The sequence below is a fragment of the Streptomyces sp. NPDC029466 genome (assembly GCF_055574515.1).
In genome coordinates, this window is the sequence record NZ_JBVHZH010000017.1 from 1 (window position 1) to 57,671 (window position 57,671).

The window sequence follows — 57,671 nt, forward strand, 5'->3', positions numbered from 1 at the left end:
GTCCGGACTGCTTCGCTTTACGTCCGGACACCCCCACCCGCGCAGGCCCGTCCCCTCCCGTTGGAGGGTGGGAAAAACCTTGGTGGGGGACCCGTAGGCGGTCCGGTGCGGGTTGTCGATCACATGCCTGGCCATCGGCATGGCCATAGGCACAGGCACGGTCACGGGCATGGGCGGCCAGCCCCCACCCACCTGCACTCACTTCCCCAACGGGAGGGGACGGGCCGGAGGGGCCGGTGTGTGGGACGTAAAGCGAAGCAGTCCCACACACCAGCCCCGGAGGTCCGTCACCGCACCCACAAACCACCCGGCCCGCCGCGTGGGGGTACCTCCCACGCCCTTCAGGCAGTGGGGGAGCAACGGCGAGAAACCACCACGGTGGGAGAGCCAAAAACGCGGGCCGAAGGCAAAGCGCAGCGCACGGCGGGAAGCCCACCCAACCGCGGAAACCTTACGAAGAGCCGCGCCACTCGTCGCCGTTGACGATCAGGCCCGCGACGATCGCGCCGGACATGCCGGCGTGGGCCGGGCCGCCACCCGGGTGGGACCAGCCGCCGACCGCGTAGAGCCCGGGTATGCGGGTGCGGTTGGCGGGCCGCAGGAACCGGCCCTGCTGGCCGGCCAGTGCCGGTCCCGGCACCAGCGCGTCGTCCGTCGGGGGCAGCACCTCGCGCCACAGCACCCGGTCCCGCAGCCCGGGCACCGCGGCCTCGGCGATCTCGGTCATCCGCTCGGCGCAGGCCGCCACGGCTTCCCCGTCGGTCCAGTCGACCGGGCCGTGCGGAGCCACCGTCGCGGTCAGGGTCACGGCCTCATGGGCGTCGTCCGGCCGGGTGGCCGGGTCGTCCGGGCGCAGCACCGTCACCGTGGGCCGGTCGCAGGGGGTCCGCAGCCCGGACCCGTCGCCGAACACAGCCGTCAGCTCGGCCGCGCGGTCCGCGGCATGGACCACCGTCCGATGAGCGGCGTCCCCGGGGCGCGCCCCGCGCAGCGCGAGACAGACCGTGAGCCGTCCGGTGGCGCGGTCACCCGGCACCGGGTCGGGACGGACGTCGTCCGCGCCCCACGGCTGACGCCCCCGGCAGAGCTCCACGAGCCGCACCGGATCGACGCCCGCGATCACGAACTCCGCCTCGGACACCCGGCCGTCGGCCAGCTCCACGCCCGCCGCGCGGCCGTCCTTCTCCACGATTCCGGTCACCGCCGTGCCGAAGCTGAACTCCACCTTGCGCGCCACACAGCGCTCGTACAGCGCGTCGGCCAGTGCCCGCATCCCGCCGTGCGGATACCAACTCCCGAAGGTCTGCTCCATGTACGGCAGCACGACGGCGCCGGCCGGGGCGCTGCGCGGGTCGAAGCCGTACGCCAGCGCATGGCTCTCCAGCAGCGCGATCAGCCGGGGGTCGGCCAGCTCGCGGCGGGCCACTTCGGCGAGGGTGGCGGTCGTGGGGCCCTTGCCCCGGCCGAACAGACCGCGTTTGCGCACCGCCGGATACGGATCGCGACCCAGCACGTGCCAGTCCGGCCACAGCGGCTCCTCCAGGAGCGGCCGGCGGGTGGCGTCCCAGGCCTCGCGGGCGCGCCCCACCAGGTCGCTCCAGCGCTCTCCGGCGCCCGCGCCCAGTGCCTCGTCGAGGGCGGCCAGGACGCCGGCCCGCGAGGCGTTCGGCAGCGAGACGGCCGCGCCGTCGGCGAACACATGGCGGGCGGCGGGGTCGACCTGGGTCAGCTCGACGCAGCTCTCCAGCGGCTCCCGGCCGGTCTTGAGGAACAGATCGCGGTAGACGGCCGGCAGATGCAGCAGTCCGGGCCCCGTGTCGAAGGCGAAGCCGTCCCGTGTCAGCTGCCGCAGCGCGCCGCCGTGCGTCGCGCCGCGCTCGAACACCGCCACCCGGTGGCCCGCGACGGCCAGCCGGGCAGCGGCTGCCATCGCGCCCATCCCGGCGCCGATCACCGCAATCCGTGCCATGCCTGCGACTTTATCCGGCCCCGCTGACAACGCCCGCACGGCTGTGGAAAACCGTCCGGCAGCGGCCGTCCGCCACCGCCGGGAGCCGCCGTCAGGCCGCCGGAGGTGCCGCGCCGGCCGCCACGGCCGACCGCTTCTGCGCGCGCCGCTCCCGCCGCCGCTGGAGGAACCGGCGGATCCTCGACCACAGGAAGATCACCACCGCGATCCCCGCGGCCAGCAGCGTCCCCGCGATGACCGCCGCGGCCACCGGATGGAACAGGGCGAAGGCGATGAGCCCCGCGACCCCCAGATCCTCGGCCAGGCTCAGCACGATGTTGCTGGCCGGCTCCGGTGAGGTGCTGACCGCGATCCGGGTGCCCGCCTTGACCAGATGGCTCAGCAGCGCCGTGGAGCCGCCCACCGCGCCCGCCGCCAGCTCGGGCAGCGAACCGTTGTGGCCGGCCAGCAGCGCCGCCACCACCCCGCCGGCGACCGGACGGATCACCGTGTGCACGGCGTCCCAGACCGAGTCCACGTACGGGACCTTGTCGGCGACGGCCTCGACCACGAAGAGCAGCCCGGCCACGATCAGCACATCCGGGCGCTCCAGCGCCGCGGGCACCTCATCGGTGACGCCGGTCGCGCCGAGCAGACCGAGGAGCAGGACGACGGCGTAGGCGTTGATCCCGCTCGCCCAGCCACTGGTGAACACCAAGGGAAGTACGGACACGCCGCAGATCGTAGGCCCCGACTGGGGGCCGGTGCTCAGTTTTGAGTATCCGTACTCAGACGCCGAGATGAGTAGGTACGCGGATGGGCCGGAGCCCGCCCGGACGGAAGAGTAGGGATCACGGAAGGGAAGCGGCGCCGCACCGCCGACACGGGGCGGCGGAGCGGCGCGGCTCCCGGACGTGACGGGGGAACACGGGGGACGCACGGGGGAGTACGGGGGAGAACGGGGGAAGCGCTGTCCTGGTCGGATCGAAGGGGGAACGATCCGTGCCAGGGCAGCGCACCCTTTTGTGCGGGCCCCGGGGGAAGGAAAAGGGGTGCGTGCCGTACCTGACCACTACGGCGCGCACCCTCTTTTACTTCCGGGACGCCCTCACCTCACTGCGAGGGCCGGCCGCTGATCCGCCCCTGGAGCAGCCGCGACAGCGCCGCGTGCACGTCGTCGATCGATCGGTCCGGCTGGTACGACTGCCAGTCCAGGGCGGCCACCAGCACCATCCCGAACAGCGCCGAGGCGGTCAGCGGGATATCGATCTCCTCGCTCAGCTCCTCACGGGCGACCGCCTCCCGCAGCACGTCCTCCACCACCGTGATGGCCCGCTCCCGCACCACCATCAGCGTCGACTGCCAGGCCCGGTTGGTGCGCCACAGCTCGGCGACGTAGAGCTGGGTGAGCGCCGGGTAACGGGAGATGAAGTCCAGCCCGGCCCGGATCATCGCGTCCAGCGCGTCGATCCGGGTGCCGCCCCCGTCGGCCACCTCCTCGGCGGCCGCCTGGAGGGACGTCGCCAGCATCTCGATGCCGTGTCGCAGCAGCTCTTCGAAGAGCACGTTCTTGCTCGCGAAGTTGTAGTAGACGGTGCCCTTCGCGACACCCGCCCGCTCGGCGATCTCGTCCACCGTGGTGGAGGAGAAGCCCTGTTCGGCGATGAGGGTGACCGCGGCTTCGAAGAGCTTGAGCCGGGTGGCGTCGCGGCGTGTATTGGAGCTGTCCATGGGGGCGATTGTGCCGCCCCCGGCCGATTGATGCGCGGCGTGGTGGGGGTCCCCCCGGACGGAGTCCGGGGGAACCTCCGGCAGGGCGGTGGTGGGCGACGGGCGGGCGCTCACAGGCTCAGTTCCGGATGCAGGTCCTTCATCCGCACCACCTGGCGGCCGCGCGCCGTCAGGGACGTCAGCGCGAGGGCCCCCACGGTGAACGCCAGCAGCACCACACTGCCCTGCCACACGGGCGCGAGGTCACCGCCCGTGATGAGCCGGCGCAGCCCCTCCACGATGTAACTCATCGGCAAATACGGGTGGATGGCGGCGAAGAAGCCCGGACTGGTCTGCACCGGATAGGTGCCGCCCGCCGACGTCAGCTGGAGCATCAGCAGCGCCAGCACCAGGATCCGCCCGGCCGGTCCGAACTGCGCGTTCAGCCACTGCACCAGTGCCGAGAAACACCCCGTGACCAGGACGAGGAACCCGATCGTGCCGGCCGCCCGCACCATCTCCAGACCGATCGCGAAGTGCAGTACGGACATCAGCGCCGCGGTCTGGAGCACGCCCACGCCGAACACCGGCAGCCAGCCCGACAGCGCCACCCGCCAGGAGGCCGCGCCCATCGCCAGCGCCCGCCGGTTGAGCGGCTGGATCAGCATGTACGCCACCATCGCGCCCACCCACAGGGACAGCGGGATGAAGTACGGGGCGAACCCGGTGCCGTAGTTGGGCGCCTTGTGGGCCGCGTCCGAGGACAGCTGCACCGGGTCGGACATGACCAGGGTGTGCGCGTCGCGGTCCTTCTTGCCGTAGTCGGGGATCCGCTTCGCCCCGTCGTGCAGCCCGCCGGCCAGCTTCTGCGAACCGTCCGAGAGCTTGAACATGCCGCCGTTCAGTGTCTGCGCGCCGTCCTTGAGGCGGCCCACACCGGAGTCGAGGTCGCCGATCCCGGCCGCCGCGCGGCCCGTACCGTCGTGCAGCCGGTGCGCACCGTCGTTGAGCCGGTCCGCGCCGTCCGCCAGCCGGGCGTTGCCGGCGGCCAGTTTGCGCGCCCCCGCGGACACCTTGTGCGCACCGTCGTTCAGATCGTTGATCTTCTTGACCGCGGCGTCCATGTCGGCGCCCAGGGTGGGCCCGCGCTGCGCCAGCTCGTTCGCCAGGGAGTGCAGGGCGTCCAGGTCCCGGCCCAGTTGGTCGAGCTTCTTCTGGTCGTGCACATAGCCGCTGACCTCCTCGGCCTTGTCCGCCGCGGTGGCCGCCTCCTCCTTGAGCTGCTTCAGCTCCGCACAGGAGGTGTCGAGCCGCACCCCGCTCTCACAGCGCAGCCGGTAGTAGGAGGCCATGTGATCGGAGATCCCCCGGGACAGCTTCGCACCGGTGGAGGCCGCGGCGGGCAGCTTGTCCAAGTGGTCACGGATCGCCTGCGAGCCGTCGGCGACGAGCTGCGCCGCCTCGCCGATCTCCTTGCCGTGCGCCCGGATGAAGGGCCCCACCTTGCCGACGACTCCGTTGACCTTGTCGGCCAGCTGCTGGGTTCCCTGCGCCACCTGCCCCGAGCCGTCGGCCAGTTGGCGCGAGCCGTGGGCGGCGGTCCCGGCTCCCCGGGCGAGATCGGAGCTGCCCCGGGAGAGCCGGCCCGCCCCCGCGTCGAGGTCGCCCAGACCGGTGACGAGCTTGCCGCTGCCGTTCTTCGCGGTGCCCAGGCCGTCGGCCAGCTTGCCTGTGCCGTGCTTGGCCTGCCCGATGCCGTCCTGGAGCCGGTCGGCGCCGTTCGCGGCCTGTTCGGTCTTGCCGTGCAGCGTCGAGAACGAGACAAAGATCTTGTCGAGGAAGGTCCGCGACGACTTCGTGGAGGCCGCCGAGCGCACCTCGGAGAACACCGTCCGGGAGATCTGCCCGACGATGTAGTTGTTCGCGTCGTTCGTCCGCACCTTCAGTGCGCCGGTCTCCGGATGGTCCCCGGAGCTGGAGGCGATCCGTCGGCTGAAGTCCTTCGGGATGGTCAGCGAGAGGTAGTACGAGCCGTCCTCGACGCCCCTGGCGGCCTCCTTGGAGTCCACCGGCCGCCAGTCGAAGGTATGACTGTCCCGCAGCCCGGAGACGATGCTGTCGCCCGCCGAGATCCGCTTCCCGCCGACGGCCGCACCGGTGTCCTCATTGACCAGCGCGACCGGGACCTTGTCCAGCCGCCCGTACGGGTCCCAGAAGGACCACAGATAGAGCGCGCCGTACAGGAGCGGCAGCAGCAGGAGGGCGGCCAGCGCGGCCCGCGGCAGCTTGCCCCTCCCGAACCGCTTCAGCTCAAGCGCGGCCAGTTTCGGCGAGCGCATCGGCCGCCCCCTCCTCGTCGTCGTGGCCGTCGTCGGCGGGTGCCCCGGCCGGTGCGCTGTCCGCAGTCCCGGTGTCGGCCGGTCCGGAGGGCTTGCCCTGACTGCCCTTGCTCGTCTCTCCGGTCTCTCCGGCCTCTCCGGCCTCACTCGCCACCGGGGGTGCGCTCTCGTCGTGGTCCGTGGTGGTGCTGGCGGTGCCGGACGCGTCCTCGGGGGCGGTGGGCTCCGGGCGGCTGCCCGTACGGACCAGCACCACGTCCTCGTCGCCCTCCGGCGGTTCGCTGCACACCGCGAGCACCGTGGTGCCGCCCGCCGCGAGGCCGTGCAGCATCTTCCAGGCCGCACCGCGCTCGTCGTCGGACAGCTTCAGATCGGTGTCGTCGACGGCCAGCAGCCGGGGGCCGCCGATCAGCGCGAGCGCCACGGACAGCCGCAGTGCCTCCAGCCGTTCCAGGTCGCGCACGGACGTACGGATCCCCTTGGGCAGCGACTCGAGATCGAGGCCGGCCGCGGCCAGCGCGGTGTCCACCAGGGCGCGGGCCGCGGCCCTGCGCTCGCGCCGGGGCTTCAGCAGCGCCCGCAGCGAACCACCGAACCGGCCCTGCAACAGGGCGCGTTCCCGCAGATGCTCGCCCACGGTGAGCGCCGGATCGAGCTCGGCGACCCCCGGCACATGGGCGAGCGCGGTGACGGACCGGACCGCGGCCTTCTTCTTCGGCAGCGGCAGTCCGCCGACCTCGGCGGTGCCCGCTGCGGACTTCATCCGGCCGGTGAGCGCGAGCAGCAGACACGTACGGCCCGAGCCCGACGGGCCCTGCACGGCGATCAGTGATCCGGGCCCGGCCGTGAAGTCGATGTTCCGGAACGCCCATCCGCGGGGGCCCTTGACCCCGAATCCCGCGGCCGTGACCGCCGCCCCGTGCGGGGTGCTGTCCACGATCCCCTCCTTTGAACTGACTGGTCAGTTCAAAAAGTATGCCGCACCCCACCCCCCGTTCCGCAAGGGGACGTTGGGAATCCGTTCCCGCGGATTCGCGGATCAGGCGTCCCCTTTTCGACGTAAGTGCAGGTCAGTGCCGATTGTCAGTGGCGTACGTCACGATGGGCTCATCCGGTCCGAAATCGGCATTCGGTCCCGAACCGGCATGCGACGACAGGAGGTTCGTCATGGCAGCTCGTCCCGACAGGGGCAGCTCCGCTGCGTACGGTCCCCCGAGCGATGTCCACCCCGTCCTGCGGCGGGCGACCGCACCACCCGCCGCACTCGCCCTGCTCACCCAGGCCCAGCAGGGCCTCGACGAAGCACAGACCCTCGAAACCCCCAACGAGCAGTTCGCCACGGCCCATCTGGCCGCGCTGCGCACCGCCGCCGCCGTCCTCGCCGTCCGCGGCCGGCCGGAGACCACCGTGCGCCGCAGGCAGCGTATCCGCAGCGCCTGGGAAGTGCTGCCCGAGGTCGCGCCCGAACTGGCCGAGTGGAGCGCCCTGTTCGCCGCCGGAGCCGCCCGCCGCGCGAAGGCCGAGGCCGGCATAGCCGGCGCGGCCAGCCGCCGTGACGCCGACGACCTCCTGCGGGACGCCGCCATGTTCCTGCGCCTGGTGGAGCGGATGCTGCTCCTCCAGCCCTCCCTGCCACCTCAACGGGCGGGGTGAGGAACAGCTGAGCCTGGGGGAGGCGGAGGGGAGCGGGAGGAGGGGAGTGGGGGTGGGGTGGGGGCCCGGGGGGGAGGGGGAAGGAAAGCGGCGGTACTCGGCTCCCGCTGCCCCCACCTGCCCCGCCCCCGCCTCTCCACCGCTGCGTCTGCCTCTCCACCCGCCGCGCCCCGCCTCTCCGCCCCCCCCGGCCACCGCGTCCCTCCGCCCCATCGCCTACGCCAGCCCCTCGCCCGCCGTGCCTGTACCCCCCCCACGCCGCCGCGCCCGTAGCACCCCCTCACCCGCCGCGCCTGCTCCCCGCCACCCCAGGACCACCCCCTCCCACCACCTCTGCCACCCCTCCGCCCGCCGCGCCCGCCTCTTCGCGCCCCGGGCCGCCGTCCTCCTCCGCTCCACCACCTCCGCTCCACCACCTCCACCACCCGCTCCCCCTCCCGCCCCGCCGAGCGCCACGTCGGCTCCCGATGGCTCCGCAGGCGGCGGACGGCGCGGGACGGAATAGGGTGGTGGACGCCTAGACGTTCATGCCCCCGCCGAGGAGCCACCCGCCGTGTCTGACCCGCTGCGCCCGCGCGCATCCCTTCGTACCGCCGTGGTCTGGGAGGTCCTCAAGGACGCCCTGGAGCGCCGGGTCAAGGCCACCGGCCGCGACGTCCTGGACGTCCTCGACACCGGCGGCGGCACCGGCAACTTCGCCGTACCGGTCGCCCGCCTCGGCCACCGCGTCACGGTCGTCGACCCCAGCCCCAACGCCCTCTTCGCCCTGGAGCGCCGGGCCGCCGAGGCGGGCGTCGCCGACCGGGTACGCGCGGTCCAGGGCGACGCCCACGGCCTGTTCGACGTCGTCGAGCGCGGCGGCTACGACACCGTGCTCTGCCACGGCGTGCTGGAGTACGTCGACGACCCGGCCGAGGGCGTCCGCAACGCCGTCGACGCGCTGCGTCCGGCCGGCACCCTCAGCCTGCTCGCGGCCGGTCTGGGCGGTGCCGTCCTCGCACGCGCCCTCGCGGGCCACTTCACCGAGGCCCACCAGGCCCTGACCGACCCGGCCGGACGCTGGGGCGAGGGCGACCCGGTGCCGCGCCGGTTCACCGCCGACCAGCTCACCGAGCTGGTGTCCGCCACCGGTCTGGACGTCGGTGCGGTCCACGGCGTCCGGGTCTTCGCCGACCTGGTCCCCGGCGTGCTGGTGGACACCGAGCCGGGCGCCATGGAGGCCCTGCTGAAGCTCGAGGCGGCCGCCGCCGAACAGCCCGCCTTCCACGCCGTGGCCACCCAGCTGCACGTCCTCGCGGAACGCGACTGACCCACGCGGCTCACGCGACTACCGCGTGCAGTCGGCCACAGACCACCCGATCAGCCCCTTCGCCCCGTATGATCGGGGTACGACGTTCCGGCATGACGGACAGGCGGGTGGGGAATGCAGGCAGCATCACCACCGGTCGCCGTGGCGGCCCGGACAGTGAACTGGCGTCGAGGGGCGGGTTTCACGGGGGCGATTCCCTGCCTATCCTGAAAGGGTCGCACCCGGTCGCCCCCCGCGACCGACGAGTAGGAGGACTCCGTGCCGCTCTCGGAGCACGAGCAGCGCATGCTCGAGCAAATGGAGCGAGCGCTGTACGCCGAAGATCCCAAGTTCGCGACAGCGCTTGAGGGAAGCGGGCTGCGTACGTACACCCGGCGACGGGTCTACCAAGCGGTCGCGGGCTTCCTGGTGGGTATCGCCCTGCTCATGGCCGGCATGGTCGCGCAGCAGATCTGGATCAGTGTGGTGGGCTTCCTCGTCATGCTCGGCTGCGCCGTGCTGGCGGTCACCGGCTGGCGCAAAGCTCCCAAGCCGGGTGAGCGGCAGTCCGGTGCGGGTTCCGGAGGTGCCGCGGGTGCCCCGGCACGCCGTCAGGCCAGGCAGCGGCGCTCGATGATGAACCGTATCGAGGACCGCTGGCAGCGACGCAGGGACGAACAGCAGGGCCACTGAGCCACGACGGGAGCGGCGGATTCGTGGGATTTCCCCGAATCCGCCGAGCACGTTCTCTGAGCAATCCCGCGCGCCCCGGGAGTTGTTTCTTTCCGTCATTGTTCGTGTCGCGCCGCACGGCACTTTCGGTCACTCTTTCCCGCCGCGTTTTAGCCGTGGCAGTTCGCCGTTTCCGGCCCGCAGTTCGCCTTCCGCGCGCCCGATAGTGCACCGCTGATTTCCGCCCTTCGGTACGCAACACGTTCTCCGGTGGCGCCGGAAGAGAAAATGTGCTGGGGCCGTCCGATCCTGTCGGGCGGCCCCAGCACCTGTTTGTGCCGTGGTCATGCCCGCCACGGGCCCGGCCGGAGGGCAGCCAGCACGCGCCGTGCCGTGGCCACCGGGCGGCTGTTACGGCACCGGAGCAGCAGCGCCGACCAGCGGGCCGACCAGGCCCAGCGGAGCCGGACCGCGGAGCGCGGGGCGAGCAGGGCCCGCAGCCGCAGACCACGGCTCGCGCCCGCCCGCAGCCCGGACCGCACCTGCTGTACGTCCAGGGCGAGTCCGGACACCGGCTGCGGGTGCGGGGCGTACAGCACCTGCTCGACCGCGGCCGCGACTCTCCGGGCGGCCCCGGCGGGCTCCGGTTGCAGATCCCGGATGCGGATGATGCGCTCGGCGGCCTTGCGCGGGGTCAGTGACTCGTCCGGCAGGACGCCGAAGTCCCAGGCGGTGTCCAGCAGCTCCCGCCAGGCGGCGAGGGTGGCCGCCGTGGGGTCGTCGTGCGGGCCGGCCAGGCGTCCGGAACGTATCCGCAGGCGCCACAGCAGTGGGCCCGCGGGCAGCAGCAGGACCAGTAGCGCGGCCAGTGCCGTGACGACGACCGGCCAGGGGGACGAGCCGCCGTCCGGCGGGCGGGTGCCGGCCTCCGCGGGTAGCGGGACGCAGGCCGAGCCGGAGCCGGACCGGCGCTCACCGGGGCCACAGGACGGGTCCGCCGACGGGCCCTCCGAGGGGGCCGCGCTCCGGGAGGGCGCGGGGTCCGGGCTGCCGGGGGCGGGGGCGTCCGGGGTGTCGGGGTACGCGTAGTCCGGGACGCTGCCGCGGCTCGGGGTCGGTTCGAAGCGGGTCCAGCCGATGCCCTGGAAGTACAGCTCCGGCCAGGCGTGCGCGTCCTTGAGGCCGACCGAGGTCGTGCCGTCGGGCTGCTTGGTGCCGGGGGTGAAACCGACCGCTACCCGGGCCGGGATCCCCAGCGTCCGGGCCATCGCCGCCATCGAGAACGAGAAGTGGACGCAGAAGCCTTCCTTCTGCCGCAGGAAGCGCGCGATGGCCTCGGAACCGCTGCCGGCCCGGACCTGCGTGTTGTAGCTGAAGCCGCCGTTGAGCGCGAACCAGTCCTGGAGCTTGACGGCCCTGGCATAGGCGGTCGGGGCGCCGCGCGTGACCTGACGTGCGGTACTCCGGACGACCGGAGGCAGTGAGCGGGGGACCTTGGTGTACTCGCGCAGCAGGTCGGCGGGGGGCGCCGGGGCGGCGGCCAGCTGCCGGGACGTGGGCCGCACCTGGAGGCTCTCGACCTGATACTGGAGGCCGTGGGTGTTCTGTCCGCGGTCCCCGACGAGGGTGCGGCCCTGGGGTTCGAAGCGCCAGCGCCCGGAGATGTCCACCTTGGAGGCCGGGTAGGGGAGTGGCAGCCAGTTCTGGGCGTACCACTCGGCGGTCGAGATCGAGGTGTTGACCCGGTCGAGGTCCACCGAGGGGCTGAGGCCGGTCGGTTGCGGCAGCCGCTCGGGGACGTCCGTGACCGTGCGCTCGGACGGCTTCCAGGTCGTGCCGTCGAACTGGTCGAGGGCGACGATCCGCAGATACAGGCCGCGGGTGTCGGCGGCGGTCGTGTGGTAGTTGAGGACTTCCTTGTCCTCGGGCTGGTTGAGGCTGTCCTGAAGGGACACCAGGGGGTTCACCGCGGAGATCGTGCCGCCTCCGCCGCCGGGGCCCGCACCGCTGCCGCCGGTACCGAACAGCCCGCCGCCGAGCGAGGGCAGCAGGGCGGGCACCACCAGGGCGATCCCGAGGACCAGGGCGCCGATCCTGCGGCCCGTACGGACCGGGGCCAGGGCCGGACCGCCGAGGGCGGCGAACCCTTGGCCGCGGTCCGGCCGGCCGGCGTCGGCGCCTCCGCCGAAGACCCGGCCCCACTGGGAGAGCCGGTCCCGGCCCTCGGCCAGCAGGAGCAGCAGATAGCCGGCCGCCGCGATCAGGAACCGCAGCCAGCCCGCGCCGCCCTGGGAGAGCCCCGCCGCCACGGAGTAGAGCGCGAGCAGCGGCAGACCGGCGGGCGCGGCGCTGCGGTACGTGACCGCCAGCGCATCGACTATCAGGCCGATCATGAGCACTCCGGCGATCAGCAGCAGCCGGATGCCGGGGGTGACGGGGGCGGGGATGGCGTACCGGCCGACGTCCCGTACGCCGGCCTCCACCAGCCGGCCGAATTCCGTGAGGGCGTCCGGGCCCGGCAGCAGGCCGAGGATCGCCTCACCCGGCGTGAAGAGCAGGGTCATCAGCAGCACGCCGGCCAGCAGCTGTACGCCGATGACCAGCGGCCCGGCCAGGGGGACCCGGCGGGCGGCCGCACCCACTCCGGTCAGCAGCGCCAGCAGGATCGCCGCCTGGATCAGCCAGCTGATCGGTTCCACCAGCGGCAGCAGTGCACCGGCGGCACACAGCGTCGCCACCGTCGCACACAGCGCCAGCCGCGCCCGGCCGCTCATGCCTGTGCCTCGCTTCGTCCGGGGCCGCCGGGGCAAGGCCCGGGCCGGCCGCTGATCCGGCCACGGGGACACCGACACCGCGCCCCGGCCCGTCCGTCCGCGGGCAGCCCCTGGTCCCTCAGCGGCCGCCCGCCCGTCAGCCGTCCATGGCGCACGCTCCTGATCATGACCGGCCTCCCGTCACCGTCTCCGGGGTGCCCGTACGCTCCGCGGCCGCGCGCCACAGGGCGGGGAGGGTGTCACCGGGCGTCACCGGCAGCGCCGTCCAGCCGGCCTTCCGCAGCAGCTCAAGGCGTTCGGCCACCGGGACCTGGCCGTCGGAGAATCTGATGCCGCCGGGGCCCCGCGTCCAGGCGTCGCCGTCCAGGACGAAGGCGACGGCCGCGCCGCTGCGCTGCCGCATCCGCCCGGCGACCACCGCCTGCTCCTCGTCCAGATCGCCGAAGAAGCCGACCAGCAGCCCTTCGTTGCCGCCGCGCAGCACGTCGTACGCCGCCGACAGGCCGGGCTCCTCGGAGCGCTCCACGACGGCGAGGGTGTCCAGCAGCAGGCCCGCGGCGTCGGCGGAGCCGGTGCCTCCCGCGAAGCTGCCGGTGCCGTCGGGGCCCGGCACCGAGCTGCCGGTGTCGGTCAGCAGCCGCACCGAGAAGCCGCGCTCCAGCAGATGCACCGCGGTGGAGCCGGCGCCCGCCACCGCCCACTCGAAGGCCGAGTCGGGGCCCGAGCCCGGGTGGGCGTCCTCGCGGGTGTCGAGCAGGACCGTGCAGCGCGCCTTCTGCGGCTGCTCCTCCCTGCGGACCATCAGCTCCCCGTAGCGTGCGGTGGAGCGCCAGTGGACGCGGCGCAGATCGTCGCCGTGCCGGTAGCCGCGCGGAATGACGTCGTCCTCCCCGGCCAGCGCCGGTGAGTGCTGCCGCCCGTCGCCGTACCCGGCGGCCTCGCCCACCTGCCGCACGGCCGGCAGCGGTTCGACCCGCGGCACGACCGTCAGGGTGTCGGAGGCGCTGAACGAGCGGGTCAGCTCGCACATCCCGAACGGGTCCGAGAGCCGTAGCTGAAGCGGCCCCAGTGGATAGCGTCCGCGCAGGTCGGAGCGGACCCGGTAGGAGACCTCGCGGCGGCCGCCGGCCTCGACCCGGTCCAGGATGAAGCGCGGCCGGGGACCGAGGACATACGGCACCCGGTCCTGGAGCATCAGCACGCCGGTCGGCAGCCGGGACACGTTCTCCATCCGCAGCCGCACCCGGGCTTCGGTGGCGGCGGGCACCCGGGCGGGGGCGAGCGTCCGGCTGCCCGCGACGCGGTAGCGGGTGCGGTGCAGCACCAGGACGCACACCAGCGGGAGGGCGGCGAGCAGCAGCCCGACCCGCAGCAGGTCCGCCTGCCCGAGGAGGTAGGAGCACACCGCGGCGGCCACCCCGGCGGCCAGGAACGACCGGCCCCGGGTCGTCAGCCCCGCGAGGGCCGTCCGCAGCCCGTCCCGCTCCGGAGCGCCCTCGCTCCCCCCGTCGGACATCACAACCCCCGTACGCCGGGCGGCCGCTGGCCGGGTGTCCGCCACGGCTGGGCGGACGGCTCGGGGACCGGGACGCGCTGGAGGATCTCCAGCACGATCTGCTCGGCCGTACGGCGGTTCAACTGGGCCTGGGCGGTGGGCAGCAGCCGGTGCGCGAGCACCGGTACCGCCAGCGACTGGACATCGTCGGGGAGGGTGTACTCCCGCCCCTGGAGCGCGGCCGAGGCCTTGGCGGCGCGCAGCAGATGCAGGGTCGCCCGCGGGGAGGCACCGAGCCGCAGCTCGGGGTGGCTGCGGGTGGCCCCCACCAGATCGACGGTGTATCTGCGGACCGTGTCGGCGACATGGACCGTGCGCACCGCGTCGATCAGCTTCACGATCTCGTGGGCGTGCGCGACCGGCTGGAGGTCGTCGAGGGGTGAGGCGCCGCCGTGCACATCCAGCATCTGCAACTCGGCCGCCGGGCTGGGATAACCGATCGACACCCGTGCCATGAAGCGGTCCCGCTGGGCCTCGGGGAGGGGGTAGGTGCCCTCCATCTCCACCGGGTTCTGGGTGGCCACCACCATGAACGGGTCGGGCAGCTGGTAGGTCTGCCCGTCCATCGTGACCTGGCGCTCCTCCATGGACTCCAGGAGCGCCGACTGGGTCTTGGGCGAGGCGCGGTTGATCTCGTCGCCGATCACGATCTGGGAGAAGATCGCGCCGGGCTTGAACTCGAAGTCCCGCTGCTGCTGGTCGAAGATGCTGACGCCGGTGATGTCGGAGGGCAGCAGGTCGGGCGTGAACTGGATGCGCCGCACCGAGCAGTCGATGGAGCGGGCCAGTGCCTTGGCGAGCATGGTCTTGCCGACGCCGGGCACATCCTCGATGAGCAGATGCCCCTCGGCCAGCAGCACGGTCAGCGCGAGCCGTACGACCTCCGGCTTGCCCTCGATCACTTCCTCCACCGACCGGTGAATCCGCTCCGCGGTGGTGATCAGATCTGCCCCTGCGCTCGGCTTCGCTCGCGCGGGGGGACCCCCAAGGCTCGCTCGTTCGTCATACGTCGTCACTCGGCCCTCCTCGGCCCGTTCTACGGGCCGATGCCCCCTTTGCGGACCCGGCCCACCCCGACCGTGCGCATCGTGCCCGGCCGGGGCCAGGACGACGGCACCTACGCATTCTTGCTGCCCGCGCGGCTTCGCGTCATGACCTGTGGATAACTCACAAGGTTATCTCCCGGCCTTCCCGGCGAACCCGGCTTTCCGGGCAGGTTCGGTCGCCTGGAAGGCCGGGCCGGGGTCAGTTCTGGGGGGCGATCTCGCGCAGCAGGCCGGTCGTCACGTCGAAGACGAAGCCCCGGACGTCGTCCGTGTGCAGGAGGAAGGGGGAGGTGCGCACCCGCTGCATGGACTGCCGTACGTCCTCGTCGAGGTCCTTGAACGCCTCGACCGCCCAGGTGGGGCGCTGTCCGACCTCGGCGGCCAGGTCGTGGCGGAAGTCCTCGGTCAGGTTGAGCAGACCGCATCCGGTGTGGTGGATGAGGACGACGGAGCGGGTGCCCAGCGCGCGCTGGCTGATCGTCAGGGACCGGATGATGTCGTCGGTGACCACCCCGCCGGCGTTGCGGATGGTGTGGCAGTCGCCGAGTTCGAGACCGAGCGCGGCATGCAGATCCAGCCGGGCGTCCATACAGGCCACGACGGCGACCTTGCGGACGGGCCGGGCATCCATCCCGGGGTCGGTGAAGGCGGCAGCGTAGCGCTTGTTCGCCTCGACGAGACTGTCGGTGACCGTCTCGCCGGTACGAACGGCACCGTCGGCGGAGGGGGGCAGCGGCTGCGATGCAGGTATAGACATGGTTTCACGGTAATCGGCGCCGGTCCTTTCAGCCGCATGAGAGGTCGGGCATAGGGGTCATCATCACTCCTTGTGAGGTAACCCACAGGGCCGTCCGTCCCGCCGCCGTCCGGGTGAGAAGCCCGTGGCACGGGCGGCGGGAAAGCCGTCGCAGGACGCGCGGAACCGGTTGATTGACCGGGGCAGCCGGTGGACTAAAGTGGCGCGAAGTGGGAGGCGTGACGCTCTCCTTGGATACCGGATTCCTCGCGTGCGCGCACCGTACGTACGGCTCGGCCTCCTCCCGCTCCCATGGTCTTCCGACGTCACTTCCCCGTCGCCGGAGGGCCACTTCCCCTTCAGAGCGGGCGGGGACCAAGCGGTACGTGCGGCACCCCCAGCCAGCGGCCGGGGCCCCACCTGCCGCCCAGCCCATCGGAAGGCACATGAGCGAGCGTAGCGAGCGAGTCAGGAAGAGGTGCGCGCTCTGCCGAGGCAGGCGGGCCGAGCGCGGCGGGGCCGCCGTATGAACAGCAACACTCGCCACGTCCCCGTCATGCTCCAGAGGTGTCTGGACCTGCTCGCGCCCGCGCTCGCCGAGCCCGGTGCGGTCGTCGTCGACTGCACGCTCGGCCTCGGAGGGCACAGCGAGGCACTGCTGTCCACCTTCCCGGCGGCCCGGCTCATCGCCCTCGACCGTGACCCCTCCGCCCTGAAGCTGGCGGGCGAGCGGCTCGCCCCCTACGGAGACCGCGCCACCCTGGTACACGCCGTCTACGACGAGCTCCCCGAGGTCCTCGACCGGCTCGGGACGCCGCGGGTCCAGGGCGTGCTGTTCGACCTCGGCGTCTCCTCCATGCAGCTCGACGAGGCCGACCGCGGCTTCGCGTACGCGCAGGACGCCCCGCTGGACATGCGGATGGACCAGTCGACCGGCATCAGCGCCGCGGATGTCCTCAACACCTACGCGCCCGGTGAGCTGGTCCGGATCCTGCGCTCCTACGGGGAGGAGAAGCAGGCCAAGCGGATCGTCGAGGCCGTCGTCCGCGAGCGGGCCAAGGAACCGTTCACCACCAGCGCGCGGCTGGTGGAGCTGATCCGTGACGCGCTGCCGCAGGCCGCCAAGCGCACCGGCGGCAACCCCGCCAAGCGCACGTTCCAGGCGCTGCGCATCGAGGTCAACGGGGAGCTGACGAGCGTGGAGCGCGCCATCCCGGCGGCCGTGAAGGCGCTCGCGGTGGGCGGCCGGATCGCCGTGCTCGCCTACCACTCGCTGGAGGACCGGCTGGTCAAGCAGGTCTTCGCGGCCGGCGCGGCCAACACGGCCCCGCCCGGCCTGCCGGTGGTCCCCGAGCGCTATCAACCCCGGCTCAAGCTGCTGACCCGCGGCGCCGAACTCCCCACGGAGGAGGAGATCGCCGAGAACCGCCGGGCCGCCCCCGCCCGGCTGCGCGGCGCGGAGCGCATCCGCGAGAACGTCGAGGACACCGCATGAAAGGGCAGGGGCCGCGCGGCAGACAGAAACGCCTCGCCGCGCTGTTCCCCTCCGGCGCCGGTGCCCGCGGCACCGCGGCGCGCACGCCCTTCGTGCTGCTCATCGTCGTCCTCCTCGGCTCCGGCCTGATCACCCTGCTGCTGCTCAACTCCGCCCTCAACCAAGGGTCGTTCGAGCTCAGCAAGCTGGAGAAGCAGACCGAGGAGCTGACGGACGAGCAGCAGGCGCTCCAGCAGGACGTGGACGCCTACTCCGCCCCGGGCGCGCTGGAGCAGCGCGCCCGGAAGCTGGGGATGGTGCCCGGCGGCACCCCGGTGTTCCTGCTCCCGGACGGCACGGTCCGCGGCCGGCCGAGCGTCGCCGGACCGGAGGGGGCGCCGCTGAGCAGCTCCGCCGAGCCGTCGCCCCTCGGCCCGGCCGCCCGCACCGCCCTGCCCCGCCCGGCGGTGCCCCCGGTCCCGGCCCTGGCCGGTGTGCTGGGCCCGGACAGCGCCCCGGGCACGACGACGGCACCGGCCGATCCGGCACCCTCGGCCGCCCCGGCCTCCCTGACCTCGTTCACCTCACGCGCCTCGTCCGGCAGCGGCGCCCTCCTCGCACCCGCGCCCGCCGCCGCGGCCGCCCCCTCCCCGACGACCTCCGGCAGGTGAACGCGGCATGACCGAGCCCAGGGACCCCCGGCGGGTGCCGCGCCCCGCCCAGCGCGGCGGCCGGGCCGGCAGCGGGTCCGGCCGCCCGCCCGCCGGCAAGCGCCCCGCGCCCCGGCCCGGCTCCCGGCCCGGCCCGCCCCGGCAGGCCGGGCCGGGCCGCCCCCGCTCCGGGCCCCCGGCGCTGCGCCTCGGCAGCCCGCGTCCGCGGCTGCGGCTGGTCTCCCTCGGACTGACGCTGATCATGCTGGTCTTCGTCGTACGGCTCTTCCAGGTGCAGGCCGTCGACGCCGGGGCGTTCGCTGCCAAGGCCAACGAGAACCGCTATGTACCGGTCAAGCTGGCCGCCGAGCGCGGTGCGATCACCGACCGCAACGGCGTGGACCTGGCCACGACCGTGGACGCGTACGACATCACCGCCGACCCGAGCCTGCTGGCCCCCGGGAAGACCAAGATTGACGACGCTCCTCAGCGGGCCGCCGCGCTGCTCGCCCCGATCCTCGGCGAGGACAAGGCCGTCCTGGCCAAGAAGCTCGACCGGCCCGCGGCGCGCTACGCCCTGCTCGCCCGGCAGCAGACCCCGCAGGTCTGGAAGAAGATCAAGGACCTGCGCAACACCCTCGACGCCAAGGCGGCCGCCGCCCCCAAGAGCGCGCCCCGCCCCAATGTCCTGGTCGGGATCTTCGCCGACAAACACAGCAAGCGCCTCTACCCCAACAAGAACCTCGCCGCCGGTGTGCTCGGCTTCGTCAACGGCGCCGGCAAGGGCGGCGGCGGCCTGGAGGCGCGCCTGGACAAGCAGCTGGCGGGCAAGGACGGCAAGCTCGTCTACGCCCAGTCCGGCGGCCGCCGGGTGCCCACCGCCGACACCCAGGAGCACCCCGCCGTCCCCGGCAGCGACGTCGAGCTGACCCTCGACCGCGACATCCAGTGGGCGGCCCAGCAGGCCATCACCCAGCAGGTCGCCAAGTCCAATGCCGACCGCGGCTATGTGGTCGTCCAGGACACCCGCACCGGGGAGATCCTCGCGCTCGCCAACGCGCCCGGATTTGACCCCAACGAGGTGTCGCAGGCCGATCCGGAGGCGCTGGGCAACGCCGCGCTGTCCGACGCGTTCGAACCGGGCTCCACGAGCAAGGTGATGTCGATGGCCGCGGTCCTGGAGGAGGGCGTCGCCACACCGGCCACCCGCGTCACCGTGCCCAACCGGCTGCACCGCGGCGACCGGCTGTTCGCGGACGACGTCGACCACGAAACCTGGCATCTGACCCTCAACGGGGTGCTCGCCAAGTCCAGCAACATCGGCACGATCCTCGCGACCGGCCAGCTCGGCAAGACCCAGGCGCAGGCCAACCAGGTCCTCCACTCGTATCTGCGCAAGTTCGGGATCGGCCGGCCGACCGGGCTCGGCTTCCCCGGGGAGACCGACGGCATCCTGGCCAAGCCGCAGGACTGGAACACCTCGCAGCAGTTCACCATCCCGTTCGGCCAGGGGCTGTCCCTCAACGCCGTACAGGCCGCCTCCGTCTACTCCACGATCGCCAACGGCGGCGAGCGCATCGCCCCCTCACTGGTCCGCGGCAGCACCGGGCCCGACGGCCACTACGCCCCGGCGCCCAAGCCCGCGAAGAACCGTGTGATCAGCCGGAAGACCGCGGCCACCCTGGCCACCATGCTCGAATCGGTGGTGGACGACGAGGAGGGCACCGGAGCGAAGGCGAAGATCGACGGCTACCGCGTCGGCGGAAAGACCGGCACGTCCAACCGGGTGGACCCCAGGACCGGCCGCTACCACGGCTACACCGCCTCCTTCGCCGGCTTCGCCCCCGCCGACAAACCCCGCATCACGGTCTACTGCGCCGTCCAGAACCCCACGACGGGCAGCTACTTCGGCGGCCAGGTCTGCGGCCCGATCTACCAGCAGGTCATGGCCTTCGCGCTGAAAACCCTCCAGGTCCCGCCGACCGGCGCCAAGCCCCCGCGGCTGCCGGTCACCTTCACGCCAGGCCAATGAAATCGAGGCAATTCCGCCGTGACGACCATCACCCCCGACGGCACCCCCGACGGCACCCCCGCCCCCGGAAACTGCTCCCCTCCACGGCCCTCACTTCGCCCCGGGCCGGTGGTGCCCGGTACGCTCACCGCCGTGTCACACGCTGATCAGTCCCCGAAAGCCCAGCACGCCGAGAAGGGCGGGTCCGGTACGTATCCGGGAGCCCCGCGCCCTGAACGGGTCCGCCCCACCCCCCTGGCGGACCTCGCCGAGCAGCTGGGATGCCCGGCCCCGGACGCCGGCCGCCCCGGAGCCGCCGAGGCCGCGCGGCCCGTGATGGTCACCGGCATCACCCATGACTCCCGGGCGGTCCGCCCCGGTGACGTCTACGCGGCGCTGCCCGGTGCCCGTCTGCACGGTGCCGACTTCGTCGCGCAGGCCGCCGACCTCGGCGCCGCGGCGGTCCTGACCGATCCGTCGGGTGCCGAGCGGGCCGCCGCGACCGGTCTGCCGGTCCTCGTCGTCGACAACCCGCGCGCGCGGATGGGCGCCCTGGCCGTCTCCATCTACGGAGCGCCGGGCGAGGACCTCCTCCAGATCGGCATCACCGGCACCTCCGGCAAGACCACCACCGCCTACCTCATCGAGGGCGGGCTGCGGGCCGCGGCGGCCAAGGCTCCCGAAGAGGGGGGCCTGCGCGAAGCGCAGTCGGCCCAGGGCGGTGGCGGGCGACGGGCGGGTGGGCTGACCGGGCTGATCGGCACCGTCGCGACCCGGATCGGCGACGAGCGCATCAAGTCCGAGCGCACCACGCCCGAGGCCACCGACCTCCAGGCGCTGTTCGCGGTGATGCGTGAGCGCGGCGTGCGCGCGCTGGCCATGGAGGTCTCCAGCCACGCACTGGTCCTCGGCCGGGTCGACGGCTGCGTCTTCGACGTCGCCATCTTCAACAACCTCAGCCCGGAGCACATGGAGTTCCACTCCGGCATGGAGGACTACTTCCAGGCCAAGGCCCAGCTGTTCACCAAGGCCCGCAGCCGGGCCGGGGTCGTCAACCTCGACGACGAGTACGGCAAGCGGCTGGCCGAGGGCGAGTCCGAGGTCCCGGTCACCACCTTCTCCGCGGAGGGCCACCCCGACGCCGACTGGCGGGCCTCCGACGTCGAGGTCGGCGCCCTCGGCTCGACCTTCACCGTGCACGGCCCGGACGGCGTCACCCTGCGCGCCGCGTCCCCGATCGCCGGCCCGTTCAACGTCGCCAACGCGCTCGCCGCGATCGTCTCGCTGGTCGTCGCCGGTATCGACGCGCAGACCGCGGCCGACGGTGTCGCCGCGGTGCCCGGTGTCCCCGGCCGCCTGGAGCGCATCGACGCCGGCCAGCCGTATCTCGCGGTGGTCGACTACGCCCACAAGACCGACGCCGTCGAATCGGTTCTGCGCGCGCTGCGCAAGGTCACCGACGGCAAGCTGCACGCCGTCCTCGGCTGCGGCGGCGACCGCGACCCGCACAAGCGCGCCCCCATGGGCGCCGCGGTGGCCCGGCTCGCCGATACGGCCGTACTGACCTCCGACAACCCGCGCGGCGAGGACCCCCTCGCGATCCTCGCCACCATGCTCGCGGGCGCCGCGGAGGTCCCCATTCATGAACGCGGCACGGTGCTCGTCGAAGAAGAGCGCGCCGTCGCCATCGCCGCCGCCGTCGCCCGCGCCGAGCCCGGGGACACCGTGATCGTCGCGGGCAAGGGCCACGAGCAGGGCCAGGACATCGCCGGAGTGGTTCGCCCCTTCGACGACCGCCAGGTACTGCGCGAGGCCATCGAGGCTTCGTTGAAGTCACCGCAGCCGAACCACCAGGGATGACACACCGCCATGCGCGCACAACCCCTTTACCGTCACCGCCCGCCCAGTACCGGGGGTGACCTGTGATCTCCCTGTCGCTCGCTGAGATCGCGAGCATCGTCGGAGGGCAGCAGCACGACATACCGGACGACGGCCGCCGGGTGACCGGACCGGTCGTGGCCGACTCCCGTGCGGTGGGCCCCGGCGCGCTGTTCGTGGCGTTCGCCGGTGAACGCGTCGACGGCCACGACTTCGCGCAGCGCGCCGTCGGGGCCGGGGCGGTGGCCGTCCTGGCCGCCCGCCCCCTCGGCGTCCCCGCGATCGTCGTCGACGACGTGGTCGCCGCGCTCGGTGCGCTCGCCCGCGCCGTCGTCGCACGGCTGGGCACCACCGTCGTGGGCCTCACCGGCTCGGCCGGCAAGACCAGCACCAAGGACCTGATCGCCCAGCTGCTGCAGCGCCACGGCCCGACGGTCTGGCCCGAGGGAAACCTCAACAACGAGATCGGGCTGCCGCTGACCGCGCTGCGCGCCGAGGAGACCACCCGGCATCTCGTCCTGGAGATGGGCGCCCGCGGCGTCGGCCACATCCGCTACCTCGCCGGGCTGACCCCGCCGAGGATCGGCGTGGTGCTGAACGTCGGCAGCGCGCACATCGGCGAGTTCGGCGGGCGTGAGCAGATCGCCCTGGCCAAGGGCGAACTCGTCGAGTCGCTGCCTTCCGCCGAGGACGGCGGCGTCGCGGTGCTCAACGCCGACGACCCGTACGTCCGCGCCATGGTGCCGCGCACCCGGGCCCGCACGATCCTGTTCGGCGAGGCCGAGGAGGCCGACGTACGTGCCGAGAATGTCCGGCTCACGGATCTCGGTCAGCCCGCTTTCACGCTTCGCACACCCTCCGGGTGCAGTGATGTGACCATGCGGCTGTACGGTGAGCACCACGTGTCGAACGCGCTCGCCGCGGCCGCCGTCGCCCATGAGTTGGGCATGCCCGCAGACGAGATCGCCACCGCGCTCTCCGAAGCCGGCACGCTCTCCCGCTGGCGTATGGAGGTCACCGAGCGCGCGGACGGCGTGCGGATCGTCAACGACGCCTACAACGCGAATCCCGAGTCCATGCGAGCGGCGCTGCGTGCGCTGGTCGCGATGGGCGCAGCCGGCAAGGCGACGGGCGCTCGTACGTGGGCGGTGCTCGGTGAGATGGCTGAGCTCGGCGAGGAGTCACTCGCCGAACACGACGCGGTCGGGCGGCTGGCCGTCCGGCTCAACGTCAGCAAGCTCGTGGCAGTCGGCGGCAGGGAAGCGGCCTGGCTCGACATGGGCGCCAAGAACGAGGGTTCGTGGGGTGAGGAGTCGGTGCACGTGTCCGACGCGCGGGCGGCGGTCGACCTGTTGCGCAGCGAGCTGCGGCCGGGAGATGTCGTGCTGGTGAAGGCGTCCAGGTCGGTGGGGCTGGAGCGGGTCGCCGCAGCTTTGCTGGACGAGGGCATGCTGGGCGCCGCGGGCGCTGAGGGTGGAGCCGCGACCCGATGAACTCGATGAAGCAGATCCTCTTCTCCGGAATGATCGGGCTCTTCCTGACCCTGATCGGCACCCCGCTGCTGATCAAGCTGCTGGCCAAGAAGGGATACGGGCAGTTCATCCGCGATGACGGCCCGCGGACCCACGGCAGCAAGAAGGGCACGCCCACCATGGGCGGTATCTCCTTCATCCTGGCCACGATCATCGCCTACGCCGTGACGAAGGTGATCACCTCCAGCGATCCGACCTTCTCGGGCGTGCTGGTGCTCTTCCTCTTCGCGGGCATGGGCCTGGTCGGCTTCCTCGACGACTACATCAAGATCGTCAAGCAGCGTTCGCTGGGCCTGCGGGCCAAGGCGAAGATGGCCGGCCAGCTGATCGTCGGCATCGCCTTCGCGGTGCTCTCGCTGCAGTTCGCCGATCTGCGCGGGCAGACCCCGGCGTCGGACCGGCTCTCCTTCACCCAGGACTTCGGCTGGCAGATCGGCCCGGTGATCTTTGTGATCTGGGCGCTGTTCATGATCCTGGCGATGTCCAACGGCGTGAACCTCACCGACGGCCTCGACGGCCTCGCCACCGGCGCCTCGGTGATGGTCTTCGGCGCGTACACCTTCATCGGCATCTGGCAGCACCAGGAGTCCTGCGCCAACCAGATCACCGCCGGACCGGGCTGTTACGAGGTCCGCGACCCGCTCGACCTCGCGGTGGTGGCCTCCGCGCTGATGGGCGCCTGCTTCGGCTTCCTGTGGTGGAACACCTCGCCCGCCAAGATCTTCATGGGCGACACCGGCTCGCTGGCCCTGGGCGGCGCGCTGGCCGGTCTGGCCATCTGCTCCCGTACGGAGCTGCTGCTCGCCATCCTCGGCGGTCTCTTCGTCCTGATCACCATGTCCGTGGTGATCCAGGTCGGCTCGTTCCGGCTGACCGGTAAGCGGGTCTTCCGGATGGCGCCACTCCAGCACCACTTCGAACTCAAGGGGTGGTCGGAAGTCCTTGTGGTGGTCCGGTTCTGGATCATTCAGGGCATGTGCGTCATCGTGGGACTCGGCATCTTCTACGGCGGCTGGCAGGCAGCAAAGTGACCACGCACGGCCCGACCGGCAATCCCGCGGGGTTCGCCGGTCAGCACATCACCGTCGCCGGCCTGGGCGTGAGCGGCATCAGTGCCGCCCGCGCGCTGGCCGGCCTCGGCGCCCACGTCACCGTCGTGGACGGTGGCGACGGCGACAAGCAGCGCGCCGCCGCGCGGGAACTCACGGCGGAGGGAATCAGCGTTCGCCTCGGTGACGGCGACACGCTCCCCGAGGGCACCGAGCTCGTCGTCACCTCGCCCGGCTGGAAGCCGGACAGCCCGCTGTTCGCGGCGGCCGCCGCGGCGGGCGTCGAGGTCGTCGGCGATGTGGAGATCGCCTGGCGGCTGCGGGGCCCCGGCGCCGCGGCCTGGCTCGGGGTCACCGGCACCAACGGCAAGACCACCACCGTGCGGATGCTGGCCTCGATCCTCGCCGCCGAGGGCCTGCGCACCCTGGCCGTCGGCAACATCGGCACGCCGATCATCGATGTCGTCCTGGGGCAGGGCAAGGACGGTCAGCCCTCGTACGACGTCCTCGCCGTCGAGCTCTCCAGCTACCAGCTGCACTGGGCGCCCTCCCTACGGGCGCACTCGGGGGCCGTCCTCAACCTCGCCCCCGACCACCTCGACTGGCACGGCTCCATGCAGGCGTACGCCGCCGACAAGGGCCGCATCTACGAGGGCAACACCGTCGCCTGCGTCTACAACGCGGCCGACCAGGCGACCGAGGACCTGGTGCGCGAGGCCGACGTCGAGGAGGGCTGCCGGGCCATCGGCTTCACCCTCGGCACCCCCGGCCCCTCCCAGCTCGGGGTCGTCGACGGCATCCTCGTCGACCGGGCCTTCGTGGAGAACCGGCAGCAGCAGGCCCAGGAGCTCGCCGAGGTCTCGGACGTCACACCGCCGGCCCCGCACAACATCGCCAACGCCCTCGCGGCGGCGGCGCTGGCCCGGGCCTTCGGCGTCCGTCCCACCGCCGTACGCGACGGACTGCGCGCCTTCCATCCGGACGCACACCGCATCCAGCACGTCGCGGAGCTCGACGGCGTCAGCTACATCGACGACTCCAAGGCCACCAACACCCACGCCGCCGAGGCGTCGTTGGCGGCGTACGAGCACATCGTCTGGATCGCCGGCGGCCTCGCCAAGGGCGCGACCTTCGACGAGCTGGTGCAGAAGTCGGCGGCCCGGCTGCGCGGGGTGGTGCTGATCGGCGCCGACCGGGCGCTGATCGCGGAAGCCCTGGCGCGACACGCCCCCGATGTCCCGGTGGTCGACCTCGACCGGACCGACACTGGGGCGATGCCCGAGGCGGTCCGGGAAGCGACCCGTCTGGCCCGGCCCGGCGACACCGTCCTGCTGGCCCCGGCCTGCGCCTCGATGGACATGTTCGTCAACTACAACAAGCGGGGCGACGCCTTCGCCGAAGCGGTCGGTGAGCTGACCGCCCGGGATCACTAGACCGTTTCTCCCCGCTGTCGCCGAGCGCCGGCGGCGCGCGTACCTGTGGAGGGGACGAGGATGACGGCCCGATCGGCGAAGGCGGCCAGGCCACGTCCGGCGCGCCGGCCCTCCACGGCACGCAAGCCGCGCGGCGGCCGCACACCGAGCGGCCCCCGGGGGCTGCACACCCGGCTGAGACGGGCCTGGGACCGCCCGCTGACCGCGTACTACCTGATCCTCGGCGGCAGCCTGCTGATCACCGTCCTGGGCCTGGTGATGGTCTACTCGGCGTCCCAGATCAAGGCGCTTCAGTCCGGTCTCGCCCCGACGTACTTCTTCCGCAAGCAACTGCTCGCCGCCGTCCTGGGCGGCGGGCTGCTGCTGGCGGCCTCCCGTATGTCGGTACGGCTGCACCGCGGGCTGGCCTACCCGCTGCTCGCCGTTTCGGTCTTCCTGATGTGCCTGGTGCAGATTCCGGGCATAGGGGTCGCGGTCAACGGCAACCAGAACTGGATCAGCCTCGGCGGACCTTTCCAGATGCAACCGAGCGAGTTCGCCAAGCTCGCGCTGGTGCTGTGGGGCGCCGATCTGCTGGCCCGCAAACAGGACAAAAGGCTGCTGGTGCAGTGGAAGCATCTGCTGGTGCCGCTGATCCCGGTCGCCTTCCTGCTGCTCGGGCTGATCATGCTCGGCGGCGACATGGGGACCGCGATCATTCTCACGGCGATCCTCTTCGGGCTGCTGTGGCTGGCCGGGGCGCCCACCAGGCTCTTCGTGGGCGTACTGGGCGCCGCCACGCTGATCGGGGCGCTGCTGATCAAGACCAGCGCCAACCGGATGTCCCGTCTGGCCTGTATCGGAGCGACCGACCCGGGGCCCGGTGATCAGTGCTGGCAGGCCGTGCACGGCATCTATGCGCTCGCGTCCGGCGGATTCTTCGGTTCCGGCCTCGGTGCAAGTATGGAAAAATGGGGTGAACTCCCGGAACCGCATACCGACTTCATCTTCGCCATCACCGGGGAGGAACTGGGTCTGGCGGGGACGCTGTCGGTCCTCGCCCTCTTCGCGGCTCTAGGCTATGCGGGTATCCGCGTGGCCGGACGCACGGAGGACCCCTTCGTACGGTACGCCGCGGGAGGTGTGACCACCTGGATCACGGCCCAGGCCGTGATCAACATCGGTGCGGTGCTCGGCCTGTTGCCGATCGCCGGGGTCCCCCTCCCGCTGTTCTCCTACGGAGGCTCCGCCCTGCTGCCGACGATGTTCGCCATCGGACTCTTGATCGCCTTCGCGCGTGACGAGCCCGCTGCACGGGCGGCGTTGGCCATGCGGCAGCCGGTCTTCGGCAGGAGGCAGGCTGGGGTGAGATGGAAGACGATGAGACGGCGCGTCAAGAAGCGGCCGTCCGGAGAGCGGTGAATTTCGGTGCATGTCGTACTCGCCGGTGGGGGGACCGCCGGCCACATCGAGCCCGCGCTCGCCCTCGCGGACGCACTGCGGAGGCAGGACCCCACCGTGGGGATCACGGCACTCGGTACGGAAAAGGGCCTGGAGACCCGGCTCGTCCCCGAGCGCGGCTATGAGCTGGGTCTCATCCCGGCCGTGCCGCTGCCGCGCAAGCCCACCCCCGAACTGATCACCGTCCCCGGGCGCCTGCGCGGCACGATCAAGGCCGCCGAGCAGATCCTGGAGCGCACGAAGGCGGACTGCGTCGTCGGCTTCGGTGGCTATGTGGCGCTGCCCGGCTATCTGGCCGCCAAGCGGCTCGGGGTGCCGATCATCGTCCACGAGGCCAACGCCCGCCCCGGCCTGGCCAACAAGATCGGCTCGCGGTACGCCAAGTTCGTCGCCGTCAGCACCCCGGACAGCAAGCTGCGCGGTGCCCGCTACGTCGGCATCCCGCTGCGCCGCACCATCGCGACCCTGGACCGCGCCGCGGTCCGCCCCGAGGCGCGGGCGGCCTTCGGTCTCGACCCCAACCTTCCGACCCTGCTGGTGTCCGGTGGTTCCCAGGGTGCCCGTCGGCTGAACGAGGTCATCCAGGCCGCCGTTCCGGTCCTCCAGCGCGCCGGTATCCAGGTCCTGCACGCGGTCGGCCCGAAGAACGAACTGCCGCACGCGGACAACATGCCCGGGATGCCCCCCTATGTCCCGGTACCGTACGTGGACCGGATGGATCTCGCGTACGCCGCGGCCGACATGATGCTCTGCCGCGCGGGCGCGATGACCGTCGCCGAGTTGTCCGCCGTCGGGCTCCCGGCCGCCTTCGTCCCGCTGCCCATCGGCAACGGCGAGCAGCGGCTCAACGCCCAGCCGCTGGTCAACGCCGGCGGGGGCCTGCTGGTCGACGACGCCCAGCTGACCCCGGACTGGGTGCAGAACAGCGTGCTCCCGGTCCTGGCCGATCCGCACCGGCTGTACGAGATGTCGCGCGCGGCCTCCGAGTTCGGCCGCCGGGACGCCGACGAGCTGTTGGTCGGCATGGTGTACGAGGCGATCGCACAGCACAACAAGTAGCCCACGAGAGAAGGCAGGGAGCGTGGCCGGACCGACAACCGCCCGGCGAGGCGAGAAGAAGTCACTGTCCGGCCCGCCCTCCGCCGCGGCACCCCCGGGGCGAAGATTCCGGTGGGAGCGCCTTCCCCTTCGCGCGCCGAGCCGTCGCAGTCTGATCATCATCTTGATCGTCGCGGTGCTGCTCGGCGCGTTCGGCGTCTGGGCCCTCTATGCCTCGAACTGGCTCCGGCTGGAGCGCGTCAGCCCCACCGGCACCAAAGTGTTGACGCCGCATGAGGTCATCGCCGCGGCCGACGCCCCCATGAACGCGCCGCTGGCCTCGGTCGATACGGACGCGCTGGCCCACCGGCTGCGCGCCCGGCTGCCGCGCATCAAGACCGTGGACGTCGAGCGGTCCTGGCCGCACACAATCGGCCTGAAGGTGACCGAAAGGGTGCCGGAACTGCTGCTGCGATCGGGCAGAAGGTTTGTCGAAGTGGACGCCGGGGGCGTTCGGTTCGCCACCGTCAGCACGGCCCCCAAGGGCGTTCCGCTTCTGGAAATGGCAGCATCCGACTCCCCGAGTCTGCACCGCTTCGGAATCGACCGGTTGCGGCGCGCCGCGGTCGAGGTCGCCCAGGACCTGCCGGCAGCCGTACGCAAGGACGTACGGAAGGTCCGCGTACGGTCCTACGACGCCATCACCCTCGAACTGGCCGGCGACCGCACGGTCGCCTGGGGCAGCCGCGAACAGGGCGCCGAAAAGGCAAAGGTGCTGACCGCGCTGCTGAAAGCCGCCCGTGACGCGCGCCACTTCGACATCTCGGTGCCCAGCGCCCCTGCGGTGTCCGGGAGTTGACGTCCGTAGTGGCAGGCCAGCACCCTGGATGGCTACGACTATGGGTGATCACATAGGGTGAAAAGAAAAACGGGAGGTTCGGCGTGTTCGTTGAACGGGCGCGCCTTGTCGACTTAGTGTCTCGTTCCAAAGGGACTATGGAAGCAAGGAACACAGGCACAGGTAACCCTAAACTTCAACGTTAGGGTTCGGGTCGGCGATACGAACCGTCCCATCGGCATCAGTCGGCGTCCACACGCAGTGCGGCGACGACACGTAACTCGAGGCGAGAGGCCTTCGACGTGGCAGCACCGCAGAACTACCTCGCAGTCATCAAGGTCGTCGGCATCGGCGGCGGTGGCGTGAACGCCATCAACCGGATGATCGAGGTCGGGCTCAAGGGCGTCGAGTTCATCGCGATCAACACCGATGCGCAGGCGCTGCTGATGAGCGACGCCGACGTCAAGCTCGACGTCGGCCGCGAAATGACCCGCGGGCTCGGCGCCGGCGCCAACCCGGATGTGGGTCGGAAGGCGGCCGAGGACCACCGCGAGGAGATCGAGGAGGTCCTCAAGGGGGCCGACATGGTCTTCGTGACCGCGGGTGAGGGCGGCGGCACCGGCACCGGCGGCGCACCCGTCGTCGCCAACATCGCGCGCTCGCTGGGCGCCCTGACGATCGGTGTGGTCACCCGCCCGTTCACCTTCGAGGGTCGCCGTCGTGCCAACCAGGCCGAGGACGGCATCGCCCAGCTGCGCGAAGAGGTCGACACCCTCATCGTGATCCCCAACGACCGACTGCTGTCCATCTCGGACCGCCAGGTGAGCGTGCTCGACGCGTTCAAGTCCGCGGACCAGGTCCTGCTGTCGGGTGTCCAGGGCATCACCGATCTGATCACCACCCCGGGCCTGATCAACCTCGACTTCGCCGACGTCAAGTCCGTGATGTCGGAGGCCGGCTCGGCCCTCATGGGGATCGGCTCGGCGCGCGGCGACGACCGCGCGGTGGCCGCAGCGGAGATGGCGATCTCCTCGCCGCTCCTGGAGGCGTCCATCGACGGCGCCCGTGGTGTGCTGCTGTCCATCTCCGGCGGCTCCGACCTCGGTCTCTTCGAGATCAACGAGGCCGCCCAGCTGGTCAGCGAGGCGGCACACCCGGAAGCCAACATCATCTTCGGTGCGGTCATCGACGACGCACTGGGCGACGAGGTCCGGGTGACGGTCATCGCCGCCGGCTTCGACGGCGGTCAGCCGCCGGCCCGCCGGGACGCACAGTCCTCCGCACTGTCGGCCCCGAAGCGCGAGGAGCCCGCCCCGGCCCCGAGCCGTCCGGCGACTCCGCCCGAGCCGCGTTCGTCGTCCTTCGGCGGACTGGGTTCGGTGCCCGTACGGGACGAGGAGCCGGCACCCGCCGAGTCCTCCTCCTCGCTGGGCGAGGTCCCGTCGTCCCCGGCGAGCGCTCCGCAGGTTCCCCCGGCCCGTCCGTACTCGGACTCCGCGGCCGAGGAACTGGACGTCCCCGACTTCCTGAAGTGACCGAAGCACTGAAGTGATAGGGCAACAGCACCACGAGAGCGGCGCGCACTTCGCCTTCACCGACAGGTGGGGCGGGGTGAGCGCCGCTCCGTACGATCAGCTCAACCTGGGCGGCGCGGTCGGCGACGACCCGCAGGCCGTCCACGCCAACCGGTCCCGCACCGCGGTGGAACTGGGTCTCGACCCGGCCGCCGTGGTCTGGATGAACCAGGTGCACGGCCGGGACGTCGCGGTGGTCGACGGGCCCTGGCGGCACGGTGACGACATCCCCGGTGTGGACGCGGTGGTGACGGAGCGCCGGGGCCTCGCACTCGCGGTCCTGACAGCCGACTGCACCCCGGTCCTGCTCGCCGACCCGGTGGCCGGGGTCGCGGGGGCCGCGCACGCCGGCCGGCCCGGCCTGGTCGCCGGGGTCGTCCCGGCGGTGGTCGAGGCGATGGTGAAACGGGGCGCGGAGCCGGCGCGGATGATCGCCTACACCGGACCGGCGATCTGCGGGCGCTGTTACGAGGTGCCCGCTCAGATGCGTTCCGACGTCGCCGCGGTCGTTCCCGAGGCCCGCGCGACGACCAGTTGGGGCACTCCCGCGGTCGACGTCACCGCGGGGGTGCGGGCCCAACTCGCCGCGCAGGGCGTGCTGGTGCGTGAAGATTCCCACATCTGCACCCGCGAATCCGCGGACCATTTCTCGTATCGGCGCGACCGTACGACGGGGCGGCTCGCGAGCTATGTATGGCTCGGGGAGACCCCCGGCCCGGGGCTGGGGGAGGCCACGCCGTGACGGAGGACCGCAAGAGGCAACTGGCAGAGAACCTGGCGCTGGTGGAGGAACGTATCTCCGCCGCCTGTGCCAAGGCCGGCCGGCCGCGTGACGAGGTGACCCTGATCGTGGTCACCAAGACCTACCCCGCGAGTGACGTCCGCCTGCTCGCGGAGCTGGGGGTGCGGCAGGTCGCGGAGAACCGCGACCAGGAGGCGGCCCGCAAGGCCGCTGAATGTACTGATTTGCCCCTTACTTGGCACTTCGTTGGTCAACTACAGACCAACAAGGTGCGGTCTGTGGCTGGTTATGCCGGAATTGTTCAGTCGGTCGACCGGGCTCGGCTCGTCACCGCACTCGACAAGGAGGCGGTGCGCACCGGGCGCGAACTGGGTTGCCTGATCCAGGTGGCGCTTGACGCGGAGTCGGGGGTGCGGGGTGAGCGGGGCGGTGTCGCCCCGGACGGTGTCGCGGCCCTCGCCGAGCAGATCGCCGGCGCCCAAGGTCTGCGGCTGGACGGTGTGATGACCGTCGCGCCGCTGGCCGGGCCCTATGCGGGGCGTGAACTCGCGGCTTTCGAACGGCTCCTGGAAATCTCATCCGACCTGCGCGGGAACCATCCTGCTGCCAACATGGTGTCAGCAGGCATGAGCGCGGACCTCGAAGAAGCCGTGGCGGCCGGGGCGACACATGTGCGCGTCGGCACTGCGGTACTCGGAGTCCGACCACGGCTCCGGTAACGTCGCCAAGCAAGTCGGACCACAGCACAAAATATGGTCATTCCCGTAAAAAGCGGGGCAGGCCGAGTGGATCCAAGGCCCCCGGTGACGGAGCCGATCCACCACAGAGCGGAGGACGCAGAGAATGGCCGGCGCGATGCGCAAGATGGCGGTCTACCTCGGCCTCGTGGAGGACGATGGGTACGACGGCCGGGGGTTCGACCCCGATGACGAGTTCGAGCCCGAGCTTGACCCGGAGCCCGATCGCGGGCGGCGTCAACAGCACCCGGTGCAGGCCGAAATCCCCCCGGAACGGGAGGAACCCGTCCGTGCCGTGACGCCTCCGGCGCAACGTGAACCGGCCCCGCTTGCCGCGGAAAACGGACGACCCGCGCGAATCGCCCCCGTGGCATCCATCACACCCGAACGTCCGAATTTGGAGAAGAACGCCCCGGTGATCATGCCCAAGGTTGTGTCCGAGCGGGAGCCCTACCGCATCACCACACTTCACCCCCGGACCTACAACGAAGCCCGTACCATCGGGGAACACTTCCGTGAGGGCACTCCGGTGATCATGAATCTGACGGAGATGGACGACACCGACGCGAAGCGACTTGTCGACTTTGCGGCCGGTTTGGTGTTTGGTCTTCACGGCAGCATCGAACGGGTGACGCAGAAGGTGTTCCTGTTGTCGCCTGCTAACGTCGATGTCACGGCGGAGGACAAGGCCCGTATCGCAGAGGGCGGGTTCTTCAACCAGAGCTGAGACGCAACACCGGGCACACCGAGGCCGTGAGGCCAACACAGGAGCAAGGCAAGGGGAGAGGGACAGCGCGAGATGAGTGTCTTTGGTCAGGTGATCTACATCGCGCTGTACTGCTTCCTGATCGTGTTGATCTTCCGGCTGGTGATGGACTATGTCTTCCAGTTCGCCCGTTCATGGCAACCCGGCAAGGCGATGGTGGTCATTCTTGAGGCCGCCTACACTGTCACTGATCCGCCACTCAAGCTTCTGCGGCGGGTCATTCCGCCGCTGCGTCTCGGGGGCGTGGCGCTCGACCTGTCCTTCTTCGTATTGATGATCATCGTGTACATCCTGATCACCGTCGTGAGGTCGGTGTTGTTGGTGTGAACGATACGGTCTTGCCGATTGCCGACGACTACGTTGAGGTGAAGTAGAGATGCCGTTGACCCCCGAGGACGTGCGGAACAAGCAGTTCACGACCGTCCGCCTCCGAGAAGGCTATGACGAGGACGAGGTCGATGCCTTCCTCGATGAGGTCGAAGCCGAACTGACCCGGCTCCTGCGGGAGAACGAGGACCTTCGCGCCAAGCTGGCCGCTGCCACCCGCGCCGCCGCGCAGAACCAGCAGCAGCAGGGTCTGCGCAAGGGACCGGACCAGCAGCAGGAGCAGCAGCAGCGGCCCGGGGCTCCGGTGCCCGCCGCCATATCCGGTCCGCAGCCGGTGCCGCCGCAGCAGCAGGGGATGGGTGGACCTCCCCAACTGCCCGGCGGAGCACCTCAGCTGCCTCCTGGCCCCGGTGGTCACGGCCCGCAGGGTCACGGCCCCGGTCCGATGGGCCCCGGTGGTCCCATGGGCGGCCCGATGGGCGGCCCCGGCGGACCTCAGCTGCCCGGCCCCGGTGGCCAGCAGGGCGGCCCGGGTGGTGACAGCGCCGCGCGCGTGCTGTCGCTGGCACAGCAGACCGCCGACCAGGCGATCGCGGAGGCCCGTTCCGAGGCCAACAAGATCGTCGGCGAGGCGCGCAGCCGTGCCGAGGGCCTGGAGCGGGACGCCCGCGCCAAGGCCGACGCGCTGGAGCGGGACGCGCAGGAGAAGCACCGCGTGGCGATGGGCTCGCTGGAGTCGGCCCGCGCGACGCTGGAGCGCAAGGTCGAGGACCTGCGCGGCTTCGAGCGCGAGTACCGCACGCGGCTGAAGTCCTACCTGGAGAGCCAGCTGCGTCAGCTGGAGAACCAGGCGGACGACTCGCTGGCCCCGCCGCGGACCCCGGCGACCGCTTCGCTGCCGCCGTCGCCGTCGATGGCGTCGGCCGGTGCGGGCACCATGGGCGGCAACCACACCATGGGTGGCGGCCAGTCGATGGGTGGCGGCAACCACTCCATGGCCGGTCAGTCCAGCAACGGTCCGTCCTACGGCGGTCAGCAGCAGATGTCGCCGGCGATGACCCAGCCGATGGCTCCGGTGCGTCCGCAGAGCCCGCAGCCGATGCAGCAGACGCCGTCGCCGATGCGCGGCTTCCTGATCGACGAGGACGACAACTGACGTCCGCGTAGCGCGCACAGTCGGCAATCAGGGCCGGGCCCCGAAGGAACATTCCTTCGGGGCCCGGCCCTTTTGTGTGGACTTGTCGGTGCAGTGCGGTGCAGTGCGGTGTGGTGTGTGCGGTCAGCGGGGTACGGCAGAGCCCCCCGGTGCGGTGGCGCCGGGGGGCTCTGTTGACGTCGCGGGGTGGCCGCGTGCGCGGTTACGCCTTGCGCAGCCGGAACGTGAGAGCCAGGCTCTCGTCGGTGAACGCGGAGCCGTAGGAATCGTCGGCCTCGCCGGGGGCGAAGTCCGTGGCGAGCACCTCGTCGGAGATCAGGCCGGCGTGGTCGGTCAGCGCCGTGCGCACCTCCTCGTCGGTGGACTGCCAGCGCAGCGCGATCCGGTCGGCGACGTCGAGGCCGCTGTTCTTACGGGCGTCCTGGATCAGCCGGATCGCGTCGCGGGCCAGGCCCGCCCGGCGCAGCTCCGGGGTGATCTCCAGGTCGAGGGCGACCGTGGCGCCCGCGTCGGAGGCCACCGACCAGCCCTCGCGCGGGGTTTCGGTGATGATCACCTCGTCGGGGGCGAGCGAGACGGTCTCGCCGTCCACCTCGACGCTCGCGGTGCCCTCGCGCAGGGCGAGGGAGAGGGCGGCGGCGTCGGCCGCGGCGACGGCCTTGGCGACCGCCTGGACGCCCTTGCCGAACCGCTTGCCCAGGGCCCGGAAGTTCGCCTTGGCGGTGGTGTCGACCAGGGACCCGCCGACCTCCGACAGGGAGGCCAGCGAGCTCACGTTGAGCTCCTCGGCGATCTGCGCGCGCAGATCCTCGGACAGACCCGCGAAGCCGTGTGCCGCGACCAGCGCACGGGACAGCGGCTGGCGGGTCTTGACGCCCGACTCGGCACGGGTCGCCCGGCCCAGCTCGACCAGCCGGCGCACCAGCTGCATCTGGCCGGACAGCGCCGGGTCGATGAGCGTGCGGTCGGCGACCGGCCAGGTGGAGAGGTGGACGGAGTCCGGGGCGTCCGGGGTGACCGGGACGATCAGGTCCTGCCAGACCCGCTCGGTGACGAACGGGGTGAGCGGCGCCATGAGACGGGTGATCGTCTCGATGACCTCGTGGAGCGTGCGCAGCGCGGCCGCGTCGCCCTGCCAGAAGCGGCGGCGGGAGCGGCGGACGTACCAGTTGGAGAGGTCGTCGACGAAGGAGGAGAGGAGCTTGCCGGCGCGCTGGGTGTCGAAGGCCTCCAGCGACTCGGTGACCTGCTCGACCAGGCCGTTCAGCTCACCGAGCAGCCAGCGGTCCAGCAGCGGGCGGTCGGCGGGGGCCGGGTCGGCCGCGGAGGGCGCCCAGCCGGACGTCCGGGCGTACAGCGCCTGGAAGGCGACGGTGTTCCAGTACGTCAGCAGCGTCTTGCGGACGACTTCCTGGATGGTGGAGTGGCCCACCCGGCGGGCGGCCCAGGGGGAGCCGCCGGCGGCCATGAACCAGCGGACCGCGTCGGCGCCGTGCTGGTCCATGAGCGGGATCGGCTGGAGGGTGTTGCCCAGGTGCTTGGACATCTTCCGGCCGTCCTCGGCGAGGATGTGGCCGAGGCAGACCACGTTCTCGTACGAGGACTTGTCGAAGACGAGGGTGCCGACCGCCATCAGGGTGTAGAACCAGCCACGGGTCTGGTCGATGGCCTCGGAGATGAACTGCGCCGGGTAGCGCTTCTCGAACAGCTCCTTGTTGCGGTACGGGTAGCCCCACTGCGCGAACGGCATCGAGCCCGAGTCGTACCAGGCGTCGATGACTTCCGGGACGCGGGTCGCGGTGCCCTGGCAGGTCGGGCAGGGGAAGGTGACCGCGTCGATGAACGGGCGGTGCGGGTCCAGGTCGGACTGGTCGGTGCCGGTCAGCTCGGTGAGCTCGGCGAGCGAGCCGACGCAGGTGAGGTGGTCCTCCGCGCAGCGCCAGATGGGCAGCGGGGTGCCCCAGTAGCGGTTGCGGGACAGCGCCCAGTCGATGTTGTTGTTGAGCCAGTCGCCGAAGCGGCCGTGCTTGACCGACTCGGGGAACCAGTTGGTGTTCTCGTTCTCCCGGAGCAGGGCGTCCTTGATCGCGGTGGTGCGGATGTACCACGACGGCTGGGCGTAGTAGAGCAGCGCGGTGTGGCAGCGCCAGCAGTGCGGGTAGCTGTGCTCGTACGCCACGTGCCGGAAGAGCAGACCGCGGGCGTCCAGGTCGGCGACCAGTGCCTCATCGGCCTTCTTGAAGAACTGGCCGCCGACCAGGGTCAGTTGCTCCTCGAAGGTGCCGTCCGGGCGGACCGGGTTGATCACCGGCAGGTCGTACGCCTTGCAGGTCTTGAGGTCGTCCTCACCGAAGGCCGGGGCCTGGTGCACGAGGCCGGTGCCGTCGTCGGTGGTGACGTACTCGGCGTTGACGACGATGTTGGCGCCTTCGAGCTCGACGAGGCCGAAGGGGCGCTCGTAGGCCCAGCGCTCCATCTCGCGGCCGGTGAACGACTCGCCGGTGGCCGTCCAGCCCTCACCGAGGGCCTTCTCCAGCAGCGGCTCCGCGACGACCAGCTGCTCGGTGCCGTCGGTGGCGACGACATAGGTGACGTCGGGGTGCGCGGCGACGGCGGTGTTGGAGACCAGGGTCCAGGGGGTGGTCGTCCAGATGAGCAGCGCGGCCCGGCCGGCCAGCGGGCCGGAGGTCAGCGGCAGGCGGACGAAGACGGAGGGGTCGACGACGTTCTCGTAGCCCTGGGCCAGCTCGTGGTCCGACAGGCCGGTGCCGCAGCGCGGGCACCAGGGGGCGACGCGGTGGTCCTGGACCAGCAGGCCCTTGCCGAAGATCTCCTTCAGCGACCACCACACCGACTCGATGTAGTCGGGGTCCATCGTGCGGTACGGGGCGTCCAGGTCGGTCCAGTAGCCCATACGGGTCGTGAGCTCGGCGAAGGCGTCGGTGTGGCGGGTCACCGACTCCCGGCACTTGGCGTTGAACTCGGCGATGCCGTACGCCTCGATGTCCTTCTTGCCGCTGAAGCCCAGCTCCTTCTCCACGGCCAGCTCGACCGGGAGGCCGTGGCAGTCCCAGCCGGCCTTGCGGTCGACGTGGTAGCCCTGCATCGTGCGGAACCGGGGGAAGACGTCCTTGAAGACGCGCGCCTCGATGTGGTGCGCGCCGGGCATGCCATTGGCGGTCGGGGGGCCCTCGTAGAAGACCCACTCGGGCCGTCCCTCGGACTGCTGGAGGGTACGGGCGAAGACCTTCTGCTCCTGCCAGAACTCGAGCACGGCGTGCTCAAGGGCGGGGAGGTCTACCTGGGCGGGTACCTGGCGGTACTGGGGCTGCGGACTCATCGGGGGCTTCCTCCGGCGGACACCTGCTGCGTTCTCCGTCCGGAGGGACGAGAGCCTGGGCTCCCGCGGTACCACCCTCCTTGGCGGTGCCGCTGCACCGCCCCCTCATTGGGGTCGCGCTGCCGGTTCTACTCGCCTGCGGATGCTCTGCGGGCTTTCTTCCGGCGGCTCCGGGGTGATCTTCACGTCGTGCACGCCCCCGGGCTTCCACCGTCCCCGGGTCGCTGCTGGCTGCGTACGGCGTTACTCGTCCCGTCAATGCCTCTCGCTGGGCCCAGTGTACGGGGCGGGGCCGACAGCGGCCGACCGGATTTCGGCGGCCGGGCCGGAGCCCGGCGCGGGGCGTCGTACGGGGGTGGCCCAGGCCGTCGCCGCACCGCGTTCCCGGCCCGCGCGATGACCCGAATGGCCAGCGGCCCGCCGCCCCTCCCACGGGCGGATTCGCCCCGCCGGGAAGCGGGCACAACCGAGACGAACCGCCCTTCCGGGCCGGGCGCGGGGGTGCGGAGGGCGGTGCGTCCCGTTGCCGCGTGGCGTGCGGCGATTTATCGTTCCCGTCACGATTCGCGAACAAAGTCACATATGTGAAGGGGTCGCGGCCATGGTGGCGAAAAAGACCGCCGCGGAGAAGAGCACGACGCCTGCCGACGAGGCCGACGCGAAGCAGCCTCCGACGAAGAGGACAGCTCCGAAGAAGGCCGCGGCCAAGAAGCCGGCGGCCGGTACGGCCACGCCGGAAAAGGCGACGGCCCGGACGGCGGCGCCGAAGCGGGCCGCCACGAAGAAGACGGCGGCGAAGAAGACGGTGGTGAAGAAGACGGCGGCGAAGAAGGCCGCGAAGAAGGCTCCGGCCAAAAAGGCCGCGGTGCCCGCTAAGAAGACGGGAGCCAAGACGGTGGTGGCGAAGAAGACTGCGGCCGCAGCGGCCACGGCACACGGCAAGGACTCCGCGGTGCCCATGGCCCGGGTGGCCGCGGCGCCGGGCGAGCTCGCCGTACGGGCCGGCGAGGATCCCTGGACGCCCGAGGAGGTCGCCGCGGCCCGGACCGAGCTGATGGATGAGACGACCCGGCTGCGGCTGGAGATCGTCTCGGCCGAGGACGCCATCGCCGGGCTGATGCGTGACTCCGGGGACGGCGCGGGCGACGACGAGGCCGACACCGGCAGCAAGAACATCACCCGCGAACACGAGCTGGCGCTCGCCTCCAATGCCCGCGAGATGCTCCATCAGACCGAACGGGCCCTCGGCCGGCTGGACGCGGGCACCTATGGGCTGTGCGAGAACTGCGGCAACCCCATCGGCAAGGCGCGGATGCAGGCCTTCCCGCGCGCCACGCTCTGCGTGGAGTGCAAGCAGCAACAGGAGCGCCGCTGAGCCGGCCGACCGGTGGCGCGGACGGCACCCGTGTCGCCCGCGCCCGCACGGGTGTGCCGTACTCTCGTGGTTCAGCCGGGCACGGCCCGGCCGGGGACACAACGGGCTGAGGGACTCACACGTGGCAGAGGCGGAACGCATCACCGGTACGCCGGAACCCGAGCCGGGTACCGGAGCGGATCCCACGACGGGGTCCGAAGGGGGAGGTCCGGTGCGGACGGAGGAGAGCAAGGACCGCGGTAAGCGGCGGATCGCCGCGCTGCTGCTGGTCGCGCTCGTCGTCTACCTGCTCGACCTGGGCAGCAAGCTCCTCGTGGTCGCGAAGCTGGAGCACCATGCGCCCATCGAGGTGATCGGGACGCTGCTGCGGTTCACGGTGATCCGCAACCGCGGCGCCGCGTTCGGTATGGGCGAGGCCCTGACGATCTTCCTCACCATCATCGCCGCGGCCGTGATCCTGGTCATCTTCCGGATCGCCCGCAAGCTCTACAGCCTGCCCTGGGCGATCGCGCTCGGGCTGCTGCTCGGCGGTGCCTTCGGCAACCTCACCGACCGGATCTTCCGTGCCCCGGGCGTCTTCGAGGGTGCGGTGGTCGACTTCATCGCACCGGCGCACTTCGCGGTCTTCAACCTCGCCGACTCCGCGATCGTCTGCGGCGGCGTGCTGATCGTGATCCTCTCCTTCCGGGGGCTGGACCCCGACGGGACCGTGCACAAGGACTGATACCCCGCTCCGGTGCCGGCCGTGGCAGAAGCCGTCGGTGGTGCCGGTCGCCGGTCGCCGGGCCCCGGGGGCCGGCGACCGGCCCCGGGCAGGACACCATGGCGGGACTGCCATACTCGTGGGGTGAGCACCATTCCCGAGATCCGCACCCTGCCCGTACCGGACGGCCTGGAGGGCGAGCGCGTCGACGCCGCGCTGGCCCGGATGTTCGGCTTCTCCCGTACGAAGGCGGCCGAACTCGCCGCCGCCGGAAAGGTCCGGGTCGACGGATCCGAGGTGATGAAGTCGGAGCGGGTGCACGGCGGCGCGTGGCTGGAGGTCGAGATGCCGCAGGCCGCGCCGCCCGTCGAGATCGTCGCCGAGCCCGTCGAGGGCATGGAGATCGTCCATGACGACGACGACATCGTGGTGATCATGAAGCCCGTCGGGGTCGCCGCCCACCCGAGCCCCGGCTGGAGCGGAACCACCGTCATCGGCGGTCTGGCCGCGGCCGGCTACCGCATCTCCACCTCCGGCGCCGCCGAGCGCCAGGGCATCGTGCACCGTCTCGATGTCGGCACCTCCGGCCTGATGGTGGTCGCCAAGTCCGAGCGCGCCTACACCCTGCTCAAGCAGCAGTTCCGCGAGCGGACGGTCGACAAGCGCTACCACTCCCTGGTCCAGGGCCACCCGGACCCGATGAGCGGCACCATCGACGCCCCCATCGGCCGCCACCCCCAGCACGACTACAAGTGGGCGGTCACCGCCGAGGGCAAGCCGTCGGTCACGCACTACGACCTGATCGAGGCGTTCCGCGCGGCCAGCCTGCTCGACATCAAGCTGGAGACCGGCCGCACCCACCAGATCCGGGTGCACATGGCCGCGCACCGCCACCCCTGCGTCGGCGATCTGACCTACGGCGCGGACCCCACGCTCGCCAAGCGGCTGGGCGTCGGGCGGCAGTGGCTGCACGCGGTCCGGCTGGGCTTCGAGCACCCCTCGGACGGCCGCTGGGTCGAGTTCGAGAGCGGCTACCCGGACGATCTTCAGCGCGCCCTGGACACCGTCCGGGCCGAGAGCGGCTGACGCAGCGGCCTGCGGGTCGCCGGCACCACGGGCAACCGGCGGCTTCATGGCAGGCTGGGGGCGGAACATGACCGGATCCGACCCCGGAGCGTTGCCACCGTGGACCAGCTGGCTCTTGTGTTCGTCCTGCTGCTCGGAGCCGTGGTCATGGTTCCGGTCGGCGACCGGCTGCGGCTCCCGTCACCGGTGCTGATGACGCTCGCCGGCGCCGTCCTGGCGTTGCTGCCGTTCGTGCCCAACGTCGAGGTGCCGCCCGAGTTCATCCTGCCGGTGGTGCTGCCGCCGCTGCTCTACGCGGCCGTTCAGCGCACCTCGTGGCGGCAGTTCACCGCCAACCTCCGGCCGATCTTCCTGCTCGCCGTGGCGCTGGTCTTCGCCACCACCGCCGCGGTCGCCGCGGTCGCCCAGGCGGTGGTGCCCGGGATGCCGGTGGCCGCCGCGGTGGTGCTCGGCGCGTTGGTGGCACCGCCCGACCCGGTCGCCGCGACCGCCGTGGCCGGCAAACTCGGGCTGCCCCGCCGGCTGGTCTCCATCCTGGAGGGCGAGGGGCTGTTCAACGACGTCACCGCGATCGTGCTCTACCACGTGGCCCTCGCCGCGGCCATCAGCGGCAGTTTCTCGGTGACCGCCGCGATCGGCTCGCTGGTGCTGTCCGCGGTGGTGGCGATAGCGGTCGGCCTGCTGCTGGGCTGGGTCACCAACAAGCTGATGGGGCTGCTCGGTGACCCGACGCTGCAGATCGGTCTGACGCTGCTGGTGCCGTTCGTCGCCTATGTGCTGGCCGAGGAGTTCCACGGCTCCGGGGTGCTCGCGGTGCTGACCTGCGCGCTGTTCCTGGCCGAATACGCGGTCGACGCGGACGATGTGATGGGCCGGCTGGCCGGCTACACCTTCTGGGAGGTCGTCGACACCCTCGTCACCGGCGTCGCCTTCGGGCTGATCGGGCTGGAGCTGCACAACATCTTCGGGGCCGCTTCGCACCGTTGGGGTCAGCTGCTCGGGGCCGGTGCCGCCGTCGTCGGGGTGGTCGTCGGCGTCCGGCTGTTGTGGCTGCTGCCCGCCGCCTGGCTGGCCAAGCGGATGCACAAGCTCCGCGACTACGACGAGGAAATCCCGATGAGCTGGCGGGAGACGCTCATCATGTGGTGGTCGGGGATGCGCGGGGTGGCCTCCGTGGCGCTGGCGCTGGCCATCCCCTTCAGCATCGACGGCGGCAATGGCTTCCCCGCCCGTGACGACATCCTCTTCATCGCCTTCGCGGTGGTGCTCAGCACCCTTCTCGTCCAGGGCCTGACCCTGCCCTGGCTGGTGCGCAGGCTGCGGGTGCGGGCCGACACCGATGCCGTCGACGCGCTGGAGCGGGAGCTGGCGATCCGGGTGATCAAGGCGTCCAAGCGGCGGCTGAAGGAGATCCTGGAGGTCGAGGAGCTGCCCGACGAGGTCAGCGACCAGCTGGCGCGCCGGGCGTACGACATGGGCGCCCGGATCGCGCCGGACATCGTCGACGACGAGCGGCGCGAGCTCTTCGAGCGGCGCATCCACCGGATGAAGAAGGTGCACCGCATCCAGGGCGAGATGCTCTCGGCCGCCCGGCACGAGGTGCTGGCCGCGCGCAGCGAGCCGGGCACCGACCCGGAGATCGTCGACCGGGTGCTGCGGCATCTGGACATGCGCAGTCTGCGGCACACGCCGTGACGCCGGGCGGGCCGGCCTCCTAGTCCTTCGACAGCCGCCGGGCGTCCGGCTCCTCGCCGTGGCGGGCCTCCGGGACGCCGGTCGGGGCCGGTGCGGTGCTGATCCGCGGCAGCGCGTAGGCATGCTCGGTGCGCAGCCACTCCAGCATCCGCTCACGGACCTGGCAGCGCACCTCCCAGAGGGCGTCCGCGTCCCGGGCGGTGACCAGCGCCCGCACCACGATCGTGGACGGGGTGGTGTCGGTGACCACCAGGCTCCACGAGCGGCCGTCCCAGTCCGGGCACTCCTGGAGGGTTTCGATCAGCCGCTGGCGCATCTTCTCCACCGGCGCGCTGTGGTCGAGGTGGAAGAAGACCGTGCCGGTCATCTGCGCCCCGCCGCGCGACCAGTTCTCGAACGGCTTGCCGGTGAAGTACGACACCGGCATGGTGATCCGGCGCTCGTCCCAGGTCCGTACGGTCAGCGAGGTCAGGGTGATCTCCTCGACGCTGCCCCACTCGCCGTCCACGACGACGGTGTCCCCGATGCGCACCATGTCACCGAAGGCGATCTGGAGCCCCGCGAAGAGGTTGCCGAGGGTGGACTGGGCGGCTATACCGGCGACGATGCCGAGCAGGCCGGCGGAGGCCAGCATGGACGTGCCGACCGCCCGCATCGCCGGGAACGTCAGCAGCATCGAGGCGGCCGCGACGACGATCACCACGGCCGTCACCACCCGCTGGATCAGCGTCACCTGGGTCCGCACCCGCCGCACCCGTGCCGCGTCCCGGCCGCTCGCCGCATAGCGGGAGTACGAGGACTCGACGATCGCCGCCGCGGCCCGGACCACCAGCCAGGCGGTGGCCGCGATCAGGACCAGGGTCAGCGCCTGGCCGACGCCCGCCTCGTGGTCCGCGGCGACCTTCAGCCCCGCCTCGTCGAACGAGCCGCGCAGCAGCGCGGTGCACAGGGCCACCCGCAGCGGTATCCGGCAGCGCCGCAGCAGCCCCCACAACGGGGTCTCGGGATGGGCGGCGTCGATCCGGCGCAGTCCGCGATCGGTGAGCCAGACCAGGATGAGCGTGAGCAGGACCGCGCCGCCGATGACGGCGACCGGACGCAGGACGTCCTCCAATGACACGGGACTCCTCCTCCGTGGGGTGCGAGGGGCTGTGGTGTGCGGGTACCCGGTCCTTGTGACCGTAACTGGCAGGATGGGGCGAGAGCGATCCAACTCCAGGGAAGTGATGTCAGTGCCGGCCTCGACCGAGTCCTCGACCAGCGGGCTTTCGACGATTGTGCTGTTTCATTCGGTATGCGGGCTGCGCCCCGCGGTGCACGCCGCTGCGGACCGGCTGCGGGCCGCGGGACACGAGGTGATCGTCCCCGATCTGTTCGACGGCCGGACCGCGGAATCGGTACCGGACGGCATCCTCATCAAGGACGAGATCGGCAAGGAGGAGCTGCTCAAGCGGGCCATCACGGCCGTGGCGCCGTACTCCGACCGCGGGCTGGTCTACGCGGGCTTCTCCTTCGGCGGCTCGGTCGCCCAGAACCTCGCGCTGGGCGACGAGAAGACCCGCGGGCTGCTCCTGCTGCACGGCACCTCGGACATCGCGGAGGACACCACCGCCGATGATCTGCCGGTGCAGCTGCATGTCGCCGACCCGGACCCGTACGAGCCGCACGACTGGCTGAACGCCTGGTACCTCCAGATGCGCCGGGCCGGCGCGGACGTAGAGGTCTTCCGCTACGCCGGCGCCGGCCACCTGTTCACCGATCCCGAGCTGCCCGACTACGACGCGGAGGCCGCGGAGCGCGCCTGGAAGGTGGCGCTGGGCTTCCTCGCCGGGCTGTGAACCGGGCGGCCGGCGCCGCGCGGGACGTGCGCCGTCAGCCGACCGGCTGGTCCGCCCGCTCCATCTGCTGGGTGCCGGACCGGGTGCGGTACGAGCGCAGCAGCTGGCTGGTGGCCTGCGGGTCGGTCCGGTCGGAGACCCCGAAGTAGTCCATCTGCGTCCGCTCGGCGCTGACGTCCAGGACCCCGTAACCGTGGGAGTCCATGTCCAGCCACTTCACATGCCGGTTGGCGGCCTTGAGGGCGGCGACCCCGGCCAGCGAGACCGTGTGCGGGGCGACATGCAGGAAGTCGTCCACGTTGTCGGAGGTGACGGAGGTGACCACGAACTCCGTCGCCACCGCGCGGTCGGCGGGGTAGGTCGCCGCCTGGAGCGGCACCTCGTTGGCCCAGGCCATGTGGATGTCGCCGGTCAGGAAGACGGTGTTGTCGATACCGCGGTCGCTGAGGTGGCTCAGCAGCTCGCGCCGGTCATCGGTGTAGCCGTCCCACTGGTCGGTGTTGATCGCCAGGCCCTCCTTGGGTATCCCGAGGATGTCGGCGAGCGGGCCGAGCAGCTTCGCGGGGACGGCGCCGAAGGCGACCTGCGAGATCATCACCGAGGTGCCGACCAGCCGCCAGGCGGTGTCCGAGCGCTCCAGGCCGGCCTTGAGCCAGTCCAGCTGGGCCCGCCCGGTGAGCGTACGGCTCGGGTCGTCGACCGCGCCGCTGCCCGGCTTGGCCTGCTCGTCGCGGAACGACCGCAGATCCAGCAGATGCAGATCGGCGAGGGTGCCGAAGCGCAGCCTGCGGTAGGTGGTGCCGGCCGTCGACGGGCGCACCGGCATCCACTCGAAGTACGCCTGCTTCGCGGCGGCCATCCGCGCGGACCAGGGGCCCTCGCTGTCCGGTGTGTGGTTCGTCGCGCCGCCCTTCCAGGCGTTGTCGGCGAACTCGTGGTCGTCCCACATGGCGATGACCGGGTGCGAGGCGTGCATGGCCAGCGCGTCCGGGTCGGTCTTGTGGACGCCGTGCCGGATGCGGTAGTCGGCGAGCGTCAGCAGCTCGTGGGCGGGGGAGTGCGGACGGACGACGTACTTGAACTCCGGGTACTCGCCGGACTTGTACTCGTAGAGGTAGTCGCCGAGGTGCAGCACCGCGTCCAGGTCGGTGCGGGCGGCCAGGTGCCGGTACGGGGAGAAGTAGCCGGACTCCCAGTTGGCGCAGGAGACCACACCGAAGCGGACGTTGCCGGCCGCGGAGTCATGGGCCGGGGCGGTGCGGGTCCGGCCGACGGGGGAGTGCTGCCCGCCGGCGGTGAAGCGGTAGTAGTAGTGGGTGGCCGGCTTCAGGCCGCGGACGTCCGCCTTGACGGTGTGGTCGGCGGCGGCCGAGGCGGTCAGGCTCCCCCGGGCGACGACGGAGGCGAAGTCCTTGTCGGTCGCCACCTGCCAGCTCACCTTCGTGGCCGGCCCCCGGCCGGATCCGGGGGTGGCCGCCGGGGTCGGCGTGACCCGGGTCCACAGCAGGACGCCGTCCGGGAGCGGGTCACCGGAGGCGACTCCGTGCTGGAAGAACGGGTCCTGGCCGGCGGCCTCTTGGGCGTGCGCCGTGGTGGCGCCGGCGAACGGCAGAAGTGCGGCGGTGGCGGCTACGGCCGTAACGGCAGTGCGGCGCGAGATCTGGTCGTGATCGGTCACGGCCGCTCACCCTACTGGCCGGTAAGCGGGCCCGGGAGGGTGAATTCACGGGAACCCCGAGAATTCGCCCACCCGTTGTCCGAAAGGCACTCAGCGGGAGGCCGTGGGGTCCTTTTCGCCCTCGCGAATGCCGTTCTGGCCCGCATCGCCCTTGCTGTCACCCTTGCCCGGGTCCGGCTTCCCGGAGCCCTTCGCCGGGCCGAACTCCTTGTCGATCATCTTCTTGAAGTTGGCCTGGGCGAGCCGGTTGTACTGCGCCTGCGTCATCTGCTGCTGCGGTACCTGGGGGATCGTCAGCTTCTTGTCGCCGTGCATGAAGGTGGGCGTGGCCCTGACGCCCTTACGGCCGAACAGCGCGGTCATGTCCATCACCCAGCGGTCGTAGGTGCCCTCCTTCACCGCCGTCTCGAACGCCTTGTTGTTCTTCAGCTCCGGCACCGTGGCGGCGACCTTGAGCAGTTCGGCGTCCTTGCTGTAGGTGTCCACCTGCTCCTCGGGGTGGAACTTCGTGGAGTACAGCGCCGCCTTGTACTTCAGGAACGCCTCCGGGCTGACGTTCAGCGCCGCGCCGAGCGCGCTCAGCGCGTTCTTCGCGCCCTCGCCGCCGGCCGGTGTGTCGTCGATGAAGGTGTACATGGAGAAGCGGACCCGGTAGCGGCCGTCCTTGATGTCCTTCAGCAGCGCCTCGCCGCTGCTCTGCTCGAAGGACGCGCACGCCGGGCAGCGGACGTCCTCGAAGACCTCCAGGGTCTCCTTGGCGTTCTTGTCACCTATCAGGATCTCGGTGCCGTTCTTGCCCTGGGTGTGGGCGGGCGCGACGGGCTTGGCCTCCTTGGCGGCCTCCCAGCCCGTGGGCTCGTTGGCCTTCATCACCATGTAGCCGATGCCGCCGGCCACGGCCAGGACGCCGACCACGGCCCCGGCCACGAAGAGCTGACGACGCAGCTTCTCCTTCTTCTTCTGGCGCTCGCGCTCGGCCCGGATGCGCTCGCGGGCGGCGGCCTTGTTGGCCTGGGTGTTGCGGTTGCTCATGGGGGGTTCCGTCTCTCAAGGGTGGGGTTGCTGCTGCGGACTGGTCAGACGGCGGCCGCGGCGGGCGGGCCGCGGCGCAGGACGCAGTGCACCAGGAGGGGGAGCGGGCCGGCCGGCGGCGGAGGCGGCGGGCACCGGCGACGGCGGGGCGGCGGGCACGCGGTGGTGACCACCGCGACCGCGGTCCGCAGCGGGCGGAAGGCGCCGGCCGCGGCGGCGCGCAGCAGGGCGTCCAGGGCGGCGTCACCGCGGTGCAGCCAGCCGGCGGCGAGCAGGCCGACGGCGACATGGGCGGCGAGCAGCAGCCACGGGGCGGTCGGCGGCACCGGCGGCAGCGGCGTGCCGGTGTGGGCGGCGAGGCGGGCGAGCGGAGTGCCCAACTCGCCGCCCGCGCACAGCAGATCGACGCCGACCGAGCGCAGCGGGCCGGTGACCGGGCCGCCGGCTCCCCCGTAACAGGTGTGCTGTCCGGCGGTGAAGACGGTGTCGGCGGCCAGCTCCAGGGGCACCAGCAGGGCGCCGATCCGGCCGTAGCCGCGCTCCCGTCCGGTCAGTGCGTAGGCCGCGGCGAAGACACCGGCGCAGATCGCGGCGACCGACGCGGGCGGCAACGGGGCGTGGGAGAGCAGCACATGGGAGGTCGCGGACAGGGTGGTGCACAGCGCGGTGAACAACGCCGCCCGCACCGCCCGGAGCTGGACCCCCGGCGCGGCCGCCGGCCGGGTCCCGGGACGCCCTCCCGTCGCCTGCACGCTCGGGAGTCTGCCATGTGCACGGCACCGGCACGGGTCAAGATTTGGCATCGGCCGGCACGCGGGGAGCGTGCCGGCCGATGCCGCGAGGGGGACCGGCCGGGTGACCGGTCTTCGCCTACGTCACTTCTTCAGGGCCTTGTCCACCGCGGAGTTGAAGGCGGCCACGCTGGACGGTGCCGAGGTGCCCTGCGGGGTCTTCGTGCCCAGCACCGTGCCGTTGAGCTTGATCGTCGGGGTGCTCTTGACGTCCTTGACGGAGTTGAAGGCCTTGGACACCCCCAGCGCCCAGCGGTCGTACGTACCGTCCTTGACGGCCTTCTGGAAGGCGGCGTTCCCCTTCAGCGCCGGGACGGTGTCGGCGACCTTGATCAGGTAGCTGTCGTCGGCGAACTTGTCCGGCCCGGTCTCGTCCGGGTGGAACTCCTTCGAGTACAGCGCGTATTTGTACTTCAGGAAGGCGTCCGGGCTGACGTTCAGGGAGGCGCCCAGCGCGCTGAGCGCGTTCTTGGAGCCGGTGCCCTGGAGATTGTTGTCGAGGAACGTGCCCAGGTGGTACGAGGCCTTGTACTTGCCGTCCTTGATGTCCTTCTCGATGGTGGCGCCGGCGGTCTGCTCGAAGGCGGCGCAGCCGGGGCAGCGCGGGTCCTCGAAGAGCTCCAGGGTGTTCTTGGCGTCCTTCTTGCCGACGACGATCGTGGTGCCGTTGGTGCCGCTGGTGTTGGCGGGCTTGACCAGCGGGCCGTTCGCCGCGTCGTCACCCGAGCCGGCCACGGCCACCGCGATGCCGCCGGCGATCGCCAGGACACCGACGATCGCACCGCCGACGGTCAGCTGCCGGCGGAGCCGGTCCTTCTTCGCCTGCCGCTCACGCTCGGCGCGCAGCCGCTCGCGGGCTGCCTGCTTGTTGGCCTGGTTGTTGCGATTGCTCATGACTGTTCCTGCTCCGTGAAGATCCGTGGGACGGGGTGGGTGCGGTGGCCTACGCGGCGAGCGCGCAGGGCGGCCCACGGCGCACGACACAGTGCACGAGCAGGGGGACGGCGCGGGCGGGACGCCCGGGCCGGACGGGAGCGGGCGCCGGGCGGCGCGGGGCGGCGGTGGCGCCGATGACCGCGACGGCGAGCAGCAGCGGGCGGAAGGCGAAGCCGGCCACCGCGCCCAGCAGCCGGCCCAGCGCGGCCTCACCGCGGCGCAGCCAGCCCGCGGCCAGCAGCCCGATCAGCAGATGCGCCGCGAGCAGCACGAGCCAGCTGCTCACCGGCCCGGCCTGGTCCTCGGGCAGCCGCGTCAGGGCGGCGCCGCCGACCGGGCCGCCGCCGCACAGCAGATCCACGCCGAGCGAGCGCAGCGGGCCGGCGACCGGTCCGCCGGCCGCCCCGTAACAAGTGTGCTGACCGAGGCTGAAGACCAGGTCGGCGGTGAGTTCCAGGGGGACCAGCAGCGCCGCGATGCGCCAGTAGCCGCGCTCCCGGCCGGCCAGCGCGTAGGCGAGGACGAATACGGGGGTGGCGATCGCGGCGACGGTGGTCAGCGGCAGCGGCATACGGGACAGCAGCACATGGGACGCCGCGGACAGCGAGACGCACAGCGCCGTGAAGAGCGCCGCGCGCAGGGCCCGCAGGTGAGGTGCCGAAATGTCCATCGCAGCCGAGTGTGCCATGACGAGGGATAAGAGGTGCTTAAGGGGGCCCGAAGCCGTACGCACCGGACCATACGGTGCGTACGGAGCGACTCGGGCCCGTGCTCCCTACAGGCCGGGGATCCGGCCGTTGCGGAAGAGGTCCACGAAGATCTGGTGGTCGGTACGGGCGCGGGCGCCGTAGGAGTGCGCGAAGTCCACCAGCAGCGCCGCGAAGCCCTCCTCGTCGGCCGCGATGGCCGCGTCGATGGCGCGCTCCGTCGAGAACGGGACCAGCGAGTGGCCGCTCTCGTCGTCCGCGGCGGCGTGCATGGTCGCGGTGGCCCGGCCCAGGTCGGCCACCACGGCCGCGATCTCCTCCGGGTCGTCGATGTCGGACCAGTCCAGGTCGACCGCGTACGGCGAGATCTCGGCGACCAGCTGGCCCGCGCCGTCGAGCTCGGTCCAGCCCAGCCACGGGTCGGCGTGGTCCTGGAGGGCGCGCTGCGAGATCACCGTGCGGTGGCCCTCGTGCTGGAAGTAGCCGCGGACCGCGGGGTCGGTGATGTGCCGGGAGACGGCCGGGGTCTGCGCCTGCTTCATGTAGATCACGACATCGTTCTCCAGGGCGTCGCTGTTGCCCTCCAGAAGGATGTTGTACGACGGCAGACCGGCCGAGCCGATGCCGATGCCGCGCCGGCCCACCACGTCCTTGACGCGGTAGGAGTCCGGGCGGTCCAGGCTCGACTCCGGCAGCGTCTCCAGATAGCCGTCGAAGGCGGCGAGGACCTTGTAGCGGGTCGCGGCGTCCAGCTCGACGCTGCCGCCGCCCGCCGCGAAGCGCCGCTCGAAGTCGCGGATCTCGGTCATCGAGTCCAGCAGCCCGAACCGGGTCAGCGCGCGGGCGTCGCGCAGCGCGTCCAGCAGCGGGCCCTCGGCGGTGTCCAGCGTGAAGGGCGGCAGCTCGTCCTTGTCGGAGCTCTTCGTCCCGGAGGCCAGTGCGTGGACGCGCTCCCGGTAGGCGGCCGCGTAGGTGCGCACCAGGTCGGTGATCTGCTTGTCGCTGAGCGCCTTGGCGTAGCCGATCAGCGCGACCGAGGCGGCGAACCGCTTCAGGTCCCAGGTGAACGGGCCGACATAGGCCTCGTCGAAGTCATTGACGTTGAAGATCAGCCGGCCCGTGGCGTCCATGTAGGTGCCGAAGTTCTCGGCGTGCAGATCGCCGTGGATCCACACCCGGGCGGTCCGCTCGTCCAGATACGGGCCGCTGTCCTTGCCGCCGTCCTGTGCGGCGAACGCCTCCATGTCCCGGTAGAACAGGCAGGCCGTGCCCCGGTAGAAGGCGAACGCGGAGGCGGCCATCTTCCGGAATTTCACGCGGAAGGCCGCGGGGTCGGCGGCGAGCAGCTCTCCGAAGGCGGTGTCGAAAACGGCGAGGATCTCCTCGCCGCGCTGCGCGGCGTCCTGCGCCGGGGCGTGCTGGGACGGCATCGCTGGGTGCCTCCTGAGGTGCGGAACGGTACGGGATCCGTGGCGGATCCCCCGGCGGTGGCCGGGGGAGGATCTGCCACTGACAACGCGCGAGGCTACTCGTCGGTGCCCGTCGATTGTCACCGGGGAGCCGTAGACTTCGAGACCACCATCCGCCCCTCCCGGTCATGCCGGGCAGGCGCTCCCGCCGACCGTTTTCCCGGAGGTCCTCCGCCGTGGCAGCCCCGTCCAGGCCCCCCTTCACGCACCTGCATGTCCACACCCAGTACTCACTGCTGGACGGTGCGGCGCGGCTGTCGGACATGTTCAAGGCGTGCAACGAGATGGGCATGACGCATATCGCCATGTCCGACCACGGCAACCTCCACGGCGCCTACGACTTCTTCCACTCGGCGCAGAAGGCCGGGGTGACGCCGATCATCGGCATCGAGGCCTATGTGGCCCCGGAGTCGCGGCGCAACAAGCGCAAGATCCAGTGGGGCCAGCCGCACCAGAAGCGCGATGACGTCTCCGGTTCCGGTGGTTACACCCACAAGACGATCTGGGCGGCCAACAAGACCGGCCTGCACAACCTCTTCCGGCTGTCCTCGGACGCGTACGCCGAGGGCTGGCTCCAGAAGTGGCCGCGGATGGACAAGGAGACCATCGCCCAGTGGTCCGAGGGCCTGATCGCCTCCACCGGCTGCCCCTCCGGTGAGCTCCAGACCCGGCTGCGGCTCGGCCAGTTCGACGAGGCGCTGAAGTCCGCGTCCGAATACCAGGACATCTTCGGCAAGGACCGGTATTTCCTGGAGCTGATGGACCACGGCATCGAGATCGAACGCCGGGTCCGCGACGGCCTCCTGGAGATCGGCAAGAAGCTCGGCATCCCCCCGCTGGTCACCAACGACTCGCACTACACCTACGCCCACGAGTCCACCGCGCACGACGCCCTGCTGTGCATCCAGACCGGCAAGAACCTCTCCGACCCGGACCGCTTCCGCTTCGACGGCACCGGCTACTACCTCAAGTCCACGGACGAGATGTACGCCATCGACTCCTCGGACGCCTGGCAGGAGGGCTGCGCCAACACCTTCCTGGTGGCCGAGCAGATCGACACCACCGGGATGTTCGAGAAGCGCGACCTGATGCCGAAGTTCGACATCCCGGAGGGCTTCACCGAGGTCACCTGGTTCCAGGAGGAGGTCCGGGTCGGCATGCAGCGCCGCTTCCCGGACGGGATCCCCGAGGACCGGCAGAAGCAGGCCGAGTACGAGATGGACATCATCATCCAGATGGGGTTCCCCGGCTACTTCCTCGTCGTCGCCGACTTCATCATGTGGGCCAAGAACAACGGCATCGCGGTGGGCCCCGGCCGTGGTTCCGCGGCCGGCTCGATCGTGGCGTACGCGATGGGCATCACCGACCTCGATCCGATCACGCACGGGCTGATCTTCGAGCGGTTCCTCAACCCCGAGCGTGTCTCCATGCCCGATGTCGACATTGACTTCGACGAGCGCAGGCGCGTCGAAGTCATCCGGTATGTCACGGAAAAATACGGCGCCGACAAGGTCGCCATGATCGGCACCTACGGCAAGATCAAGGCCAAGAACGCCATCAAGGACTCGGCCCGCGTCCTGGGTTACCCGTACGCCATGGGCGACCGCCTCACCAAGGCCATGCCCGCCGACGTCCTCGGCAAGGGCATCGACCTCAGCGGCATCACCGACCCCAGCCACCCGCGCTACAGCGAGGCCGGCGAGATCCGGGGGATGTACGAGAACGAACCGGACGTGAAGAAGGTCATCGACACCGCCAAGGGCGTCGAGGGCCTGGTCCGGCAGATGGGTGTGCACGCGGCCGGCGTGATCATGTCCAGCGAGCCCATCGTCGACCACGCCCCGGTCTGGGTCCGGCACACCGACAACGTCACCATCACGCAGTGGGACTACCCCCAGTGCGAGTCGCTCGGCCTGCTGAAGATGGACTTCCTGGGCCTGCGCAACCTCACCATCATGGACGACGCCGTCAAGATGGTGAAGAAGAACAAGGGCGTCGAGCTGGAGATGCTCTCCATCCCGCTGGACGACCCCAAGACGTACGAGATGCTCTGCCGCGGTGACACTCTCGGCGTCTTCCAGTTCGACGGCGGCCCGATGCGCTCGCTGCTGCGGCTGATGAAGCCCGACAACTTCGAGGACATTTCCGCCGTCTCGGCCCTGTACCGCCCGGGCCCGATGGGCATGGACTCGCACACCAACTACGCGCTGCGCAAGAACGGCCTCCAGGAGATCACCCCGATCCACCCGGAGCTGGAGGAGCCGCTCAAGGAGGTCCTGGGCCTCACCTACGGCCTGATCGTCTACCAGGAGCAGGTGCAGAAGGCCGCCCAGATCATCGCCGGGTACTCCCTCGGCGAGGCCGACATCCTCCGCCGCGTCATGGGCAAGAAGAAGCCCGAGGAGCTGGCGAAGAACTTCGTGCTCTTCCAGGAGGGCGCCCGCAAGAACGGCTTCTCCGACCAGGCCATCCAGGCGCTGTGGGACGTCCTGGTCCCGTTCGCCGGCTACGCCTTCAACAAGGCGCACTCCTCCGCGTACGGCCTGGTCACCTACTGGACCGCCTACCTCAAGGCCAATTACCCCGCCGAATACATGTCCGCACTGCTGACCTCCGTGCGCGACGACAAGGACAAGTCGGCGGTCTATCTGAACGAGTGCCGGCGCATGGGCATCAAGGTGCTGCCGCCCAACGTCAACGAGTCCGAGGCGAACTTCGCCGCCCAGGGCGACGATGTGATCCTCTTCGGCCTCACCGCGGTCCGCAACGTCGGCCAGAACGTCGTCGATTCGATCATCCGCTGCCGCAAGGCGAAGGGGAAGTACCTCTCCTTCCCCGACTACCTCGACAAGGTCGACGCGGTCGTCTGCAACAAGCGCACCACCGAATCCCTGATCAAGGCCGGTGCCTTCGACGAGATGGGCCACACCCGCAAGGGCCTGACGGCGCACTACGAACCGATGATCGACAACGTCGTCCAGGTCAAGCGCAAGGAGGCCGAGGGGCAGTTCGACCTCTTCGGCGGCATGGGCGACGACAGCGCCGACGAGGGGCCGGGCTTCGGGCTGGATGTCGAGTTCTCGGACGTCGAGTGGGACAAGACCTATCTCCTCGCCCAGGAGCGCGAGATGCTCGGTCTCTACGTCTCCGACCATCCGCTCTTCGGCCTGGAGCATGTGCTGTCCGACAAGGCGGACGCCGCCATCGCCCAGCTGACCGGCGGCGACTACTCGGACGGCTCGATCGTCACCATCGGCGGCATCATCTCCGGCCTCCAGCGCAAGATGACCAAACAGGGCAACGCCTGGGCCATCGCCACCGTCGAGGACCTGGCCGGCTCCATCGACTGCATGTTCTTCCCGGCCACCTACCAGCTGGTGTCCACCCAACTCGTCGAGGACACCGTGGTCTTCGTCAAGGGCCGCCTCGACAAGCGGGAGGACATCCCGCGGCTGGTGGCCATGGAGATGATGGTCCCCGACCTCTCGGAGGCCGGCACCAACGCCCCGGTGACGATCACCATTCCGACGGTCAAGGTCACCCCGCCGATGGTCGAGAAGCTGGGGGAGGTGCTCAGCAGTCACCGCGGCTCCACGGAGGTGCGGATCAAGCTCCTGGGTGCGCGCAAGACCACCGTGCTCCGGCTGGACCGGCACCGGGTCACGCCCGACCCGTCGCTGTTCGGTGATCTGAAGGTGCTGCTCGGCCCGTCCTGTCTGGCGGGCTGAGCGGCCGGCCCGCCGAGGGGCCGCTGTTACCCCGAGGGGCGCGTCCGTTGTGGACGCGCCCCTCAACTTCCCTGTGGCACAGGTCAGTTGTGACCGAAGCGCCGCTGGTGCTTACGTGCCACATCCGCCGGGCTGCCCTGCGCCTGCGACCGCGCCTGGGACTGTGCCTCCAGGCTTGCCTTCTGGGCCTCCTGCTGGCCGCGCTCGGCCGCGGACGCCTTCTGCTGACTGCGGTCCTGCTTCTTGTCCTTGGCCATGATCTTTGCCTCCTGAGGGGGGAATCCGGGATCTGGGCCGGAACCAGACTGACATGGCGGACAGACGCCTGCATTTCGGGCAATTACCGTGCGTTATATGGTTGATCACGCACCGTGTACGACGCCTCCGCTGAATCCGCCACGCCGATGATCGAGTTCGGGCAGATAACGCCCGTACGGTCGGGCAGACTCGAAGGAAAGCCGAAGCACTCGAGCCATGGGCCGAGCCGGGGGGCGACCGGACTTTCAGCACCTCAGGGAAGAGGGTGGAACGTGGATCGCTGCGTCGTCCTGGTGGACGCCGGATATTTGCTCGGTGCCGCCGCCAGTCTGCTCGCCGGAGAGCCCGCCCGTTCCAGGATCACCGTCGACCACGCCGCCCTCATCCAGGGGCTGCGCCAGCGCGCCGAGGCGGAGACCGAACGCTCGCTGCTGCGGATCTACTGGTTCGACGGCGCCCCCGACCGCGTCCCGCAGCCCGAGCACCGCAGGCTGCGGGTGATGCCCCGGGTCACCGTCCGGCTGGGTGCCCTGACCCGCAGCGACGGCCGCTGGGCACAGAAGGGCGTGGACGCCGCCATGCACGCCGAACTGACCGAACTCGCCCGCAACCGCGCCTGCTCCGACATCGTGCTGGTCACCGGCGACGGTGATCTGCTGCCCGGACTGATGTCGGCGAAGGAGCACGGCGTCGCCGTCCATCTGTGGGCCGTGCAGGCCGCGGACGGCGACTACAACCAGTCCGAGGACCTGGTCGCCGAGGCCGATGAGCGGCGGGTGCTGGACCGGACCTGGATCACCCGCGCGGTCCGCGCGAAGGAACTCGGCGGCCCCTGCGCCCCGCCGCCGGTGCCCCGCCCCGAGATCGCCGCGATCCTCTCCGCGCCGCTGCCCGAGTCCGCGGCCGCGGCAGCCGCGGCGGTCGCCGCGGCCGGACCCGAATCCGCCGAACACACCCATGAGCGCAACGGCGCCAACGGCGTCTCCCGCCCGCCGGCCGCCGCCGGGAACGGGACGGCCGCCGCCGACGGCCCCGGCGCCGCCGGCTCCAAGGTCGTGCCCACCCCCAAGGACCTGGCCGGCCTCGGCCGGGCGCACGCCGCGGGCCAGCCGCCGGCCGGTGCGGGCGGGCCTGCCCCCGCGGCGGGCGCCACCCTGCGCTGGTCGTCCGACAAGGGCTGGGTCGAGCGCGGCGGCGCCGCCGGTGAACCGGACGGGACCGCGGCCCTGCCCACCCTCGCCCAGCTCACCAGCGCCGAGCAGCGCTGGGCCGACCGCGAAGAGGACATCACCGCCGTCAGCGGCGACCCCTTCGAGGTCGGTCAGGTCTTCGCCCGGCGCTGGACCGACCGGCTCTCCGACGCCGCGCATCTCCAGCAGCTGTCCACGGAGTACCCGCGCATCCCGCACCGGATCGACGGTGAACTGCTGCGCTACGCCGCCCGTTTCGGGCTGCTCGCCCACAAGGACGACCAGATCGACGAGCACGACCGCTATGCGATCCGGGCCGGTTTCTGGCGCGAGGTCGATCTGCGGACGGCCGCCGAGCACGCGCCGGCCGGGGACTGACGGCCCGCGCCGCCCCGGGCCCGGCTCGCCCGCCGGAGCCCCGCGGCCCGGAGGCGGCCCGGGGACGCGTACCCTCATAGCTCGTGAGGACGGGCGCAAAACAGGTGGAGCGCGGGGTGCCGGTGTGCGCCGTGCGGGACCTGGTCAAGACATATCCCGCGATGCGCGGGCGCCGCGGGGCGGCACAGGCGCCCGCCGTACGCGCCAACGACGGCATCACCCTCGATGTGCGCCGCGGCGAGATCTTTGGACTGCTCGGCCCCAACGGCGCCGGGAAGTCCACCCTGGTGCGCCAGCTCACCGGACTGCTGCGCCCCGACTCCGGCGGGATCTCCGTGCTGGGCCACGACCTGGTGCGCCATCCGGAGCGGGCCGCCCGGCTGCTCGGCTACCTGGGCCAGGAATCCACCGCCCTGGACGAGATGACCGTCGCGCTGGCCGTGGAGACCACCGGCCGGCTGCGCGGGCTCGGGGCCCGCGAGGCGCGCGCCGAGCGGGACGCGGTGATCGACGAGCTGGGCCTCGCGGACCTCACCGGACGCGCCCTGAAGAAGCTCTCCGGCGGGCAGCGCCGGCTGGCCTGCTTCGCCACCGCGCTGATCGGCGAGCGGCCGCTGCTGGTGCTGGACGAGCCGACCACCGGCATGGACCCGGTCGCGCGGCGCGCCGTATGGGCCGCGGTGGACCGGCGGCGGGCCGAGCGCGGCGTCACGGTGGTGCTGGTGACGCACAACGTCCTGGAGGCCGAGAGCGTGCTCGACCGGGTCGCGGTGATCGACCGCGGCCGGGTCATCGCCTGTGACACGCCCGGCGGACTGAAGGAAATGGTGAGCGACGAGGTGCGGCTGGAGCTGGTGTGGCGCGACCGCCCGCCGCTGGAGGTGCCCGAGGTCGCCGCCCTCGAAGCCGCCGCGCACGCCTCCGGCCGGCGCTGGACCCTCCGCCTCCCCGCCGACCGGGCCCGCTCCGCCGTCGCCGCCGTCACTGCGGGCCCCGCCTTCGCCGCCCTCGACGACTTCACCCTCGCCACGCCGAGCCTGGAAGATGTCTACCTGGCCCTCGGCGGCCGTGCCGAGGGGCTGGTCAAGGCGTGAACGGGGA

45 protein-coding genes are annotated in these 57,671 nt (G+C 71.4%); 27 read left to right on the forward strand and 18 right to left on the reverse strand.

Translation table 11 applies throughout. The features are described from left to right. Positions 1-451: 451 nt before the first annotated feature. The 5 genes from ACZ4XD_RS15180 to ACZ4XD_RS15200 all read right to left on the reverse strand — a co-directional run bounded on the left by ACZ4XD_RS15180 (position 452) and on the right by ACZ4XD_RS15200 (position 6,934). Positions 452-1,969 (reverse strand): phytoene desaturase family protein, encoded by a 1,518-nt coding sequence (locus ACZ4XD_RS15180; RefSeq protein ID WP_468042233.1) that lies wholly within the window; start codon positions 1,967-1,969, stop codon positions 452-454. 91 nt (positions 1,970-2,060) lie between these two features. Beyond that, positions 2,061-2,681: a DUF4126 domain-containing protein gene (locus ACZ4XD_RS15185; RefSeq protein WP_468042235.1), complete on the reverse strand. Its 621-nt coding sequence runs from the start codon at positions 2,679-2,681 to the stop codon at positions 2,061-2,063. Positions 2,682-3,061: 380 nt separating this feature from the next. Beyond that, positions 3,062-3,679 (reverse strand): TetR/AcrR family transcriptional regulator, encoded by a 618-nt coding sequence (locus tag ACZ4XD_RS15190; RefSeq protein ID WP_042162189.1) that lies wholly within the window; start codon positions 3,677-3,679, stop codon positions 3,062-3,064. Between the two features lie 110 nt (positions 3,680-3,789). After that, positions 3,790-5,997 (reverse strand): YhgE/Pip family protein, encoded by a 2,208-nt coding sequence (locus ACZ4XD_RS15195; protein ID WP_468042238.1) that lies wholly within the window; start codon positions 5,995-5,997, stop codon positions 3,790-3,792. Then, positions 5,969-6,934, reverse strand: coding sequence for an ATP-binding cassette domain-containing protein (locus tag ACZ4XD_RS15200; RefSeq protein ID WP_468042240.1), 966 nt, complete (start codon positions 6,932-6,934; stop codon positions 5,969-5,971). The genes ACZ4XD_RS15195 and ACZ4XD_RS15200 overlap by 29 nt, the downstream gene beginning before the upstream one ends. Before the next feature lie 230 nt (positions 6,935-7,164). On the opposite strand from ACZ4XD_RS15200, the gene ACZ4XD_RS15205 reads away from it, so the two are divergent. From ACZ4XD_RS15205 to ACZ4XD_RS15215, 3 genes are all read left to right on the forward strand, one after another. After that, entirely contained in the window at positions 7,165-7,650 is a 486-nt protein-coding gene (locus ACZ4XD_RS15205; RefSeq protein ID WP_398834467.1) for an SAV_6107 family HEPN domain-containing protein, read from the forward strand. 553 nt (positions 7,651-8,203) lie between these two features. Next, the gene (locus ACZ4XD_RS15210) at positions 8,204-8,959 is read left to right on the forward strand and encodes a class I SAM-dependent methyltransferase (RefSeq protein WP_468042242.1); all 756 of its coding nucleotides are present in this window, start codon (positions 8,204-8,206) and stop codon (positions 8,957-8,959) included. A gap of 258 nt (positions 8,960-9,217) precedes the next feature. Then, positions 9,218-9,631, forward strand: a complete 414-nt coding sequence (locus tag ACZ4XD_RS15215) for a DUF3040 domain-containing protein (protein ID WP_042162025.1) — start codon at positions 9,218-9,220, stop codon at positions 9,629-9,631. A gap of 323 nt (positions 9,632-9,954) precedes the next feature. Here the strand turns inward: ACZ4XD_RS15215 and ACZ4XD_RS15220 are convergent, their stop codons facing one another. The 4 genes from ACZ4XD_RS15220 to ACZ4XD_RS15235 all read right to left on the reverse strand — a co-directional run bounded on the left by ACZ4XD_RS15220 (position 9,955) and on the right by ACZ4XD_RS15235 (position 15,742). Then, the gene (locus ACZ4XD_RS15220; protein WP_468042245.1) at positions 9,955-12,384 is read right to left on the reverse strand and encodes a transglutaminase TgpA family protein; all 2,430 of its coding nucleotides are present in this window, start codon (positions 12,382-12,384) and stop codon (positions 9,955-9,957) included. Positions 12,385-12,547: 163 nt separating this feature from the next. Then, positions 12,548-13,900, reverse strand: a complete 1,353-nt coding sequence (locus tag ACZ4XD_RS15225) for a DUF58 domain-containing protein (protein ID WP_468042247.1) — start codon at positions 13,898-13,900, stop codon at positions 12,548-12,550. After that, positions 13,900-14,955: an AAA family ATPase gene (locus ACZ4XD_RS15230; protein ID WP_468042249.1), complete on the reverse strand. Its 1,056-nt coding sequence runs from the start codon at positions 14,953-14,955 to the stop codon at positions 13,900-13,902. Before ACZ4XD_RS15230 ends, ACZ4XD_RS15225 begins: the two co-directional genes overlap by 1 nt. Positions 14,956-15,184: 229 nt before the next feature. Further along, the gene (locus ACZ4XD_RS15235; RefSeq protein ID WP_468042251.1) at positions 15,185-15,742 is read right to left on the reverse strand and encodes a beta-class carbonic anhydrase; all 558 of its coding nucleotides are present in this window, start codon (positions 15,740-15,742) and stop codon (positions 15,185-15,187) included. A gap of 505 nt (positions 15,743-16,247) precedes the next feature. Here ACZ4XD_RS15235 and rsmH point away from each other — a divergent pair. The 16 genes from rsmH (at position 16,248) to ACZ4XD_RS15315 (ending at position 34,366) form a co-directional block, all read left to right on the forward strand. After that, a complete protein-coding gene (gene rsmH, locus ACZ4XD_RS15240; protein ID WP_468042253.1) occupies positions 16,248-17,216 on the forward strand; it encodes a 16S rRNA (cytosine(1402)-N(4))-methyltransferase RsmH in 969 nt (322 codons plus the stop codon). Then, the gene (gene ftsL, locus ACZ4XD_RS15245) at positions 17,213-17,866 is read left to right on the forward strand and encodes a cell division protein FtsL (RefSeq protein ID WP_468042255.1); all 654 of its coding nucleotides are present in this window, start codon (positions 17,213-17,215) and stop codon (positions 17,864-17,866) included. The genes rsmH and ftsL overlap by 4 nt, the downstream gene beginning before the upstream one ends. 7 nt (positions 17,867-17,873) lie before the next feature. Continuing rightward, entirely contained in the window at positions 17,874-19,877 is a 2,004-nt protein-coding gene (locus ACZ4XD_RS15250; protein ID WP_468042257.1) for a peptidoglycan D,D-transpeptidase FtsI family protein, read from the forward strand. An 18-nt stretch (positions 19,878-19,895) separates the two neighbouring features. Continuing rightward, positions 19,896-21,716, forward strand: coding sequence for a Mur ligase family protein (locus ACZ4XD_RS15255; protein WP_468042259.1), 1,821 nt, complete (start codon positions 19,896-19,898; stop codon positions 21,714-21,716). Positions 21,717-21,778: 62 nt separating this feature from the next. Beyond that, the gene (locus tag ACZ4XD_RS15260) at positions 21,779-23,227 is read left to right on the forward strand and encodes a UDP-N-acetylmuramoyl-tripeptide--D-alanyl-D-alanine ligase (RefSeq protein WP_468042261.1); all 1,449 of its coding nucleotides are present in this window, start codon (positions 21,779-21,781) and stop codon (positions 23,225-23,227) included. Between the two features lie 5 nt (positions 23,228-23,232). After that, on the forward strand, positions 23,233-24,297 hold the full coding sequence (gene mraY, locus ACZ4XD_RS15265; RefSeq protein ID WP_042162194.1) for a phospho-N-acetylmuramoyl-pentapeptide-transferase: 1,065 nt from the start codon (positions 23,233-23,235) through the stop codon (positions 24,295-24,297). After that, positions 24,294-25,748, forward strand: a complete 1,455-nt coding sequence (murD, locus tag ACZ4XD_RS15270) for a UDP-N-acetylmuramoyl-L-alanine--D-glutamate ligase (protein WP_468042263.1) — start codon at positions 24,294-24,296, stop codon at positions 25,746-25,748. Before mraY ends, murD begins: the two co-directional genes overlap by 4 nt. A 60-nt stretch (positions 25,749-25,808) precedes the next feature. Beyond that, a complete protein-coding gene (gene ftsW / locus ACZ4XD_RS15275) occupies positions 25,809-27,149 on the forward strand; it encodes a putative lipid II flippase FtsW (protein WP_042162042.1) in 1,341 nt (446 codons plus the stop codon). 6 nt (positions 27,150-27,155) lie between these two features. Then, a complete protein-coding gene (gene murG / locus ACZ4XD_RS15280; protein ID WP_366421335.1) occupies positions 27,156-28,247 on the forward strand; it encodes an undecaprenyldiphospho-muramoylpentapeptide beta-N-acetylglucosaminyltransferase in 1,092 nt (363 codons plus the stop codon). Between the two features lie 22 nt (positions 28,248-28,269). After that, positions 28,270-29,085, forward strand: coding sequence for a cell division protein FtsQ/DivIB (locus tag ACZ4XD_RS15285; RefSeq protein WP_468042266.1), 816 nt, complete (start codon positions 28,270-28,272; stop codon positions 29,083-29,085). 281 nt (positions 29,086-29,366) lie between these two features. Then, positions 29,367-30,599: a cell division protein FtsZ gene (ftsZ, locus tag ACZ4XD_RS15290; RefSeq protein WP_387248876.1), complete on the forward strand. Its 1,233-nt coding sequence runs from the start codon at positions 29,367-29,369 to the stop codon at positions 30,597-30,599. Positions 30,600-30,612: 13 nt separating this feature from the next. Further along, positions 30,613-31,380, forward strand: a complete 768-nt coding sequence (gene pgeF / locus ACZ4XD_RS15295; RefSeq protein ID WP_468042268.1) for a peptidoglycan editing factor PgeF — start codon at positions 30,613-30,615, stop codon at positions 31,378-31,380. Further along, positions 31,332-32,099, forward strand: coding sequence for a YggS family pyridoxal phosphate-dependent enzyme (locus ACZ4XD_RS15300; protein WP_468042270.1), 768 nt, complete (start codon positions 31,332-31,334; stop codon positions 32,097-32,099). The genes pgeF and ACZ4XD_RS15300 overlap by 49 nt, the downstream gene beginning before the upstream one ends. 124 nt (positions 32,100-32,223) lie before the next feature. Then, positions 32,224-32,844 (forward strand): cell division protein SepF, encoded by a 621-nt coding sequence (locus ACZ4XD_RS15305; RefSeq protein ID WP_328387484.1) that lies wholly within the window; start codon positions 32,224-32,226, stop codon positions 32,842-32,844. 72 nt (positions 32,845-32,916) lie between these two features. Continuing rightward, on the forward strand, positions 32,917-33,210 hold the full coding sequence (locus ACZ4XD_RS15310) for a YggT family protein (RefSeq protein ID WP_042162056.1): 294 nt from the start codon (positions 32,917-32,919) through the stop codon (positions 33,208-33,210). A 49-nt stretch (positions 33,211-33,259) separates the two neighbouring features. After that, positions 33,260-34,366 (forward strand): DivIVA domain-containing protein, encoded by a 1,107-nt coding sequence (locus tag ACZ4XD_RS15315; RefSeq protein WP_042162058.1) that lies wholly within the window; start codon positions 33,260-33,262, stop codon positions 34,364-34,366. A gap of 202 nt (positions 34,367-34,568) precedes the next feature. Here the strand turns inward: ACZ4XD_RS15315 and ileS are convergent, their stop codons facing one another. After that, the gene (ileS, locus tag ACZ4XD_RS15320) at positions 34,569-37,706 is read right to left on the reverse strand and encodes an isoleucine--tRNA ligase (protein ID WP_468042273.1); all 3,138 of its coding nucleotides are present in this window, start codon (positions 37,704-37,706) and stop codon (positions 34,569-34,571) included. 601 nt (positions 37,707-38,307) lie between these two features. Here ileS and ACZ4XD_RS15325 point away from each other — a divergent pair. The 4 genes from ACZ4XD_RS15325 to ACZ4XD_RS15340 all read left to right on the forward strand — a co-directional run bounded on the left by ACZ4XD_RS15325 (position 38,308) and on the right by ACZ4XD_RS15340 (position 42,565). Continuing rightward, positions 38,308-39,081 carry a TraR/DksA family transcriptional regulator gene (locus ACZ4XD_RS15325; protein ID WP_468042275.1) on the forward strand — a complete coding sequence of 258 codons (774 nt, stop codon included), beginning with the start codon at positions 38,308-38,310 and terminating at the stop codon, positions 39,079-39,081. Between the two features lie 121 nt (positions 39,082-39,202). After that, positions 39,203-39,805, forward strand: a complete 603-nt coding sequence (gene lspA / locus ACZ4XD_RS15330; RefSeq protein ID WP_388194686.1) for a signal peptidase II — start codon at positions 39,203-39,205, stop codon at positions 39,803-39,805. A 123-nt stretch (positions 39,806-39,928) separates the two neighbouring features. Then, on the forward strand, positions 39,929-40,870 hold the full coding sequence (locus ACZ4XD_RS15335) for an RluA family pseudouridine synthase (RefSeq protein ID WP_432143143.1): 942 nt from the start codon (positions 39,929-39,931) through the stop codon (positions 40,868-40,870). 99 nt (positions 40,871-40,969) lie between these two features. Continuing rightward, on the forward strand, positions 40,970-42,565 hold the full coding sequence (locus tag ACZ4XD_RS15340) for a Na+/H+ antiporter (protein WP_468042278.1): 1,596 nt from the start codon (positions 40,970-40,972) through the stop codon (positions 42,563-42,565). A gap of 19 nt (positions 42,566-42,584) precedes the next feature. On the opposite strand, the gene ACZ4XD_RS15345 is transcribed toward ACZ4XD_RS15340, so the two are convergent. Beyond that, positions 42,585-43,679 (reverse strand): mechanosensitive ion channel family protein, encoded by a 1,095-nt coding sequence (locus ACZ4XD_RS15345; RefSeq protein WP_468042414.1) that lies wholly within the window; start codon positions 43,677-43,679, stop codon positions 42,585-42,587. 112 nt (positions 43,680-43,791) lie between these two features. Between ACZ4XD_RS15345 and ACZ4XD_RS15350 the strand changes: the two genes are divergently transcribed. Beyond that, positions 43,792-44,403, forward strand: coding sequence for a dienelactone hydrolase family protein (locus ACZ4XD_RS15350; RefSeq protein WP_388195103.1), 612 nt, complete (start codon positions 43,792-43,794; stop codon positions 44,401-44,403). Positions 44,404-44,437: 34 nt separating this feature from the next. Here ACZ4XD_RS15350 and ACZ4XD_RS15355 read toward each other — a convergent pair whose 3' ends face one another. The 6 genes from ACZ4XD_RS15355 to ACZ4XD_RS15380 form a co-directional block, all read right to left on the reverse strand. Further along, complete coding sequence (locus tag ACZ4XD_RS15355; RefSeq protein WP_468042280.1) at positions 44,438-46,081, reverse strand: alkaline phosphatase D family protein; 1,644 nt, start codon at positions 46,079-46,081, stop codon at positions 44,438-44,440. 90 nt (positions 46,082-46,171) lie between these two features. Further along, positions 46,172-47,113, reverse strand: coding sequence for a thioredoxin domain-containing protein (locus ACZ4XD_RS15360; RefSeq protein ID WP_468042282.1), 942 nt, complete (start codon positions 47,111-47,113; stop codon positions 46,172-46,174). 44 nt (positions 47,114-47,157) lie between these two features. After that, the gene (locus ACZ4XD_RS15365) at positions 47,158-47,865 is read right to left on the reverse strand and encodes a hypothetical protein (RefSeq protein WP_468042284.1); all 708 of its coding nucleotides are present in this window, start codon (positions 47,863-47,865) and stop codon (positions 47,158-47,160) included. Positions 47,866-47,988: 123 nt separating this feature from the next. Beyond that, on the reverse strand, positions 47,989-48,798 hold the full coding sequence (locus ACZ4XD_RS15370) for a thioredoxin domain-containing protein (protein ID WP_468042286.1): 810 nt from the start codon (positions 48,796-48,798) through the stop codon (positions 47,989-47,991). A 49-nt stretch (positions 48,799-48,847) separates the two neighbouring features. Next, positions 48,848-49,510 (reverse strand): hypothetical protein, encoded by a 663-nt coding sequence (locus tag ACZ4XD_RS15375; RefSeq protein WP_468042288.1) that lies wholly within the window; start codon positions 49,508-49,510, stop codon positions 48,848-48,850. Positions 49,511-49,615: 105 nt separating this feature from the next. After that, positions 49,616-50,977 (reverse strand): DUF2252 domain-containing protein, encoded by a 1,362-nt coding sequence (locus ACZ4XD_RS15380; protein ID WP_468042290.1) that lies wholly within the window; start codon positions 50,975-50,977, stop codon positions 49,616-49,618. 167 nt (positions 50,978-51,144) lie between these two features. On the opposite strand from ACZ4XD_RS15380, the gene dnaE reads away from it, so the two are divergent. After that, positions 51,145-54,744, forward strand: coding sequence for a DNA polymerase III subunit alpha (dnaE, locus tag ACZ4XD_RS15385; protein WP_468042292.1), 3,600 nt, complete (start codon positions 51,145-51,147; stop codon positions 54,742-54,744). Between the two features lie 83 nt (positions 54,745-54,827). Here dnaE and ACZ4XD_RS15390 read toward each other — a convergent pair whose 3' ends face one another. Beyond that, positions 54,828-55,001 carry a hypothetical protein gene (locus ACZ4XD_RS15390; RefSeq protein WP_362601611.1) on the reverse strand — a complete coding sequence of 58 codons (174 nt, stop codon included), beginning with the start codon at positions 54,999-55,001 and terminating at the stop codon, positions 54,828-54,830. 273 nt (positions 55,002-55,274) lie between these two features. On the opposite strand from ACZ4XD_RS15390, the gene ACZ4XD_RS15395 reads away from it, so the two are divergent. Both ACZ4XD_RS15395 and ACZ4XD_RS15400 read left to right on the forward strand, forming a co-directional pair. After that, the gene (locus ACZ4XD_RS15395) at positions 55,275-56,570 is read left to right on the forward strand and encodes an NYN domain-containing protein (RefSeq protein WP_468042294.1); all 1,296 of its coding nucleotides are present in this window, start codon (positions 55,275-55,277) and stop codon (positions 56,568-56,570) included. 161 nt (positions 56,571-56,731) lie between these two features. Continuing rightward, positions 56,732-57,664 (forward strand): ABC transporter ATP-binding protein, encoded by a 933-nt coding sequence (locus ACZ4XD_RS15400; protein ID WP_468042416.1) that lies wholly within the window; start codon positions 56,732-56,734, stop codon positions 57,662-57,664. The last annotated feature ends 7 nt before the right edge of the window (positions 57,665-57,671 follow it).

What these genes read in the sequence shown, in the direction of transcription:
- ACZ4XD_RS15180 (WP_468042233.1), bottom strand. Translation starts at nt 1,969, where the DNA reads ATGGCACGGATTGCGGTGATCGGCGCCGGGATGGGCGCGATGGCAGCC.
- ACZ4XD_RS15190 (WP_042162189.1), bottom strand. Translation starts at nt 3,679, where the DNA reads ATGGACAGCTCCAATACACGCCGCGACGCCACCCGGCTCAAGCTCTTC.
- ACZ4XD_RS15195 (WP_468042238.1), bottom strand. Translation starts at nt 5,997, where the DNA reads ATGCGCTCGCCGAAACTGGCCGCGCTTGAGCTGAAGCGGTTCGGGAGG.
- ACZ4XD_RS15205 (WP_398834467.1), top strand. Translation starts at nt 7,165, where the DNA reads ATGGCAGCTCGTCCCGACAGGGGCAGCTCCGCTGCGTACGGTCCCCCG.
- ACZ4XD_RS15220 (WP_468042245.1), bottom strand. Translation starts at nt 12,384, where the DNA reads ATGAGCGGCCGGGCGCGGCTGGCGCTGTGTGCGACGGTGGCGACGCTG.
- ACZ4XD_RS15225 (WP_468042247.1), bottom strand. Translation starts at nt 13,900, where the DNA reads ATGTCCGACGGGGGGAGCGAGGGCGCTCCGGAGCGGGACGGGCTGCGG.
- ACZ4XD_RS15235 (WP_468042251.1), bottom strand. Translation starts at nt 15,742, where the DNA reads ATGTCTATACCTGCATCGCAGCCGCTGCCCCCCTCCGCCGACGGTGCC.
- rsmH (WP_468042253.1), top strand. Translation starts at nt 16,248, where the DNA reads ATGAACAGCAACACTCGCCACGTCCCCGTCATGCTCCAGAGGTGTCTG.
- ftsL (WP_468042255.1), top strand. Translation starts at nt 17,213, where the DNA reads ATGAAAGGGCAGGGGCCGCGCGGCAGACAGAAACGCCTCGCCGCGCTG.
- ACZ4XD_RS15250 (WP_468042257.1), top strand. Translation starts at nt 17,874, where the DNA reads ATGACCGAGCCCAGGGACCCCCGGCGGGTGCCGCGCCCCGCCCAGCGC.
- mraY (WP_042162194.1), top strand. Translation starts at nt 23,233, where the DNA reads ATGAAGCAGATCCTCTTCTCCGGAATGATCGGGCTCTTCCTGACCCTG.
- ftsW (WP_042162042.1), top strand. Translation starts at nt 25,809, where the DNA reads ATGACGGCCCGATCGGCGAAGGCGGCCAGGCCACGTCCGGCGCGCCGG.
- ACZ4XD_RS15300 (WP_468042270.1), top strand. Translation starts at nt 31,332, where the DNA reads ATGGCTCGGGGAGACCCCCGGCCCGGGGCTGGGGGAGGCCACGCCGTG.
- ACZ4XD_RS15305 (WP_328387484.1), top strand. Translation starts at nt 32,224, where the DNA reads ATGGCCGGCGCGATGCGCAAGATGGCGGTCTACCTCGGCCTCGTGGAG.
- ACZ4XD_RS15310 (WP_042162056.1), top strand. Translation starts at nt 32,917, where the DNA reads ATGAGTGTCTTTGGTCAGGTGATCTACATCGCGCTGTACTGCTTCCTG.
- ACZ4XD_RS15315 (WP_042162058.1), top strand. Translation starts at nt 33,260, where the DNA reads ATGCCGTTGACCCCCGAGGACGTGCGGAACAAGCAGTTCACGACCGTC.
- ileS (WP_468042273.1), bottom strand. Translation starts at nt 37,706, where the DNA reads ATGAGTCCGCAGCCCCAGTACCGCCAGGTACCCGCCCAGGTAGACCTC.
- ACZ4XD_RS15325 (WP_468042275.1), top strand. Translation starts at nt 38,308, where the DNA reads ATGGTGGCGAAAAAGACCGCCGCGGAGAAGAGCACGACGCCTGCCGAC.
- ACZ4XD_RS15350 (WP_388195103.1), top strand. Translation starts at nt 43,792, where the DNA reads ATGTCAGTGCCGGCCTCGACCGAGTCCTCGACCAGCGGGCTTTCGACG.
- ACZ4XD_RS15360 (WP_468042282.1), bottom strand. Translation starts at nt 47,113, where the DNA reads ATGAGCAACCGCAACACCCAGGCCAACAAGGCCGCCGCCCGCGAGCGC.
- ACZ4XD_RS15370 (WP_468042286.1), bottom strand. Translation starts at nt 48,798, where the DNA reads ATGAGCAATCGCAACAACCAGGCCAACAAGCAGGCAGCCCGCGAGCGG.
- ACZ4XD_RS15375 (WP_468042288.1), bottom strand. Translation starts at nt 49,510, where the DNA reads ATGGACATTTCGGCACCTCACCTGCGGGCCCTGCGCGCGGCGCTCTTC.
- ACZ4XD_RS15380 (WP_468042290.1), bottom strand. Translation starts at nt 50,977, where the DNA reads ATGCCGTCCCAGCACGCCCCGGCGCAGGACGCCGCGCAGCGCGGCGAG.
- dnaE (WP_468042292.1), top strand. Translation starts at nt 51,145, where the DNA reads ATGCCGGGCAGGCGCTCCCGCCGACCGTTTTCCCGGAGGTCCTCCGCC.
- ACZ4XD_RS15390 (WP_362601611.1), bottom strand. Translation starts at nt 55,001, where the DNA reads ATGGCCAAGGACAAGAAGCAGGACCGCAGTCAGCAGAAGGCGTCCGCG.
- ACZ4XD_RS15400 (WP_468042416.1), top strand. Translation starts at nt 56,732, where the DNA reads ATGCGCGGGCGCCGCGGGGCGGCACAGGCGCCCGCCGTACGCGCCAAC.